The organism is Bradyrhizobium sp. LVM 105 (assembly GCF_003957705.1).
In the GTDB taxonomy this organism is placed as follows: Bacteria; Pseudomonadota; Alphaproteobacteria; order Rhizobiales; family Xanthobacteraceae; genus Bradyrhizobium; species Bradyrhizobium frederickii.
Genome location: NZ_QZMV01000007.1, coordinates 227,370 through 285,040, shown reverse-complemented (window position 1 = coordinate 285,040; position 57,671 = coordinate 227,370). Strand labels below are relative to the sequence as shown.

The following is a 57,671-nucleotide window of genomic DNA, read 5'->3' as shown; positions in this document are numbered from 1 at the left end:
CACGCCCTGCCCTTGCAGCGCGCCTATCGCACCCAGCCTGATCGCGGCGGTGATCACGCCGGACGCCGCCGTATAGCCGGAGCAGAGTTGCGCCAGCGCCTCGTCAAGCCCGAGCTCTGACCACACCGCGCCCTGCATGACGGCGATATGTCCCAGAGAATTCCCCGCCTGCACGTCATCGCGTAGCGCGATTGCCAGTGGCTGCCCCAGCCGTGCGTGCGAAGCAAGATAGGCGCCCCCATTGCGGCGCGAGCCCGTGCGCAACGTCTCGATCAGCGTGGAGGCCTCGACCTCGCGATCGACCGCCGCGATGGCCTCCAGATCGCCCCCGGCACGATACGACCACAACAATGCGACCCTGTCGTAGCTGGCCCAGCGCTGCTTCAACATCGCAGCGACCAATGCCTCGAAGTCGCCCAAAGTCATGTCGCGGCGAAGCGCGAGAGCGCCCTCGATCCCATAGGAAAACGCGAAGGCCCCGCTCGGAAACGCGCCGTCCGCCTGCCAGATCGCCTGCAAAACCCGGAGCATGACTCAATGATCGTGATGATGGTGATGGCCGCCGTGGGCACCACCAGGCTGGGGCGACTCGACGGCTTCGACCGCGTCCGCAGTATCTTCATCGAGTATCGTGACGCCGACCCGGCGGGCGCTGATCAGGTTTTCCAGGCGCGCAGTGTAGTCTTCCGGCCGGCCTTCCAGCGCGACCAGCAGCACCTCACCGCCAAACCGCACCCGCCAGTGTAGATTGCCGACGTGGTAGCCGAGTTCCACCGCGTCGGCGATCGAGCGCGGCTCCAATCGCAGCCAGCGTTCGGTTGCGGCGCGGACCACGATCGCACGGTCGGGCTCCAGCAGCAGCACGGCGCCGTCGAAAAGCTTTTCATGACGAGGCAAGGCGATCGCCAACTCTTCACCGCCGCGCGTGGTGATCAAGAGACGCCGCCGCGCCAGATCGGTCGCCGGCACATTGGCGATATCGACCGTCCCCTCATGCTCAAGACGGTGAAGCGCCTCGGACAAGGCGGGCTCGACCCGGCTCCCCAGCACGCGTTCGATGCGCAGCATCGCAGATACCTCGCGAATTTGATGATCAAGCAAAATGGGCGGCGGATATCAATCCGCCGCCACCGACGATATGCGTTCTAGCGGTGCGCCACCTTCTTGTTCGGGATTCCCTCGATCGGACATTCCTCGGTCCCCACTGTGGTGCGCGTGAAGGACTCGACCATCTCCCGCGTACCTTCCGGATCGGCGATCCACTTGGCGTAGAAATCATATGGGCAGGCCGCAACGCCGCGATCACCCTCCCCGGAATTGATCATCCCCGTGTAACCGCGATGCACCAGCTTGAAGAGATGGTTCTGCGACTGGCCGTTTTTGCGGGCGTCGCGGATCAGCGACTTCGACAGCTGGGCGTAGTTGACGCCGTACTCTTCCTCGCCGCATTCGCCGAGCGTCCGGCCGTCGAAGCCGATGATCGCGGAATGGCCGAAATACGAATAGACGCCGTCAAAACCCGTGGCGTTGGCGACCGCGACATAGACATTGTTCGCCCAGGCCATCGCCTTGGCCATGACGACCTGCTGGTCCTTGGCCGGATACATATAGCCCTGGCACCGCACGATCAGCTCGGCGCCCTTCATCGCGCAATCGCGCCAGATCTCGGGATAGTTGCCGTCATCGCAAATGATCAACGAGATCTTCAGCCCCTTCGGGCCCTCGGAGACGTAGGTGCAATTGCCGGGATACCAGCCCTCGATCGGCACCCAGGGCATGATCTTGCGATATTTCTGCACGATCTCACCCTTGTCGTTCATCAGGATCAGGGTGTTGTAGGGCGCTTTGTTCGGATGCTCCTCGTGGCGTTCGCCGGTGAGCGAAAACACGCCCCACACCTTCGCCGTGCGGCAGGACTCGGCGAAAATCTCGGTTTCGTCGCCTGGGATCACCGAGGCCGTCTCGTACATCTCCTTGGAATCGTACATGATGCCGTGGGTGGAGTATTCCGGGAAGATCACCAGATCCATGCCGGGCAGACCGGTCTTCATGCCGACGACCATGTCGGCGATCTTGCGGGCGTTGTCGAGCACCTCCGCCTTGGTATGAAGGCGCGGCATCTTGTAGTTCACGACGGCGACGCCGATCGTGTCATTGCTTGACGTGATATCACCGTGCAGCATCTCGCTCTCCTTTAAGAAGTTCTTGCAGCTTCAGCTCACACCGCCATGTGACGATGAACCATCTCGTCGGTCAGCTCGGAAATCGCGCCGGCCACGACCACACGTCCCTTCTCCATCATGGCGAAGCGATGCGCGGCACGGCGCGCGAACGAGACGTTCTGCTCGACCAGGATCACGGTCAGGCCCACCTCCCGATTGAGGCGGATGATGATCTTCTCGATCTCCTCCACGATCGACGGCTGGATACCTTCGTTCGGTTCATCGAGCAGAATCACCTTGGGATCGGCGGCAAGCGCACGAGCGATCGCGAGCTGCTGCTGCTGCCCGCCCGAAAGCACGCCGCCGTTGCGGGTCAGATTGTTCATTAAATAGGGAAACAGCTCGCCGACCAGTTCCGGGATCTCGCGCTTGCCGTCATGCCGGGCGAACGAGCCCATCAGGATGTTCTCGCGGATCGTGAAATCCGGAATGATCTCGCGCCCCTGCGGTACATAGGCGATGCCGGCCCGCGCCCGTTGGAACGTCGGCTCCTTGCCGATCTCGCGCTCGTTCAGCCTGATCTGCCCGTCTATCCGGTCGGTCAAGCCCATCAGCGTCTTCAGCAGCGTGGTCTTGCCGGTGCCGTTACGTCCGAGCACCGCAGTAACCTCGCCGTCAGGCACCTCCAGGCAGACGTCGTGCAGGATGTGGCTGCGATCGTAGAAACTATCGACATGCGAGAACGCCAGCATCAGGAAATTCCCTTCGAGCCGAGATAGGCTTCCTTCACTTTCGGATTCGTCTCGATATCCGTAACGCTGCCCTCGGCGAGAACCTGGCCCAGATGCAGCACGGTGATGCGTTCCGCGATCTCGCGCACAAAGGCCATGTCGTGCTCGACTACGATGATGGTGTGGCGGCCCCGGAGGTTGTTGACGATCAGGGAGGTCTTGTGCGTCTCCGCCTGGGTCATGCCGGCGGTCGGCTCGTCCAGCAGGATGATCTTTGGATCCTGCGTGATCAAAAGGCCGAGCTCCAGCCATTGGGTCTGGCCGTGGCTCAGATAGGCGGCAACGCGGTTGGCTTCCTCGGCCAGCCCGATCAGTTCCAGTACCTCGTCGACCTTCGCCTTGGCTGGAAAGCCGAAGCCGAGATTGGCGAATACGCCGGGATTCTTGCAGCTCGCCACTTCGAGATTGCGGCGGACCGTGAGCTCCTTGAACACACTCGGAATCTGGAACTTGCGGCCGATGCCGGCGCGAGCGATCCGATGCTCCTCCCAATTGGTGATGTTGGTATCATGCAGAAAGACGCGGCCTTCGGTCGACTTGGTCTTGCCCGAGATCAGATCCATCAGCGTGGTCTTGCCGGCGCCGTTTGCACCGAGCAGAACCCGCAACTCGCCCTCCTCGATGATCAACGACACGCCGTTGACGGCCTTGAAGCCCTCGAAGTCGACGCCAAGCCCGTCGATGGTCAATGCTGCCTGCGCCATGGGCTACTCCGCGAGCTGTGAGGTGGCATCGTGGACACGCAGCGCGGGCGACGCACGCGGCGTCTTGCGCGCGACCACGCGATCGATCAGGTCGTGAGCAAGCCCTGCAATGCCGCGCGGCAGATAGAGCACGACCAGCACGAAGATCAGTCCGATGATGGCTTTCCAGGCCTCTGCAAACCCCTCGGCTTCGCTGACGGTTGCCGAAATCATGTTGATCGCAATTGCGCCGATGCAGGCGCCGAGGATCGAGGCGCGGCCGCCGACTGCTGCCCACACCACCATGGTGATCGAAAAGCTCAGATCCATGAAGGTCGGCGATGCGAATTCCGAAACGATGACATAGAGCATGCCGGCGAAGCCCGCGATGGCCGCCGAGACCGCGAAGAAAAAGGTCTGGTAGGCCGGCACGTCGAAGCCGAGATAGCGGGCGCGGTTCTCGTCGTTGCGAACCGCCTGCAGGATCACGCCCGCGCGGGTGTCGATGAGCAGCCGCGCTGCAAGCAGCACCGCGCTCAGCGAACCCGCGATCAGGTAATAGGTCGGCACGATATAGGGATCAAATTCGAACTCGCCGATCTTGAACCAGCCCAGATCGGTCAGGCCGTTGAAGCCGTTCGTGACCGGCTGGGCATCGATCATCACCAGCCGGACCAGCAGCACCAGCGCCAGCATGATAATGGAAACGAACACGCCGGAGATTCGCTTGCGGAAGACGATGAGGCCGACCACCACCGCCATCAGGACCGGCAGGATCAGGCCCATGGCGAAGCCAAACCATTGGCTCTGAAATGGCAGCCACAGGAACGAGGCCTTGGTGATGCAGCAAAGCTCGGTCTTGGCCCCCGGCTCGGCGTTCCACAGCATGAAATCCGGCACCGGCTTGTCGGAGCCCTGCTGCAGACTGGTGGCGCTGGCCAGCTTCAATGACATCGCCAGCATGTAGGCTCCAGCGCCGAAGAACAGTCCCTGGCCGAGATTAAGGATGCCCGCATAGCCCCACGACAACGCGACTGCGATACCGAGCATGCCGAACACCAGATATTTGGCGATGCGATTCAGCCAAAACGGGTCCATCACCAGTGGCACCAGCATGATCAGGATCACGAAGCCGGCGTAGATCGCCCAGTCGATGCGGCGCTGCGACGACATCTCAGCGTCCCCTAAGGGCGAACAGGCCCTTCGGCTTGAGAATGATGATCGCGATCACCACACCGAACACCACCGCGCGCGCCAGAATGTCGTTGGTCCCGGCGGCAACCACACCGTTGATTTCGCCGAGAATCCCGGCCGACAGCACCGACCCGAGCAGGCTGCCGACGCCGCCCATCACGACGACCATGAAGCCGTCGACCACCATCGGCGTGCCCATGTCCGGAAACACCGTCTTGAAGCCGGACATCATCACGCCGGCGACGCCGGCAAGGCCCGAGCCGAACGCGAAGGTCAGCGCGTTGACGCGGTCGACATCGATGCCGCAGGCTGCGGCCATCTTCGGATTGCGGATGATGGCGCGGACCTGGGTGCCCGCGACGGTGTGGTAAAGCAGGAACCACGTGGCGAGCGTAAGAACCGCTGTGACGAGGATGATAAAGGTCCGGTAGCGATTGATATCGGCACCGGCAACATGAAGAGTTCCCTGCAATATCCCGGGTACATCGACGTTCTGGAGGCCCGGGCCAAGTCCCTGGATGTGAATGCCGAAGAACGAGAGCCCGAACTCCAGCCGCACGGCCTGCTGGATCAGGATCGCGACGCCCCAGGTCGCCAGCAGGGTATCGAGCAGCCGTCCGTACAGTTTGCGTACCACGATGCGCTCGATCAAGAGCCCGAGCAGCGCGGTCACGATGAAGGCTAGCGGGATCGCGACGAAGATGTTCGTTCCGAGCCAGAGGCCCGACAATACCGTCACATAGGCGCCGACCATGACCATCTCGCCATGCGCCATGTTGATGACGCCCATGGCGCCATAGGTGATCGCAAGGCCGAGGGCGACCAGGAGAAGGATCGAACCCAGGCTGAGACCGATGAACAGAACTTCGAGCATGGCAACACCTCATCGTCCATCGCACGGGAGACCGCGCGATGGACGAGGTTTCCTTGACGTCAGGTTTTCAGCTTGCTTGCGTCGAGCCCCTTCGACGTGCAGAAGAGGTTCGTCGGCGTCTCGCCATAGGCGACATAGGGCAGCGGCATCACCGGCTCCTTGTAGGCGTCGATGATCTTGCCCTGACCGTCCGGCTGCCACTGCGCGATGCGCGGGGTCAGGTAGGTATGCAGGTTCTCGGTTTCGATCTTGACGTGGCCGTTGGGCGCATCGAACTCCTGCCCCTTGACCGCCTCGCGGATCGCAACCGGCGTGACCTCGGCGGCCTTCTCGACCGCCTGCTTCCACAGGAAGACCTGGAAATAGGACGATTCCAGCGCGTGGTGCGTCACCGCCTTCGGATCCTTCACGAAGGCCCGATAACGCTCGATGAAGGCCTTGTTGCGGTCGGTATCGATGGCCTGGAAGTAGGGAAACGAGGTGTAGGAGCCGACGGCATAATCGGCCCCCATCGCCGCGATCTCTATCTCGGAGGTCACGGTCGCGCAGATCGGAAGCTTGTCGTGGGTGAGACCTTGGTTCTTGTACTCGCGGTAGAAAGCGATCACGGAGTCGCCGACCACGTTGGACAGCACGACGTCACAGCCCGAGTTCTTGATCTTGTTGACCATCGAGCCCCATTCGGAATGGCCAAGCTCGAGATATTCATCGGCCATCCATTCGCCGCCGTTCTTCTCGATCAAGATCTTGGAGACTTTGGCCATCTCGCGCGGATAGATGTAATTCGATCCGACGATGAAGAACTTCTTCTTGCCGAGCGTCTTGATGATCCAGGGAATGAAGTTCGAGAGCTGCTGGTTCGGAACGGCGCCTGTATAGACGACGTTCTTCGAGCACTCGAAGCCTTCGTAGTAGGTCGGATAGAAATAGAGGTTGTTGCGCTTCTCGAACACCGGCAGCACGGCCTTGCGGCTGGCCGACGTATAGGAGCCGAAAACGGTCGGCACGCGATCCTGGATCACGAGTTTCGACGCCTTCTCGTTGTAGGTCTTCGGATCCGACGCGCCATCTTCCGCGATCGCCGCGATCTTCATGCCCTTGACGCCGCCCGCCGCGTTGATCTCGCTGATCGCCATCATGGTGGCGTCGTGCAGCGACTTCTCCACGATCGACAACCCGCCGGTCAGCGAGAACAGCACGCCGACCTTGACCTCGCCCGCAGCATGAGCGGCCGTCGAAAACACCCAGGGGGATGTGATCAACGCGCCGCTCGCCAAAGCGCCGCCCTTCAGAAATTTACGTCTATCAACTGCCATTGCACACTCCCCGTTAGCTCCAGACACGGATCTCCGATCGCGCCGAAGCACGTTGCTTCCGTCAGACAATCGCCAAGACTCAAGCGGGCATCGTCAACACTGAGGTGGCGACAACACCACGCGCCCCGAAAAACAAAAAAAAGCCCGACGGACCCTCGCGGGTCCTTCGGGCTGCTCAGCCAGGGCCAAACCAGCATCATCGATGGTTCGGCAAAGTCGCAAAAGATTTTCTCTTCACGACGGACGAAAGCTAATCACCTTTGGCGCGATATTGCAACAGCTCGTTTGCGTGAATGATCGCGGAGGCCATGTCGTCCATGGACAAGCGCTTCGACATGGCTTGTCGCCGGATGCTTTCGTACGCATCTGCCTCGCTCAATCCCTGGCCGTCCATCAGGATCGACTTGGCCTTCTGGATACGTTGAATGCCCGCGAGCTTGCGTTCGAGCTTGCGTACACGCTTGTCAGCTTCGCGACGCTCCATCCACAGGCTGCGCGCGATGGTGATGTTGGTCAACAAGCCGAACGGCCGGATCGGACGCTCGATGACTGCGACGGCGCCGACCTCGAGCACGAGTTGCAGCGTCGACGGATCCTCGTAGGACACGACAGCGATCAGGGTCGGCCGGCGATTGACGTCGGATTTCAACAGGCGCTGCATCTCGGTCCGCATGTCGTGCTCGATCGCGAGCAGCACGATGTCGGCCCCTTCCTGCCAGCATTCCGGCACCGGCCACTGCATCTCCACCATGCAGCCAATGCGGCGCAAATGCTCGACCAGCTTGGTCCGCTCCGAATCCGGCGGATGCACGACATGAACCCGCAGACCACGCAGATCGCGGAGAATTTGAATGGCCACGCCCGGTTCTCCGTCCAACTAGGCAACCATGGGGATCATGGACGAATGAGTTGCTGGTCATCGACGGACCAATCGTCGAGTCTCTGCACGACACAATAGGGATCCGGTTTCACGCGCACACCTGGATTCCACACGACCTGGAATCGGCCGTTTCGATCCAGCCGCGCGATCCGCGGCCAAAGATAGGTGTGGTTGTTTTCGGGATCGACACGCACTCTTCCCTGCGGCGCATCGAATTCGAAATCCCTGAGATTGCCAAGCACCTGTTCCGGATCGTCGGAGCCGCACTTTCCGACGGCACGCATCGCCAGATGCACCTGGAAATAGGACGCTTCGGCGCCGGCCGTCACGGGCGCATCGTCTCCGTATTTTTGCTTGAAGCTCGAGACGAAACGCCGCGCAGCCGCCGAGGACAGGGTCTCGAAGAACGGTGCCGCGGTGATGTGTCCCTCGGCAGCCTCCGCGCCCATTTCGGCAACCTCCGCCTCGTTGGTGGCGAGACTTGCTATCGGCATGCGTGCGGGGTCGAACCCTGCCGCCCGATAGGCACGGTAGAACGCCGCAGTGCCGGCTCCAACCACGGTGGAGAAGATCACCTCCGGCGAGGTCTTCTTGATCCGCGCGATGACCTTGTCGAAATCCCCCTGGCTGGCCTGCAGCGGCACATAGATCTCGTCGAGCACCTTGCCTTTGCTCTGCACGACGAAGTCCGCCATCAACCGGTTCGATTCATAGGGATAGACGTAATTGGAGCCGACGAGCAGAAAGCGGTTGCCGTAAGTGGAAAGCAGGAAACGTGCAAGCTGGATCGAGTTCTGGTTGGGCGCCGCGCCGGTGTAGATACAATTGCGCGAATACTCGAACCCCTCGTATTGCGTCGGATAGAACAGCAGGCCGCGGTGGCCTTCGACGACCGGAAGCACGGCCTTACGCGTGCTGGACATGTAGCAGCCGAACAGGATCCTGATGCGGTCGAACTGAAACAGCCGCTCGGCAAAGGCGCGGTACTTCTTCGGATCCGAGGCGGGATCGTAGATCACGGGCTCGACCTGTCGGCCGAGGAGTCCGCCATTGGCATTGATCTCTTCGATCGCGAGCAAGGTCGCATTCAGCTGCGTGCGCTCGATGGCCGACGTCACGCCGGTCTGCGAGAACAGCACGCCAACCCGCCAACTGTCCGAATGGTCTTTGGCTGACACCATCAAATCGCGATCGTTGGCTGCATCCGTCAAAGCCGCCCCTCTTCTCGCTGTGCCATATCGCGCCCTTGCTGGATCTCCAGTCTATGATGAATAATGGGGATGACGTCAACGGCCGCTTCAACGCCCGGAGCGGCCTTAGGCACGACGCATTTCGTTCGGACATCAACAGTCCAGGGTGTTGTCTCGCTCCCATTGGGTCAGATGGCGTGCGTAGTCGTTCCACTCCTCATGCTTCAGCTTGAGATAAGCGGGTACGAACTCCCCGAGATGATCCCGCAGCACGCTTGAATGTTCGAGCGCTCGCAAGGCATCGAGCAGGTTCATCGGGAGCCGCTTGGCCGAGGTTACGGTGTGCCCCTCGGTATACATGTTGATGTCGAGCCGCTTTCCGGGATCTCGCTTGTTGCGAAGGCCGTCGAGTCCGGCAGATAGAACCGCGGCCTGCAGCAGGTAGGGATTGGCAGCACCGTCGGCGAGCCGCAGCTCGAAGCGGCCCGCCTCGGGAATTCGGATCAAGTGGGTTCGGTTATTTCCGGTGTAGGTGACCGAGTTCGGCGCCCAGGTCGCGCCCGAGACCGTTCGCGGCGCGTTGATGCGCTTGTAGGAATTGACCGACGGATTCAGGATAGCGGCCAGAGCGTCGGCCGAATTGATCACGCCGCCAAGGAAATGATAGCCGAGCTCGGAGACGCCGAGTTCGCCGCCTTCGTCCTCGAACAGGTTTCGTTCACCTTTCCACAGCGACACGTGCACATGACAACCGCTGCCGGTCAGCGAGATGAATGGTTTCGGCATGAAGGTCGCGCGGAGGCCATGCTTCTCGGCGATGGAGCGCGCCATGTATTTGAAGAAGGCGTGCCGGTCGGCCGTGACCAGCGCCTCGTCAAATTGCCAGTTCATCTCAAACTGGCCGTTGGCATCCTCGTGATCGTTCTGATAGGGCTGCCAGCCGAGCTCCAGCATGGCGTCGCAGAGCTCACTGATCACATCGTAGCGCCGCATCAGCGCCTGCTGATCATAGCAAGGCTTTGTCTGCCGGTCGGCGGTGTCGCAGACTTCGCGGCCATCCTCGGTCAGCAGGAAGAACTCACATTCCACGCCGGTCTTCATCGTCAGGCCGGCGCCCGCAGCCTCTGCGATCTTGCGCTTGAGCACGTTGCGCGGCGCGTGCGCAACCGGCTTGCCGTTCATCCAGGGATCGGCGGCCAACCAACCGACCTCGCGCCGCCATGGCAATTGGATGAGCGTATCGGGATCCGGCACGGCAAACAGATCCGGATCGGCAGGCGTCATATCGAGCCAAGTGGCGAAGCCGGCAAATCCCGCGCCGTTCTTGGCCATGCCGTCAATCGCCGCAGCCGGCACCAACTTGGCCCGCTGCACGCCGAACAGATCGGCATAGGAGATCAAAAAGTACTTGATCCCCTTCTCGCGCGCTGTATCCGAAAGCTTCGTTGACATCGTTGTCTCCACACCACTCGCCGTTGAGCAGGTTCACGCTAGATCCGTCTTCGGATCGTCATGACCCGGGTATCCACGAAGTGCCGGCCAAGGGGACGCGCGCCATCGCCGCGGCTTCGAGCGTCAGCGCGACGAGGTCCTCGGGCTCGAGATTGTGGACATGGCTCTTGCCACAGGCACGGGCGATGGTTTGGGTCTCGAGTGTCAGCACCGAGAGATAGTTCGCGAGACGCCGGCCGGCCTTGACCGGGTCGAGCCGCGCGGCAAGCTCCGGGTCCTGCGTCGTGATTCCGGCGGGATCGCGCCCGTCCTGCCAGTCGTCATAGGCCCCTGCAGTGCTGCCCAGTTTCCGATATTCGTCCTCGAGACCGGGATCGTTGTCGCCGATCGCGATCAGCGCGGCCGTCCCGATCGAGACCGCGTCCGCTCCCAACGCGAGCGCCTTGGCCACATCCGCGCCGTTGCGGATGCCGCCCGATACGATCAGTTGGACCTTGCGATGCATGCCGAGATCCTGCAAAGCCTGTGCCGCAGGCCGGATCGCAGCGAGGATCGGCAACCCGACATGCTCGATGAACACATCCTGCGTCGCAGCCGTGCCGCCTTGCATGCCATCAAGAACAACGACGTCGGCACCGGACTTCACCGCGAGCGCCGTATCGTAATAGGGCCTGCTGGCACCGACCTTGACGTAGATCGGCTTTTCCCAGTCGGTGATCTCGCGCAATTCCTCGATCTTGATTTCGAGATCATCCGGCCCGGTCCAATCCGGATGCCGGCAGGCCGAGCGCTGATCGATGCCTTCCGGCAACGTCCGCATCCTGGCGATGCGCGGCGAGATCTTCTGGCCCAGCAGCATGCCGCCACCGCCAGGCTTGGCGCCCTGCCCGATTACGATCTCAATCGCATCCGCGCGCCGGAGATCGTCCGGGTTCATGCCATAACGCGAAGGCAGATATTGATAGACCAGGATCGACGAGTGCCCGCGTTCCTCGTCAGTCATGCCGCCGTCACCGGTCGTGGTCGAGGTACCGACTGCGGATGCCCCGCGTCCCAAAGCCTCTTTCGCTGGCGCCGACAGCGCACCAAAGCTCATGCCGGCGATCGTGATCGGAATCTTCAACTCGATCGGCTTGCTGGCAAAGCGACCGCCCAGCACGACATTGGTGCCACAGCGCTCGCGATAACCCTCCAGCGGGTATCTGGAGATCGACGCGCCGAGAAACAGCAGGTCGTCGAAATGCGGCAGCTTGCGCTTGGCACCGCCACCGCGGATGTCGTAGAGGCCGGTCGCCGCGGCGCGCTGGATCTCGGCGATGGCCTGCGGATCGAAGGTCGCGGAGAACCGCGGTGGGGTGGCGGCTTTCGGACTCTGTGCGTTCATCGGGAAGCCGTTCTGCCTCAGTAAGCATCGACGTTGTCGATGTGGAAATGATAGAGCTTGCGGGCCGACCCATAGAGCCGGAAACCGTCTGAGCCGCCGTCCGAACCGGCCGACAGCCCTGCCCGCTCCAGCACTCCGCGAAGAATGACCTTGTCCTCGTCCGACATCGGTTTCTCGATGCAGTCTGCACCGAGGCTTGCCACCGATCCGCGCACGAAAATCCGCGCCTCGTAGATGGAATCGCCGAGCGCCTCGCCGGCATCGCCGAACACGACGAGAGTGCCGGCCTGCGCCATGAACGCACTCATCGGACCGATCGAGCCCTTCACGACGATGTCGATGCCCTTCATCGAAATGCCGCAGCGCGCCGACGCATTACCTTCGATGACCAATAGCCCGCCGACGCCGGTCGCTCCCGCCGCCTGGCTGGCGTCGCCCTTCACCCGGACCTCGCCGGAGATCATGTTCTCTGCAACCCCGACGCCGGCATTTCCATCGATCACGATCGTGGCATGCTTGTTCATGCCGGCGCAGTAATAGCCGACATGCCCCTTCACCTCGACGGTCACGGGGGCATCGAGACCACAGGCGATGGCGTGCTTGCCTTGCGGATGCTCGATCACCCATCCCGTCTCGTTGGTCTCTGGTGTGAGCCGATGCAGCTCGCCATTGAGTTCACGGACGCTGCTTTCCTCGAGATCGACGGAGCGCATCAACGCAATTCCCACGCATAGACCCTGGCCGGCTCCGGTTCGAAGACCCGCGCTTTTCCGGCATAGGGAAGCACGGCGAGCGCGCGATATTCCGATCCGAACGCGACGTAGTCGTCGGTCTCCGCCATGACCGCCGGCTTGCAACTGATGGGGTCGCGGAGCACCGCGAAACCACTCTTGGTTCCGACCACGAACGTGAAGAACCCGTCGAGATCGGCGAGGCTGTCCGTCAACGCCTGCTCCAGCGACGCCCCCTGCTGCATGCGCCAAGTCAGGAAACCCGCGGCAACCTCGCTGTCGTTGTCCGTTTCGAACGTCAGTCCTTCCCGGCTGAGAAAGCGCCGTACGCCGCAATGATTGGAGAGCGAGCCGTTATGAACCAGGCATTGGTCCTTTCCGGTCGAAAACGGGTGCGCACCACGCGTCGTGACGGCGGATTCGGTCGCCATCCGGGTGTGGCCGATGCCGTGCGTGCCGCTCATTCCCGACAATTCGAACCGCTTGGCGACTTGCTCCGGAAGCCCGACCTCCTTGAACAGCTCCATCCTGGCGCCCACGCCGACCAGCGTCACGCGGCTGTCGCGCGCGATCAGCAACCGCAGCTCGTGTTCACGCGCCAACGGCACCGAGACCACGGCGTGGGTGTCGTGAAAGACGGCGTCCAGATCACCCGCGCCCGCCTTGCCGAGAGCCGCCACCGCCTCGCGAATCTCGACGGCTGATGAGGCACGCAGTGTAAGCTTGACGTGATCCGCTTGCTGGCTGCCGTAGACCGCGAACCCCGCGCTGTCGGGACCGCGATCGCTCATCACGCCGAGCATGGCCGAAAGGTGAAACCCGAGTTCAGGATACAGCCCCGGATTCTTGAGGAATAGACCGACAATACCGCACATGCCTGCTCTCCATCGGGCGAACCATGCATATCGTCCGGTGTGGACGGCTGTCAACTATCGAGAACAATGTTTTCTTGTGAGGAAATCTGGAATAGTGTGGTCCGGGCTCGGCTTCCATCACCCCCAATACGATCCTCTCCATGTACTACTCGATCTTCAGTCTCGCTCATCAAGCGCTGCTCGGCCATCGCGGCTGGACGGCGGCTTGGCGCGACGCCAGCCCAAAGCCGTCCTACGACGTCATCGTCATCGGCGGCGGCGGGCACGGCCTTGCGACGGCTTACTATCTCGCGAGACAGTTCGGCATCTCCAACATCGCCGTGCTGGAAAAGGGCTGGATCGGCTCCGGCAATGCTGGCCGCAACACCACGATCATCCGCTCGAACTACCTGCTGCCCGGCAACAATCCCTTCTACGAATTCTCGATGCAGCTCTGGGAGGGGCTGGAGAAAGATCTGAACTACAACGCGATGGTGAGCCAGCGCGGCGTGCTGAACCTGTTCCACTCCGATGCACAGCGCGACGCCGCAGCCCGCCGCGGCAACGCGATGCGGCTGCATGGCGTCGACGCCGAACTGCTCGACCGAACCGCGGTCCGGCGCATGCTGCCGTTCCTCGATTTCGATAATGCCCGATTTCCGATCGAGGGCGGCCTGTTGCAGCGACGCGGCGGAACGGCTCGTCACGACGCCGTCGTATGGGGCTATGCGCGCGCGGCCAGCGACCGTGGCGTTGACATCGTCCAGAACTGCGAAGTTACCGACATGATCCGCGAGGGCGATCGCGTCGTCGGCGTGGAAACCACGCGCGGGACGATCCGCGCACCGAGGGTGGCGCTGGCGGTCGCCGGAAATACCTCGCGGCTGACGGCGATGGCCGGCCTGCGCATGCCGATCGAAAGCCACGTCTTGCAGGCCTTCGTCAGCGAGGCCGTCAAGCCGTTGATTCCGGGCGTCGTCACCTTCGGCGCAGGCCACTTCTATATCAGCCAGTCCGACAAGGGCGGCCTCGTGTTCGGCGGCGACATCGACGGCTACAATTCCTATGCGCAACGCGGCAATCTGCCGACCGTAGAGGATGTCTGCGAAAGCGGAATGGCATTGATGCCCATGATTGGACGGTTGCGGATGTTGCGCTCATGGGGTGGCATCATGGACATGTCCATGGACGGTTCGCCCATCATCGACCACACCCCGCTTCACGGCCTCTATCTGAATGCTGGCTGGTGCTATGGCGGGTTCAAGGCCACGCCGGCATCCGGCTGGTGCTTCGCCCATCTGATTGCCCGCGACGAACCGCATCCGGTGGCACGCGCCTTCCGGCTTGACCGTTTCGCGAGCGGCCATCTGCTCGATGAAAAAGGCCAGGGCGCCCAACCCAATCTGCACTGAAGGTCGATCGGCATGCGCATTCCCTGCCCGTTCTGCGGCGATCGCGACGTCAGCGAATTCGCCTATCTTGGCGATGCCGGCGCCCCGCGGCCGGCTGCCGACGCCGCCGACGCCGACCGTCAATTCTTCGAGGCGGTCTATCTGCGGGACAATCCGTCCGGACTGCATCGCGAACTCTGGTATCACGCGTCCGGCTGTCGAAGCTGGCTGGAAGTCGAGCGCAATACCAGGACCCATGACATCACCAAAGCGACCTTTGCCCGCGACCGGGTCCGTTCATGAGCGACATCAGCGCCCCGCAACCCAACAGAATCGACGGCGGTCTGATCGACCGTACCATAGCCTTGCGCTTCCGCTTCGATGGCAGGTGCTATCAGGGCTTTCAGGGCGATACGCTGGCATCCGCTCTTCTCGCGTCCGGCGTGAGGATCGTCGGCCGCTCGTTCAAATATCATCGTCCGCGCGGCATCATGACCGCCGGCGCCGAGGAGCCGAATGCGCTGGTCGAACTGCGGAGCGGCGCACGTCGCGAGCCGAACACACGCGCCACCACCATCGAGCTGTATGATGGGCTCGAGGCCCGGAGCCAGAACCGCTGGCCGTCGCTACGTTACGATATCGGTGCGGTCAACTCGCTGTTGTCGTCCCTGTTTGTCGCCGGCTTCTACTACAAGACCTTCATGTGGCCCGCTTCGTTCTGGGAGCGGGTCTATGAGCCTCTGATCCGACGGGCCGCTGGCCTCGGCAGGGCCAGCCTGCAGCCCGATCCCGACCAGTACGAGAAAGCGTACGCCTTCTGCGACGTGCTGGTCATCGGCGGTGGCCCCGGCGGTCTCGCCGCCGCGCTGGCAGCGGGACGCGCAGGCGCCCGGGTCATTATCGCGGATGATGATTTCATCGCCGGCGGCAGACTGAACAACGACGTCCACACCATCGACGGCCTCTCGGGCGTTGAATGGGCCAAACACACCGCCAAAGAGCTGGACGCACTTCCGAACGTCACAATGATGCTGCGGACCACGATCTTCGGCGCCTATGACGGGGGCACTTTCGGCGCACTCGAACGCGTTTCCGATCACCTGGCCGTCCCCCCCGCACACCAGCCGCGGCAGCGCCTATGGAAGATCGTGGCGCAGCGATCCATCCTTGCGGCAGGCGCCATCGAACGGCCGATCGTGTTCGGCGGCAACGACCGTCCCGGAATCATGCTGGCTTCCGCGGTGCGCACCTATCTCAATCGCTACGGCGTGGCGCCGGGCAAGGCGGCGACCCTGTTCACGAGTTGCGACGACGGCTGGCGCACCGCGCTCGACCTCGCGCGTGCCGGGGTCAAGGTCCAAGCCATTGTCGATGCACGATCCGAGATTTCCGCATCGCTGATCGCCTCCGGCCGGACGATCGGCGCCAGACTGTTGAAAGGCGCGCAGGTCGTCGACACACGCGGCGCACATGGTCTCGACCAAATTCGCGTGCGAACGAATGAAGGCGACGAGATCGCGATCGAGTCCGACCTGCTGGCGGTCAGCGGCGGCTGGAATCCGAACCTCGCGCTCTCGACCCATCTTGGCGGTCGTCCGCGCTGGTCCGAGGAACGCTCCGCCTTCCTGCCCGGCGATCTGCCGCGGGATCTCGTCGTCATCGGGGCCGCGAGCGGCGCACTCACGCTGGCGGACGCGCTGAAACAAGGGACGGCTGCCGGAGCGGCCAGTGCGGATGCTGCCGGATTCAAATCCGGCGCCGGGCCCGAATTCGTCGACGATGACGAGAGCATCGCCGGCGAGCCGCTGTGGCAAGTCTCAGCATCCCGATCGAAGGCTTTCGTCGACTACCAGAACGACGTGACGCAGGCCGACATCGCGCTTGCCGCCCGCGAGGGCTTTACGTCGGTGGAGCATCTGAAGCGCTACACCACGCTCGGCATGGCCACCGACCAGGGCAAGATGGCAGCCGTGATCGGTCACGCCATGATGGCGGCGCTCACGGATCGTCCCATGCCGCAGGTCGGCACCACCATCGCGCGACCGCCCGCCACGCCGGTCGCGATCGGCGCCTTCGCCGGCCATCATCGCGGCCAGGATTTCCGCCCGGCCCGGCTGACGCCGAGCCACCGCTGGGCCGAACAGCTCGGCGCGACCTTCGTCGACGCCGGCCCGTGGCGGCGCGCGCAATGGTTCGCGCGAGCAGGCGAAGCGGACTGGCTTGCAACCGTGATTCGCGAGGTCCAGACCGTGCGCAGCGCCGTCGGCGTCTGCGACGTCTCGACCTTGGGTAAAATTGACGTCCAGGGCGCCGATGCCGGTATCTTCCTCGATCGCATCTACATCAACACCTTTTCCACCCTGCCAGTCGGCAAGGTGCGCTATGGGCTGATGCTGCGCGAGGACGGCATCGCGATGGATGATGGAACCTGCGCCCGCTTTGCGCCCGATCACTACGTGATGTCGACGACGACGGCGAACGCAGCGAAGGTGATGCAGCATCTCGATCATGCCCGACAGGTGCTCTGGCCTGAGCTCGACGTCCAGGCCATCTCCGTCACCGAGCAATGGGCCCAATTCGCCATTGCCGGACCGCGTGGGCGCGATCTTCTGGATCGCCTGCTCGGCGGTGCGATCGACATATCCGACGCCGCATTTCCGTATCTCGCCTGCACGGATTTCCGCTGGAGACAGCGGCCGGCGCGGTTGTTCCGCGTCTCCTTTTCGGGCGAGCTTGGCTACGAGCTCGCGGTCCCGGCGCGCTTTGCCGACGAGACGATCCGAGCCATCATGGAGGCCGGCGCCGGATACGGCCTCACTCCCTATGGCACCGAAGCGCTTGGCGTGATGCGTATCGAGAAGGGACACATCGCCGGCAACGAGCTCAACGGCACCACCACCGCACACGATCTCGGGCTCGGCCGGATGATGGGCAAGAAGGACTTTATCGGCAAGGTGCTTGCACGTCGGCCCGGACTCGTCGATCCGGACCGTCCGGCCGTGATCGGGTTGAAGCCGATTGACCGGCGGCAACGCCTGCGCAACGGCGCACACCTGTTCGCGCCCAATGCAGCCGTCAAACTCGAGAACGATCAGGGATACGTCACGTCATCGGCATTCTCGCCGATGCTCGGCCATTGGATTGCGCTGGCTCTGCTGGCACGCGGCCGTGAACGCGTGGGACAGATCTCGCGGGTCGTCGACCCTCTGCGAGGTGCCGATTTCGAGGCCGAGATATGTTCTCCCGTCTTCTATGATCCGGAAGGAACGCGGCTGCGTGGCTGATCGTCTCACTCATGGCTTTACGGCATCCTCGAACCCTGGCGCCACTGTCTTGATGCGCAATAATCTCGGCTGCGCGACCATCATGGTTCGGCGCGGCGCGGACGAGCAATTGAAACAGCGCGTCAAGACCGCCTATGGAATCGATCTCGTTCCCGGTCCGCGCCGCAGCGCATCCGGCAATGTGGCCTTTCTCGGGGTCGGACCTGCGACCTGGCTGGCGACGCAGGACGATGACGGCAATGGATATTCGGTCTCGTTGAAGCATGCCGTCGGCGATGCCGCATCGGTGACCGATCAGACCGACGGCTATGTCATCCATCGCGTCAGCGGGCCGCGGATCGGCCAGGCTCTCGCCAAGGGTTTTCCGATCGATCTGCACGACCGTGCATTCGCGCCGGGCGCAGTCGCCGTCACAGCCGTTTCGCATCTCGGCGCCATCATCTGGCGGCTGGATGATCTGGAAGACGGTGCACCGGTTTTCGAAATTGCGGTCTTCCGCAGCCTCGTCGAAAGTTTCCGCCGCTGGCTGGATGGCAGCCTGGCAGAGTTCGGGCTCGCGCGGACCTGATCGCCTGTCGGCAATGCATCGGAGCTGCGTGCCGTCCAATCCTGGTATACTGGTCGATCGGCCCTTTGCTATGCTCGGATCTCATCTAAAGGACCTATATGATGGCGAGGGCCAAAAGCTCGAAAACAGTCTCTCGCGAGACGCCTGAATACCGTACCGGCTCCAACGCACCGCAGGATCCCCGCAACCTCGAACGCGCCCTGGGTGCCCAGATCCGAAAGTTGCGCCGGGACGGCGATCTGTCGGTGCTCGACTTGTCAGCCGCATCGTCCATCTCGGCAGGCATGCTGTCGAAGATCGAGAACGGTCAGATTTCTCCGTCACTGGCGACGCTACAGTCGATCGCCAAGGCGCTCAACGTCCCGCTCAGCCTGTTATTTGCGGCCTCCGAAGAGCGACGCGATTGTTCATTCGTGCGCGCGAAGCAGGGCGTCGTGATCGAGCGGCGCGGAACCAAGGTGGGTCATGTCTACCAATTGCTCGGACATGTCATCGGCGGCGACGTCGTCGTCGAGCCCTACATGATCACGCTGAAGGAGGACGCCGAACCCTTCACGGCATTCCAGCACGCCGGAATGGAATTCATCTACATGCTCACTGGCGAGGTCGACTATCGGCACGGCGATAGCAGTTACCGTCTGCGGCCCGGCGATTCCATCCTGTTTGATTCCGGCGCGTTGCACGGTCCCGAGAGGCTCGTCAAGCTGCCGATGACGTATCTGTCTATCATCGTGTATCCACGTGGGTGATTTTCGGGTAAAGAACAATCAATGGCTTATTCGTCGTACCACCGGGCTTCTCTGACCGAAAATGGGCATTCGTCGCACGATCATAGTGCTTGGTTGCACTTCCTCTTGGCGGGGCCTTGATCGTCCGCCAATGTCGAGTGCGCGATAATCTCGACGGCCTGGACCTGGCCGGAAAGCAGCGTGACGCCGAGCGCGATGATCGCCGTGGCGGTCGGATTGAGCTTCAAGCCGATCAGTGGCAGGGCGAAGAACAGAAAGAAGATTTGCACCAGGAAGGGCGTATTGCGCACGATCTCGACGAAGCCGATCACGAGGGCGCGCAACCAGGCCGCCTTCGAATCGCGTGCCGCAACGCCGGCAACGCCGATGATCATCGCGAGCGTCATTCCGGCAAGCGCGAGGCTCAACGTACCCACGCAGCCCCACACCAGCGCAGGCATTGCATGCCAAACCACCGAGAAATCTAGGGTGTAGCCCATCTTGCGTTTCCTCTCGGGCGTTGTGCGTGCCGCTCGCCCATCGGCCGGGTGTCACCCTTCCAGGGATGCAAAAGTCGCGAAGAAGACGTCTGGATCAGGTGAGATGCCCGTGAACAGGCGGAATGCTTCCGTGCCCTGGAAGATCGCCATGCCACCACCATCGGCGGGGTGCGCGACGCAGCGATGCCGCTGCCGATCAGGCCGACGAGAAAGCTGGATTTCGGATGCATGCTCGGCAGCGATCAGTGTGACCTCTGCGGGGAGCTCTTTCAACAGCAGGAGGTGCGAGGTCTACATCGTTCCGGTCGGCCAAAGAAACGAAGGCCACGCGATTTGTCGTCGTAGTCGAGCGTCTATTGAGGGCGGAAGCTAAACGTCCGGTTTGCGCAAAAGGGCTGCCGATCCGCGATGATTTCATGCCAACTTTGGAGCGATCCGTACGGTGGCGTCGGAACGAAGAGACTCGAGAGCCTTGGCTTGCGTCTGAGTCGCCGGTGCCTTGATCGCCGAGCCGGCAACCGCTCAAGTGGCAGAACTCGATACCGCCCATGCAGAGGTATTTGATTTCAACATAGTCCTCGATGCCGTATTTCGAACCCTCACGCCCGTTGCCGCTCTCCTTGACCCCGCCGAACGGTGCAACCTCGGTCGAGATCAAGCCCTCATTGATGCCGACGATGCCGTACTCTAACGCTTCGGCAACGCGCCAGACCCGCCCAATATCGCGGCCGTAGAAATAGGCGCCAAGCCGAATATTGAATCAGTCCGCGACGTAACGATATTTGCCTGCCTAGCCTGTCAGTTCATTGCGCCGGCTGCTCCTCTTCACCATGCTGTCGAAGGAGCTCGAGCAAACGCTCGCGCATAATCATGCCGGGGCGGTCGGACGGCATATGCATCTCGATCTTGCGACCCATATCGACGATAGCGTCCGGATCCGTCGATTCCAGCATGTCGCGATCCTCGGCGATGATGGCGGCGTCCCAGTCGATCAGTTCCTGCGTTGAGCAGTCGGCCTCGGTATCGTTGCGGAACAGCAGCTGGACGACCTGGATCTGCCCATCCGAAATCGGCATCGCGCAATTGAAGATGATGTGACGGATACCGGACGGATATTCCATGTCGAGGCGCCGGGCAGAACGGCATGAACCATTTGTTGCGCTGACGCCGTCTGGCCATCGGCTCTTTCGTCCCGGTGATCCTGTGGGCGTTGGGCGGATTTCGAACCGTGATGATGGTCTCGGCATCGAAGCCCGAGGCGGTCTCGGTGATCTCGTACTTCTCGGGCTTCGGCTGGTTGATATCGCCGAAGGTCCCCTTGTGAACGAACGCGAAGTGAGCATTGTCGAAGGAATTTTCCATCAGCCGCAGCGCCGCCGTGTTCCACTTGTCGTAGAACTGATTGATGCGGCGATAGCCGGGCATGTCATCCTCGGGGATCGCGGGAATGTCGCTCAGGGGCTCGTCGAGTGCAACCCAGACATAGCCGTAACGGGCCTTGGCGCGAAATGAGTGCGCCTTCGCATCCGGGACCGGTTGCTCGAAGGGAAATTGCGGGATCATCACCAGCTTGCCGTCGCGATCATATTCCCAGCCGTGATAGCCGCAGACGATGTTGCCGTTGTTGCACCAGCCCTTCGACAGCTTCGCGGTGCGATGGCAGCAGCGATCTTCGAGGGCTGCGGGGCTCCCCCTTGGCATCGAAGAACAGGACGAGCGGCTCGCCGAGCAATGTGAACGGCTTCGGCCCGTCCCTGACGGTGATCGACCGGCATCAGCGCGTACCAGAATCGGCGCAGCACAGGCTGTTTCGTGCACAACATGCTCGGACTCCCGGGCTAGGCGGCCAAGCGCGTCACGACACGCGCGGCATCGAATTTGAGCTTTTGCAGATCGAGCCCCGGAATGGCTCCGTCCTCAACGACGATCCGGCCGCCGATCAGGAGATAGCGGAGCTTTGCCGAGCCGCCGCAGCGCTTATGCAGCAGCTTATTTCGAAACGGCAAGCGGGCTGTCGACATAGGAAGATCACCCTGATGAGCGATCTGCATATCAGCGAACAACACTCCGAAATCGGGCTGATCTACCCCGAGCTGCAGTTGAACGGCTTTTGCCGTCAGGCCGACTTTTTCGTCCCACCACGCGACGACCCTGAGACTTCCAGTATTTGGTATTGGCCGCCTGGATTGCATACGCTTTGTGGGCGTCCAGGGGATCTAGCCAGCCCCTCAATGGTTCAACCTGGCCGATTCCGTACGCCTCGCGAAGACGCCTCGCCGCTGCTTCAATCGATTCCACGTTCGCTTCTCTCATTGCCGAGAGAAGCTATCGGCGAGCCGACCGAGGCTCCACGTCAATCTGCCGATTGTGCATTGGGTGCACCGTGGTCCGGAGCAATCTGACGAGAAGCCAGTTCGACCAACGCACCTCTGAGCTTCACTAAACTGCAGGGTTGGACATTCACCGACTTCGCGGAGGTGATCACACCCCCGCGTGTGCGCAGAGTGCACGCTGCCGCGATTGCTGTAGCAGCCTTACGGCGAATCTGATCGCAGACAGTTCTACCGAACTTGGCGGTTTCCGGATGTAAGCGAGATCTGAGATAGTTGGATACGGGCTAGATACTGGCCGCCGGCAACGCGGCGCCTATCCAAGTCCCTAGTTTCCAATGAACAGCCGAGTGGAGCGCTAAGTCCATAAGCTCCGCACCAACGTCTGCCTTGAGCGAACGCAAGAATGGCGGAATCAAAACCTGCTTGATCATATAGTGATTTTCAAGGCGCATTTGGAAAATATGGTCAGAACACGCTCCAGTAATTTCAATAGGTTGGCTACTGTTTCCAAATAAGAATGGGAGCGATCGATTGAACAAAGCAGCTGCCCTTCAGATTCGCTTAGGTATGGCGCGCGCTATCACGCAAGCAAGCCCGTTGGCATCTGAAGATCCCGATAGAGCGGCCAATTAATTAAGAGACAGCGACGGATTGAGAACAATCAACGACTTACTGGTCGTACCCCTGGGCTTATCCGACTGAAAATCGGCATTCGTCGTACGATCTAGCGATTGCACTGCCTGATCTCCGAACCCGCGCTACTTGGATTTTACGGGTTCAGCAGCGACTACGAGGCCATCGATCGATAGGTTCAAGTCGGGAGGCGCAACCATCTCAAATTGCTGTTTGAGACAAGGGCCTGAACGAGCGATCGACCCCGTTACTAGCTGTAGAAGATACCTCCGTCCACGTTGAGGGCTTGGCCGGTCACAAACGCTGAATCATCGGACGCGAAAAACGCCACGGGCCCGACGACGTCTTCCGGCTGCCCGAGCCTGTGCAGGTCCGTGACCTTTTCGAAATAGGCGACCCGCTCGGGATCGCGAAGATTGTTCATCCCCATCTCCGTCATGATGATGCCCGGGCATACGGCATTGACCGTGATGCCGAAGCCTCCGAACTCCATGGACGAAACCCGGGTGAAGCCGACCACGGCCGACTTCGACGCGGCGTAGTGGGACTGTCCCGGACCGCCCGTTCGGGCCGCGAGCGAGGCAATGTTGACGATCCGTCCGTATTTGCGCTCCTTCATGTGCGGCACCAAGGCCTGGGTCATCTGGAACACGCCGCGCGTGTTGACGGCGAACGTCTGATCCCAGGTCTCGGTGGTCAATTCGTCGATGGTCGCCAGCCTGAGTATTCCCGCATTGTTGACGAGGACGTCGACGTGCCCGAGACCCTGGATGGCTTCAGCCACCGCCCGCCTGCAATCGCCGACATCGCTCACATCGCCCAGCACCGGGATGCATCGGCCGCCAAGCTCCCTGACCTCTGCAACGGTCTCGAGAAGGACCTTCTCCTGGGCAGCGATGTCGGTCAGCGCGAGATCGTAGCCGCGCCTTGCAAGGCCGATGGCTATCGCGCGGCCAATTCCACGGCTTGCTCCCGTCACGATCGCATGTCGGGCCATGTTGCGTTCTCCCCTGTTGTTCGGATGAATGGTTTTTGCCGGTGTGAATGGATCAGGCGCGAGCGGCCTTGCGGACCGGGAGGGTGTTCATGGCCTTCACGGTCTCCTCGAACGAGACGAGATTGGCGCCCGAACCCAGCCCGGTCGCGACGATCGCGGCCGTCGCGGTCGCGAGCCTGGCGCAGTCGAGCAGGTCCCAATCGCGAACCAGACCGGCGATGAAGCCGCCCGTGTAGGAATCGCCGCATCCCGAGGTATCGCGGACCGGGACCTCGAACGCCGGCACCGTGAACTGACGTCCGTCACGAGTCATCACGAAAGAGCCATTGGCGCCGAGAGAGATGGCGCAGGCCCCCGCCCCCCTCTCGATGAAGAACCGCGCGCACGCGGCGGGATCGTCGGTTCCGACCATGGCGCTGGTCTCGTCGATGCTCGGCATGAAGAAGTCGACGTGAGGCAGCAATGGCTCGACCAGCGCCAGCGTTTCGCCTCGCGCCTGGATCAGATCGAGCGTCGTCGTGCAGCCGGCCGCTTTTGCGTCCCGCAGCAAGGCAACGGATGGCGCTCCGTCCATCGCAAGCAGGGAGCCGACCCCGCCGAGATGCAGAATCTTGCTCCGGCAAGCGGCCACCTGCGTTTCGGGCGCGATCCGCCAGCGGGCAGAAGCGCCCCTTGCGTGCATGACAGGACGCGAGCCGTCGGGCCGGATCGGCAGGATCGTGGCCGAGGTCGGACTGCCGGCCATCCGCTCCATGAGGGAGATGTCGATGCCTTCCCGCTCCAGCGCGTTCAGCATCCAGTCGGCCTTCTCGTCGGAGCCGACGGCGCCGACCGCGAGCGCCTTCAGACCGAGACGCGCGCAAGGGACGACCGTTCCGCCGGCGGTGCCTGCGACCGCGAGCCGAATTTCTTCGATCAGCAAGCGGCCGCCGCCGGGCGGAATCTCGGTGACCGGGACCCCCAGAATATCCAGAATATATGTGCCGCAGACGCTGACGTCGTGAGTGTTTGCCATGAGTTCTCGCAGGAAAGTGGTTTGAGCTGGATTCATCTAGCTCGGTTGCAGGGGTATCTGGAGCGCGCCGTCATTGTCGCGCAGGCCGTACTGCCCCCATCGCTTGAGGATGCTGTCGATCTCCTCGTCCGGCAGCAGCGGAGGGGACCCAAGTTGAAGGCAACCGTGATATTGCTTGGCAAGCACCTCCACCTCCACCGCGAGCCACATCGCCTTGCGCAGGTTGGGACCTGTGGCGATCAAACCGTGATGGGCGAGCAGGCAGGCGCGTCGATAGCGAAGCGCGTCCAGGGCCGCCTGCGAGAGCTCGGCCGTGCCGTATTGCGCATAGGGCGCGCAGGGGATGTCGTTGCCGCCGGCCGCAGCAATCATGTAGTGAATCGCAGGGATCGCGCGATTCATGATCGCGATGATTGTGCAGAAGATCGGATGCGCGTGAACGACGGCGCCGACCTCCGGTTTCGATCTCAGGATGTCGAGGTGAAAACGCCATTCCGTCGACGGAACGTTGCCGGCCGACGCGGTCCATGAGCCGTCCCACTTCATGGCCACGATGTCCTCGGGCTTCATGCGGTCGTATGGAAGAGCGGACGGCGTGAGCAGCATGCCGTCGTCGGTTCGGACGCTGATGTTTCCGGACGTCCCCTGGTTGATACCTTGCGCCGCCATCTCACGACATGCGTCGATGACGGACTGACGAAGCTCGAGTTCTGTTTCGCGACTGGTCATGTGCTGTTCCGACTCTCGTTCATGTCGTTGCTCCGAGCTGAACCTGGCGGTCGACCAGCAGCCACGTGGTTCGTGCCATCGCCAACACTTCCTGTTCCGAACTCAACAAAGCGCTCTCGGCAAAGAGCTTGCGGCCCTCCCGCCCGGTCGGCCAAGCCGTCACCACACAACGATCGCCGGGGCGTGGCCGGCGATTGATCCGCGCCGCCATGCGCCCGAGCAAGGCCGTCTCGTTACCCTTCAAGCCCAAGTGACGGGCACCCACGCTGCAATAGCCGGTCGGACAATCGAGGGCGGCCCAGACGAATTCGGGCGCGATATAGCCGTCCTCGCCGGACAGGCTGCCATGAGGTATCCAGGACGCCGCGAACACCACGGGCTTGTCCGGGACTGCTCCCGCCTGCAGCGGACCTGCGAAGATCCGGAGACCGTCGCCATGGCCACGTGCGGGGCCGCAGACGAAGCATCCCGGAAGGTCGTGGGTCTGCTCGTCGTAGGGTGTTCTGGCGACCGCTTCTTCCGCCGCCTCGCAGCTCACCCCGGGGATATCCCGAACGTCTATCCTCGTTGCGGACGCCGTCGCGAGCAGCTTGCCGTTCTCGCGCAGCTCGATGGCGCCATCAGATGCGGTCAGGACGTCGAGCGGCCGCTCCAGCGGTGGTGGCGCGCGTAACGTGACTTCGGCGTCTCCCGCGACGTGCCTTGCGAGACATCCGCAGACATAGCCTCCGTTGCCGGAGTTCGGCGGTCCCCGGAAGCGTCTGTCGATGACAAGCGATACCATTGCAGTCTTCGTCCGAGGCGTTCAGCGGCCCATCGCAAAGAATTCGTCGTTCGGACGCATGCTGGTGACGTTGGCGAGGCGGTTCGACATGCCGAAAAATGCCGCGATGGCCGCGATGTCCCAGACGTCCTCCTCCGTGAATCCGTGTCCCTCGAGATCCCGGACGTCGACATCGTCGACCTCATAGGCGCGCGCCGAGACCTTCATCGCGAAATCGAGCATCGCCCTTTGCCGCGCGGTGATATCGGCCTTGCGATAGTTGACGGCGACCTGGTCCGCGATCAGCGGATTCTTCGCGCGCACGCGCAGGATGGCGCCGTGTGCGACGACGCAATACTGGCATTGATTGGCGCTGCTGGTCGCGACAACGATCATCTCGCGTTCGGCCTTGGTGATCGGCCCGGGCTTATCCATCAGAGCATCGTGATAGGCGAAGAACGCCCGGAACTCGTCCGGGCGATGGGCGAGCGTCAGGAAGACGTTGGGGACGAAGCCGGACTTCTCCTGAACCGCCTCGATCCGCGAGCGGATATCTTCGGGGAGTGTCGCGATATCGGGGACGGGAAAGCGGCTGATGGCTGGCGCAGACATGTTGCAAGCTCCTGTTAGACTGCCGCGAGCGCGACGAGCGTTTCCTGATAGGCCTCGAACGCATCGCGCCGATCGGCGGCGTGGGGCTCGACCCGCACGAGGCAGGTGTGGGCCGAACAGCCCTGGCCGAATTGAGACGTGCCGATGTCGAGCGTGAGCACGTTCGGATTGCCGGCAACCTCGAGGCCGCTATTGCCGGTCGGCGTGAACCAGGCGCCGGTCGGGAGCACCAGCACGCTCCGGCGAACCTTGTCGGTGACCTCGGCCGTCGCCAGGCACTCCCCGCGGCAGTTCCAGATACGGATCGTCTGACCATCGGCGATTCCGAGAGCAGCCGCGTCGTCGGGATGCAGGTGAGCCCGTTCACGGCCGTTGCGTTTCATGGCCCTGCTCGATACGCCGGTTTCGAGTTGGCTGTGAAGACGGCCGACCGGCTGGTGCGAGATGAGGTGCATCTGACCGGCATCGGCGGCGTTGCCGAGCCATTCAGCCGGCTCGATCCACGCCGGATGCGAGCGACAATCGGCATAGTCCAGCCTGGCCAGAGTCTCGCTTCCAAGCACGATCTTTCCGCTTTCGGTCCTCAGCGCATGGGCCTCCGGCTCGTTGCGGAAGTCGGCGAGGAACGTGTGCTCGGCCTTGACCGGACAGCGGGCATAGCCGGCTTCCCAGAACGCGTCGAAATCAGGCATCGTGAAATCGAAGCGCTCCGAGGCGTCGCTGCGGCAGGCTTCGTAGAGATGCCGGACCCAGCCCATCTCGTCCCGGCCCTCGTTGAAGCGATCGGCCACTCCGAGCTTGCCTGCAATGGCGTTGAAGATCTCGAAGTCGGAGCGGGATTCCCCCAGCGGCTCGATTGCCTGCTTCATCGCCAGGATGAAGTCGGAACGCCTGTTGCCGGCAAGATCGTTGCGCTCGATCGACGTGGTTGCCGGCAGCACGATGTCCGCGCGCTGAGCTGTCGCCGTGAACATCGGATCCTGCACGATGATCGTCTCGGGCCTCGTCCAGGCGTCCGACAGGCGATTGAGATCCTGATGATGGTGGTAAGGATTGCCGCCCGCCCAATAGACCAGCCGCGTATCCGGATAGGTGCGGATCTCGCCTTCATAGCTGAATGGCCGGCCGGGATTGAGCAGCATGTCGGTGATCCGCGCCACCGGGATGAAGCTGTCGATCGGTCTGGTCAGCTGTGAGATGGCCGGAGACCGGGCCAGGTTGAGCGGCGCTCCCACGCCACCCAGGGAGGCGTAGCCGTAGCCGACGCCGCCGCCCGGCAATCCGATCTGGCCGGCGATCGATGCGAGCCCGAGCGCTGCCCAGAACGGCTGTTCGCCGTGATGGGCGCGCTGCAGGCTCCAGCTCACGGTCAGCATGCTGCGCGTATCCACCAGGCGCCCTGCGAGCTCGGCGATCTTCTCCGCATCGAGGCCGCAGATGCCCGCAGCCCAAACCGCCTCCTTGCGGACGCAATCCGCCTCGCCTTCGAGATAGCGAAGCAGGCGATCCGCGCCGCTGGTGCAGCGCGCAAGGAAATCCCTGTCGTGCCGGCCCGCTTTCACGATCTCGCCCGCAAGGCCGAGCATCAGCGCAGTGTCGGTGTTCGGGCGGATCGGCCACCATTCGGCATTGACCCAATCGGGCAGATCGTCCTTCAGCGGCGAGACATGAATGACCTTGACGCCGCGCGCGACGATGTTCCTGAGATGGGCTTCAAGCTGGTGGCTGCCGATTCCGCCGGCCTCGTTCTGCGCGGTTCGCGGCGAGAGCGCGCCGAACACCACCAGCGTTTCGGTGTGCTGCGCGATGGTGTCGAGCGTGTTGGCGCGGCCGCCGCATGCATCGTCGCTGCCCAGCGTGTGCCGCAGGATCACGGGGCCTGCCGCGATCGAATAGGTGTCGACATGCCTGGTGAAGCCGCCAACCAGGTTGAGCATGCGCTTCAGAAGCGACGAGGCATGGTGCAGGCGGCCCGAGTTCGTCCAACCATAGGAGCCCGCGAATATCGACGCGTTGCCGAAGGTGCCGGCCACGCGGCGCACTTCATCCGCCACCAGCGTCGTTGCCTCGTCCCAGCTGACCGGCACGAACTTCTCCCGGCCGCGGCCTCGGCGATCGCTCTTCTCGCGCTTGTCCAGCCAGCCGGATCGGACCATCGGTCGCAGCACGCGGCGCTCCGGGTTCGCCCATTCGGCGACCGAATGGATGATCGGGGAAGGAGCCGGATCGTGCTCGAACGGCTCGACGCCCGCGATGCGATTATCCTCGACGAGGATCGTATACGCACCCCAATGGCTGCAGTGCGGGATCCGCTTGACCTCGCTCATGCGTCAACCGTCCCAAGCTCGCGCCGCATCTGCGCGGCGAATTCGGGATAGGTCTCGGCGAGTTCGTCGAACACGCGTCCGCGGAGCAGGTCGAGTGTCGCTCGATCGGGCAGCGCGGTCTGCCGCGGCTCGGCGTCATGGGCGAACCGAAAGCCGGTCGCCTCTTTGATCTCCGCGAGATCATGCCCGGGATGGACACTCTCCAGCTCGAAGCCCGGCCGCGCCTTGTCGAATCGAAAGAGTCCCTTGCCGGTCAAGAGTGCAATGGGGCCGCCGCTCCGGAAAACCCCGTCCGGACTGACACCTGGAGCACTGATGAAGTCTACCTTCTCGACGAAAACACGCGGCGTATGCTCCTCCCGGAACAGGATGACGCGCGGTACGACGAAATAGAGATAGGCCGACCCGAACGAGCCGGGCCAGCGCACGCTCGATCGCGGATAGTCCCCGGCGCCGACGAGGTTCACATTGCCGAAGCCGTCGATCTGGCCGCCACCGAGGAAGAACGCATCGATCCGGCCTTGACCCGCGCAATCGAACAATTCCGCCGAACCGTTGGTGAAGAAATTGTGCTCGACGGAGCCGAGAATGGAGATGCGTGGACCGACGGCGCCCTCCGCTTCCTTCATTGCACGCAGTAGCATCGCGCCTGCGGCGGGAATCGGAGACGAGGCTCCGACCGCGACATGCCTGACGCCATCGAGCAGCCGCGCGATCGTGCAGATCAGCACTTCGCGAGGGAGGACTTCGGCCATCACGCGGACTCCATCTGCGCCTGGCCCATATAGGCGGAGAAGCCGTCAGCCGTTCGCGCGGCTTTCGCGTAGCGTGCGATCTCCCCGCTATCGGCCGGATATTCACCCCACAAACCGTAGGGCCACGCCCCCTTCGGAGCACGCGCGACTGCCGTGACGTAGAGTGCCGGCAGCACGCCGGCAGCGCCCATCTCATCGGCGAGCAGATTCTCATCGACGATTCGCTCCACCGTGACCAGAACGGTGCGAGAAGCGTAGGCCATCGCGGCAAGCTCGCGGCGCCGTCCGATCCAGACATTGCCGAAGCGATCGGCCATCGGCACGTGGAAGATCGTGACGTCGGGTTTGATGGCGGGAATCAGCACGATCGGATCGCCTCCGTCCGCCAGCGGATTGTCGACGACGCGCCAATCGTCGCGATGCCGGAGCAGATCCGTTCCGATCAGCCCCCGCAGCGGCATGAAGGGACTGCCCTTCTGCGCCGCCATCAGGCCCGCGTGGATGGCAGGACACGTCGCGTCCTTGAGTCGAACCGCGCCTTCCTTGACGGCGGCGTTGAAGCGGGGCGCTCCGCCCGCTTCGCCGAGCGAGACCGCGCTGGTCTCCACCGTCCGGACCAGACCCGCGCCGACGAGCTGGTCGACCTGCAATCCGCCGGTCGGCACGCACACGAGATCGAGATCGCCGGCGCCATGCTCGATGATCGGCCGCGTCATGGCCATGGAGACGCCGGCGTAATCCACCGGCAGCGCCACGCGCATGCCCGGCTCGATGTGCTTCGCCATTGCGCGAGGCTCGCTCAACACCATCATCCTCCCAAAATTGTTCTATATTGTAGAACACTATTCCAAATAAATGTTAGACGGATTTGAACGCGACTGTCAATCTGGCTTCAGCGAAGAAGCCTTTGTTTGCAGGGGATCTCGCCTGCGCAGGCGATCGCGGCGCGCGCGGCTGCGTCGCGGCTGAACAGCGCGACTTGACAAGTGCGCGCGCTACGCCAACAATAATTGGAATAATGTTCTACAATATAGAACGAATGGGAGGAGAAGAATGGGTGAGCCCGCGGCTCTGCGCACGACGCGCTCCGGCGATGTAGGCGCTCGGACGTCGCCAAGCGGCCTCCCCCGGGAGCGCGGCACCATCGGATCAAGCATCGCCGTCCGCGACGCCGTGAAGCGATACGGCAGCTTTCATGCGGTCGACCGGATCAGCATCGACATCGAGCCAGGTGAATTCATCACGCTCCTCGGCCCTTCCGGCAGCGGCAAGACGACGCTGCTCAACCTCGTGGCCGGATTCCAAAGCCTCGACAGCGGCGAGATCCTCGTCGACGGCAAGCCCGTCCACAACGTGCCCACGCACAAGCGCGGCTTCGGCATGGTCTTCCAGAGCTACGCGCTGTTTCCCAACATGACGGTGAGCCAGAACGTCGCGTTTCCGCTTCGCATGGCGGGCGTCGACCGGGCAACCACGGACCGACGCGTCGCCGAGACGCTGGAAATCATGCGCCTGACGGAGCATGCGACGAAGTCCCCCTCGCAGATGTCGGGCGGGCAGCAACAGCGCGTCGCGATCGCCCGCGCCATCGTCAGGAGGCCGAGGGTCGTGTTGATGGACGAACCGCTCAGCGCCCTCGACAGGCGGTTGCGCGAGTCGATCCAGATCGAGATTCGCGACCTGCACCGGACCATCGGCAGCACGATCCTGTTCGTCACCCATGACCAGGGCGAAGCCCTGACCATGAGCGACCGCATCGCGGTGCTCAACGCGGGCAAGATCGTCCAGATCGGCCGCCCCCTGGACATCTATCGACATCCAACGGATCGCTTCGTCGCCTCGTTCGTCGGCGAGAGCAACCTGATCGAAGCAGAGATTCTGCAGAAGCGCGGATCGACGCTGACGATGAAGAACCGCGCGGGATACGTGTTCAGCGCCGAAAGCCGGGACACGATCGACGTCGGGCGCGCAACCGTGCTGGTGCGTCCGGAACGCATCGCCGTATCGAACGAGCCGACTGCGAATTCCACACCCGTCAGCGTCACGTCTGCCATCTTCCTGGGCGAGATCCTGCGGATCGAGGCTCACATGGAGGGCGGAGAGCCGCTCCTGATCAGGTGCACCGACATGGCGGACCGGCCCCTGCCCTCCGTCGGGGATCGTCTGCACGTGAGCTGGGGCGCCGCGGACTGTTGGGTGCTTGCATGAGCTCGGCATCGATCGGCGTCCAGGCGGACCGTCCTGCGGAGCTTGATCTTGTCAGGAGGCTGAAGGATCCGGCCCTGCTGCTGCTGCCGGCGCTTGTCTTCCTGGCCTTCATCTATCTCCTCCCGCTCATCGATCTCATCCGTATCAGCGTCAGCGGACCGTCGTGGTCGTCGTATTTCGCGCGGGTGTTCGCGATACCGCTCTATTGGGATTCGCTCGTCCGCACGATGCAGATCTCGGTGACCGTCGCGGGCCTGTGCCTGCTGTTCGGATATCCGACCGCGCTGCTCATTCACCGCAGTCGCGGCATTGCCCAGGTCCTGATTGCGACTGCGATCGTGCTGCCCTATTTCATCGCCATCCTGATCCGGACCTACGCCTGGATGGTCCTGCTCGGCCGCAACGGGCCGGTCAACAAGCTGCTGGTCTCGATCGGCATATTGAGCGAGCCGGTGCAGCTTCTGTTCAATCGCGGCACGGTGCTTCTCGGCATGACCGCGGTGCTTCTGCCGCTGATGGTGCTGACGATCTATTCCAGCGTAGCGCGCCTCGACCAAAGCCTGACGCGCGCGGCGCTCGCCAGCGGCGCCGGGCCTCTTGCGGCGTTCTGGCGCGTGTTGCTTCCGCTCACCTTGCCCGGGATGGGCGCCGGCTTCCTGCTGGTCTTCGTCGCCGCGATCGGCTTCTTCATCACGCCGACCCTGCTCGGGGGACCCGGCGACCAGATGTTTGCCATGCACATCACCCAGCAGGCGGACTCGGTCACGTCGGAGGGATTCCTGCAAGCCTTGGGCGTGGTGCTGCTGACGATCACGTTGGCGGTGGTCGCGGTGGCCGGACGTTTCCTCGGCTTCGAGTTCATCTGGGGCGGCCGCAAGCTGACGGCGGCCGTGCCAAGAGCCACCGACGTCCACACGGGCGATGCCGGCCGCCGCAGCTTCGGCGCGTCGGTTGCCGATTTCATCGGTTGGCCGCTCCTGCGGCTGTTCGGGCGGCTGCCGGCGAGCTGCGGGACCTGGACCGTGCGCCTCATGGGCGGCCTGGTCATTGCCATTCTCATCCTGCCCATCATCGTGGTGATGATCATCTCCTTCAGCAGCGCGAGCTATCTAACCTTCCCGCCGCCGGGCTTTTCATTGCGCTGGTATGAGCAGTTCTTCTCGGATTCGAACTGGATGCGGGCGTTCTGGACATCCCTGGTCGTCGCGGCGATGTCGGCCGCCATCGCGATCGCACTGGGCGCCTCGGCGGCCCTCGGCATCGTCAGGAGTAACATTCGCGGCAAATCAGCCATCATGCTGCTTCTCGTAAGTCCGATCATCGTCCCCCCGGTCGTGCTCGGCCTGTCGCTCTACAGCCTGTTCCTGCGCTTCGATCTCGTCGGCTCCGTGTTCGGCCTTGCCGCCGCGCATGCGATCGGCGGCCTTCCCCTCGTCGTGGTGATCCTGTCCGCCTCGCTTCAAGGCGTCGATTCCAGGCTCGAACAAGCGGCCGCCGTCCATGGCGCGTCGTCCTTGACGGTGTTCCGCCTGGTGACGCTGCCGGCCATCATGCCGGGCCTTGCCGCAGCGACGTTCTTCGCCTTCCTGCATTCGTTCGACGAACTGGTGTTGACGCTGTTCCTGTCGAGCGCGGAGCTGAAGACGCTTCCGCTCATGCTGTGGGGCGACGTCAACTATCGGCTCAACCCGGTGCTGGCCGTGGTCTCGACGCTGGAGGTGCTGCTGGTGGTCGCCGGGCTCGCCCTTGCACGCCCCGTTCTCGCGACGTCGCGGAAGGCGACGTCACAATGATCGATTTCAACTGGAGGAAAGAGAAAATGCTGGGAATGAAACGCTGGCGGCTATCGGCTTCCGTATTGGCCTCGGCCCTGTTCGTCGCGATGGGAACGGGTCTGGCTCAAGCGCAGAGCAACGTCGTGATCATGCAGGATCCGGGCGGCGGGTATGGCGATGCCTTGCGAAGGGTCATGTACGATCCGTTCGAGAAGGAGACCGGCATCAAGGTCGTCACCGTCCAGGAAGCCCGTAGCGGCCCCCGCATCAAGGCTCAGGCCGAGGCCGGCAAAGCGCAATGGGACCTGACGTTCATCTTCGACCAGGAGACGAAGCTGCTCGGCGATTGCTGCCTGGCCGACATCGACTATTCCAAGCTGTCGGACGGGGCGAAACAGACGCTGGCGGCGATGCCGGACAATTTGAAGCGCAAGAAGGGCGTGGCCTTGCAGGTGATTGGCGTCGGCCTCGTCTACAACAAGGACAAGTACAAGGGCGAAAACGTACCGACGAGCTGGGCCGACTTCTGGGACGTGAAGAAATTCCCCGGCCGGCGCTGCATGCCGGCCTGGCCGCGTTTCGTGTTCGAAGCGGCGCTGATGGCCGACGGCGTGGAGAAGAGCAAGCTCTACCCGATCGACATGGAGCGGGCGCTGAAGAAGGTCAAGGAGATCAAGCCGCACATCGCCAAATGGTGGACGACGTCCGCCCAGCCGCCGCAACTCCTGCTCGACGGCGAGGCCGACATGTGCATGGCCTACACCGGCTCAATGAGCAAGCTCGCCCTGGAGGGCGCGCCGATCGACCTGACCTTCAACCAGGGCTTCGTCTACTACGACTTCTTCTCGATCCCCAAGGGCGCGCCGAACTACGACAACGCGCTCAAACTGCTGTCCTGGCGGCTCGAGCCCAAGCGCGCGGCACAGCTCACCTCGACCTTCCCGGTCGCCCTCCCCTCCCGGGTCGTGTTCGAGGCCGCCACCGACAAGAAGCTCGCCCGCTACTGGGCCAACAACCCGGACAACATCTCGAAGGCGATCGAGTGGAGCCCAGATTACTGGGGCGGACCTTCGCCGGCCGGAAACTCCACCAACGAAGAGTACGGGCAGGAGAAGCTCAACGCCTTGCTGGCTCAATAGGCAGGCTGATCCGCAGATGTCCCCGATCCGCAAGGATCGGGGACACCCGATCCGCGGGACTATGGCCGACCGCCCGGCCATGCTAGATCGGATGAAAGATCATTCTATTTCGGCTGACGGATGGACAAGGCTTTTATCAAGGGACTGCGTCTGCTGGAAACGCTTGCTCTGAGCGAGCAACCTCGCGGGGTCACGGACCTCGCGAGCGAGTTGAAGCTCACCAAGAGCAACGTGCATCGGCTGCTTATGACCTTGCAGTCCCAAGGATACGTGCGCCAGATCCCCCCGCACAGCATGTATGAGCTCACGACCAAGATCTGGGCGCTGGGCAGCCACGTCATCCACCGGATGGATCTCATCAACGTCGCGAGACCGGCAATGACGAAGCTTGCCGAGATCACCGGCGAAACCATTCACCTGTCCGTGCTCGAAGATACTGACGTCGTCTACGTCGATAAGATCGAAAGCGCTCACCATATCCGCGCCCATACGAGCGTTGGCATGCGCGCACCTGCTTTCACGATGGCGACAGGGAAAGCGATGCTCGCACATATGCCGGATGACTACCTGGAACGATTCCGGCCGCATCTCAGGCGCTACACGGAAACGACGCGAACGACGCTCGAGGAGCTGCGGGAGGACATTGAGCTCGCACGCGCGCAGGGTTACTCCTCCGTGCTGCATGGCGAGTGGCGCGAGGGCATCGCGGCCTGCGCCTGCGCGATCCTCGGCCGCTCCGGCGAACTCGTCGGAGCGATCGGCATGTCCGGCCCCGACACCCGCATCAAGCGCAAGCAGATCAAGGAATATTCAGTTCACGTGATGGAGGCAGCCAGAACCATCGGCGCCGCCCTTGGCTATTCCAGGCTGGCGGCATACCCCAAAGCAAGAGGCGATTCTCCGCCTCCCCATCAATCGCGACGCGCACCTTGATTTTGCCCGCCGCGACGTCTGCGGCAGTGCCGACAGAGCCTCCGTCTTGGCAACGAAGTCGGGCGTTCGAGTCCATGGTCCGCTACATCGCTAAACGCACTATTTTGGATTCGGGATTCCTATCGACGGGCAGCCTCACTTGGAACATCGGATCTCGACAGTCCGCTAAAAGCCGCCGGTCTTGCACGGCAAGCCCCTGTCGTCGATACCAAGCTCACGCAAGCCGAGGCCTGGCAGCCCTTTCCGCGCAAGATCAATGCGAAACGTTGAGCGCGACGAGAAAGCGGGAGACCATGTTGTACGCAGCGACGGTCGCCACGACTTCCACAATCCCGCCATCGTCGAACGTTTCCCTGAGCCTCCCAAGCACGCAAAGACGACCTGCTGACACTTCAGCCTGGTCGTTTTGACGCAAAGTCTTGCTTTGATCCATCATAGGCTAATTTGAGCCAAATTCGCCCAAACCGAGCCAGTTTGAACCAACCCGAAGAGAGAACCGGATTCGGGGTTGCAGTATCCCCAGCTACATAGGGCGCTACTTAAAGCCGACCGCGGAGTCACAGTGCGTCTGCCTTCAAGCGCAGCGGACGACAACAGCTGACGTGCCTGGCGGACGCCGTCTTTCGAAGAACCAAATTCGTCTCAGTAAAAGTCCCGCGGTCCCAAAGATACCTATCGTTCTCGAAACGCCTTGAGGATTTGGTCATGCAACGGCTTCACTAGATAGGATGCAACGGTTCTAGTGTCGGTCTGGATAAAAGCCTCTACCGGCATGCCCGGCACCAGACGTAGATTTCCAAGTCGCTCCAGCTCATCTCTGAGCAGTGCAATTCGTGCAATATAGAAGGTCGCAGCCGTCTTCGGGTCTTGGGCGATGTCTGCCGATACACGGCTGACAATCCCATTGATCTCAGGCGTCGTACGCTGACTGAACGCAGAGAATCGCAGCACAGCTTTCTGACCGATCCGGACCTGGTCGATGTCGCTCGGCGAGATCTTGACTTCGACGTCGAGTGCGTCTTCCTCCGGCACGATCAGCATCATCATTTCGCTAGCGCCGACAACACCGCCGATCGTGTGTACGGCCAGTTGATGCACGGTGCCGCTCTGCGGCGCGCGGACGTCAATGCGCTTGAGCTGATCCTCCGCCGCAACCTTGCGTTCTACGAACTCGGCAGTTTTGCCCAGCGCAATCGCGCCGGCGGCGGCGTTGATCTCGTTGAACGCGAGCAGTGCGCCGTTGAGCATCGAACGCGCGACGACGCTTTACGACCCCGTCGTCGAGAACATCACACCGATGCGATATAGCGCCCGCGTCATCACTCGATCCAAAACAAAAAAAGCGCCCGCCGGCCGTTAAGCCGAGGGCGCCCTCGCCGCCAACCAAACACGCAAGATGCGTGGCGTTGGAAATGGTTTGAACTCGTCGCGTTGACGGGCTGTGCTGCCCAACGCGCTTGAACGATACGGTCGTTGAGATCGAAATCGAAGTCAAGCGCGTTATTGCAGCGCAGATTGCTGCAATTCATATCGCCGTGCAGCAAATCTGTGCAATGCCGCGGCGTGTGCTGACGAGATGGCATGCGTTGCATTGTCGGGCATGGCAGGTGTGAACTCGAATGTGCGGATCGCGATCGGCGCCAGTAGAGGTGCAAGATTGGCTGTTCGACAGCTTGGAGACAACGCGTTGCGCCTGGTCATGCGGTCTCGTTTGCGCGTTCGGCATCCACGCGGGCATTCGGCCGCGAAACGGAGCGAGACGAGCTAGCCTTATTGCAACTGACAGGGATTACAGGTGCAGGCCACGGCCTTGCGGAGCCACTTCGTGCAAGTGCTCCTCCGGTGCCGAGGCGATCGCCGACGAGAGAGGGCAACGACGGCTGCCTTTCCTAACGGACGGATTCCGGAAGGCAAAGTGACAGATGACGCTATCTAGGCTTTCACCGACATCGCGAAGGCGATGTCCATGAGCGGCCATCCACTTCTCGATCCGGCGCACGCCTATCTGTCCCAGTCCTGGCTGTGCAAGGAGTTCGGCCCTGGTATGGAGCGACGCAATCTCGAGGAGATATTTCATGCGCGTCAACGGCTCTCTGCCGACCAACGCAGCGAGGGGGCTGTGAACCAATATGACTGCAATCCGCTCCGGCAACTGACCGTAGCTTTGCTCGAAGGCTCTCCTCAAGGTCAGTTCCACCCGAAGCTGCAAACATTCCAAGGATCGTTCTAAGATCACCTCTAGCAGAGCCGTATGGCGTTGTCCTTGCTGTACACGCCTCGGTTGATCTCGATTAGACAAGTTCTAGATCGAAGGCGCTCCAAATCGAAATCGGAACACGCCAAATTCCGTCGAACGGATCGCGAATGAAATGGGATGGGACCCGTTAAGCGATGAGTTCCCGGCGCGAGATTGTCGAGAGCAGAGACTGCGCAATCTCCTGCGACCGCACGGCAATCACCGAAAGCAGCGTGTCGCTCAGGCCGTGGGAGGATTCCGAATAGCCCTGGAGGTGGATCTGCGGCCGGAACGCCGGATTGGTCACGAGCCGGTAGTTGCGATCCAGCGCCGCATCGCGAATATAGCGGCGGATCGGTTCGAGAAACCCGTGCGGCGTATCCCTGTCGTATCCCGTCGCCAGAACGACCACGTCATAGGTCGAACGACGGTTTTCGCCGCGAAACTTGTCGATCACGCCGATCTCGATGCCGTCCGGTCCCGCATCCACATTGGTAATCTCGCTGCGGGGACGCAACACGACCCTTGCGTCGCCGCCGACGCGCTGCTGGTAGAGCAGCCGATACAGCTGGTCCAGCAGGTCGGAATCGACGACGGCATAGTTGGTGTTCCGGAAGTTGCGGACGATCGCATCCCGCCGGTCGGCAGGCTGCGCGTAGACGAAGTCCGTATAGTCGGGGTTGAAGATCTCGTTGACGAAGGGACTGCTGTCGGACGGCTTGAGAGCATGGCCGCGGAAGATCAGATCGATATGCGCTTCGGGACATCGGCCCTGAAGATCGACCGTTACCTCGGTCGCGCTCTGTCCGCCACCGACGACGGCCACGCGCACGGTCCGACCGCGCGGGACAACGCGCTCGATCAGGTCGAGATAGCGGCTGGAATGCAGCAGCCTGCGATCGTCGGCAGCCTTGGCAAACACCTGCGGAACATAGGGCTGGCCTCCCACCGCGACCACGAGATTTCGCGCCAGCCGCACGGTCTCCCCGCCGGCGAGCGAGCGCGAATGCACCCGCAACGACGTCACCGTCTGCCCGGCCGTCACCGGCTCGACGGCGACGATGGTCTCGCCGTAAGCGGCCTGCGACTTGAAATGGCCCGCCACCCACTGCAGGTAATCATTGAACTCGACCCTGCTCGGATAGAACGTCCGGCAGTTGATGAAATCCAGCAGGCGGCCGCGCTTGTGCAGGTAGTTCACGAAGGTGAAGGGACTGGTCGGATCGCGCAAGGAGACCAGATCTTTGAGAAACGATATCTGCATGTCGCTGCCCGGAAGCAGCATGCCGCCATGCCAGGTGAAGTGCGGTTGCTTCTCCACGAACAGCGGCGTGCATTTCAGCCGTGATCGCTTCGCGCATTCGTCCAATGCGATGGCGAGTGCGAGGTTGGAAGGCCCAAATCCGACGCCAATGACGTCGTGCTCGATCGCAAGTTGATGAGACATGAAGCCGCGCTCCGCTTGCGCTTTAAGAGGAGACCGTTGGGCCGGCCACTGCCGGAAGCCAAAGCCGATCGCCGAAGAAGCGCTCGCGCAACAGCATGACCAGGGTCGCGCGCTTGTGGGGAAAGTCGAAATTCTTGATCTTCGCAAACCCCGAGCGCTCGAGATTGCGAAGCTGCTGGGAGTGCGCCGCCGCCGGCTCCCCGACGATCCGCTGCGTACGGCAATCGTCGAGAAACATGTAGTGCATCAGAGACGGCAGCCACGCGCTGATGTAACGACCGCCGCGAAAAGCGTCCTCGCCCACGACCACGTGCCATCCCCGGTCATAGTCATCGGCATCATAGAACGGCGCGATGCGATTTTCCTTGGCCCAATAGAGCTCGAAATAGCCGAACGGCTCATCACCGAAGCAGCCTATCAACGGCAGTATATGGGGATCAGCCAGGATGCCGGCCAGATACCGCCGATGCTTGTCGAGATCACCCGCCTCGTTCCAGAACGCATCGACGCGGGGGTCATTCATCCAGCGATGCAACAAATGGAGATCATTCTCGAGATCGGCCACGCGAAACGAGAGGACCTCCGACAGCCAGGGAATGAAACGGCCGTACACCTTTCCCGCCGGCTTTGCGGCGCGGCGCGGATGGCGCTTGCCGTCCGTCATGACGTGGAGTTGCGGCAATGGCGGTCGCCCGGGGTTGACCAGCCAATTGTCCCGCCGCTGCATGACCAGTTCGGGCAGCAGCACCAGCTGCCCCTCGGACACGATGGCGAGACCACTCTCTGTCAGCTCTCGTGCAAGCGGCGCTCTTCCAGCGAAGTCCAGAACGAGCCGATCGGCGCCCGGTCGCCAGGCAAACAGCGCCTCGGCGGACGCCGACACCGCCCGTGCCGCAACCTCGCGGTCGTCCGAAGCATTCAGGATCTCGATGTGATCGACGCGCTCGCGCAGACGCAGTTCCAACGCGGTCACATCCGCGGCGACGACGCGAAGACGATCGCCCTCCTGGAAAACGGTCTGGGCGGAATATGGGCCGACCGGGAACGCACGAGGTCCGGTCCCGGAATCCGAAGCCTTGTTCATCCGGCCCTCGCATCTCGATCATCGCTGAGGCGTGGTGTAGATCACTCACCTACAGGCTGACAAGAAATGCGCGCACACGCAGATTAGATTCTCTACAAATCTGACGGCCTGTCGCAAAACGGGATCGCATGACGTGGTTTGCGTGCGACAGATGGCATCAGCGGCTCGCTAAAATGTGTCTAAAGCGGCGCATGGGTTGGAACAGCTGAAGCCCCAACGACGTTGCTGCCCTTCGCCTCGCTTGCGACGATCTTGCCGTCGCGCAGCCGCACCAGATGATCCGCAATCCCGAAATAGCGATCATCGTGTGAAATCACGATGATGGTCTTTCCGAGACGCTTCAGATCGGGCAGCAGCTCCGTATAGAAGATGTGCCGGAACGCCGGATCCTGATCTGCGGCCCATTCGTCGAATACGAGCACGGGTCTTTCCTCGAGCCATGCATTCATCAGCGCCAATCGCTTGCGCTGTCCGGTCGACAGGTCCGTCGTCGTGAACACGCCGTTCTCGACCGAAACCTTGTGCGCGACCTCCAGCCGCTGGAGATAGCGTTCCGCGACATCAGGAACCACGCCCTCTCCACGAATGAGATCCTCAAACAGATAATAGTCGGAGAAGATGGTCGTGAAGAGCTGGCGGTAATCGTCGCGTGTCTCCGTCAGGACCGGCGAACCGTCCCGCAGCACGGCGCCGCCATGCGGAGCATAAAGGCCCAGCAACAACTTGATCAGGGTCGTCTTTCCGCTGCCGTTCTGCCCCACGATGAAGACGATGTCGCCTTGCCGAACGAGCAGATCAACCGGCCCGAGGACAAAGGGATCGCTGCCCGGCACGGCGCGAAAAGCATAGGTTACGCCGCGGAGCTCGATGGATTCGATGGTGGTCTTGGCGGGCGCAGCGGGAGCACTGGCCAGCAGATCGTGCTCGGGGGTCGAGAACTGCTCCGAGAGCTCCGCAATGCGGCGCATCGCGACCTGGGCGCGGCCGAGCGCCGGCAGGATGCCGATGACCTGGTCGATGGGCCCGCGCATAAAGAGCAGCACCAGCACGAACCCGCTGGACACCGCAACGGGACTGTCGGGCCACAGGAACGGTCGCAAGGTCAGCGCCACGCCAATCACGACGAAGAACAGCATCGTCCCGAACGCCCGCGCCGTCACGAACAGATTGATCGACCTGATCTGCACCGAGCTGATCCGGTCGACGGTCTGCTGGAGCTGCTCGACATAGACGCGCCGACGGCGCACGCGATTAAGGCGCAGCTCCTTGGCACCTTCGGCGATCGCGCGATACTGCTTGTGCAGCTGATCTTCGGCCTCTCGCGCGGCGCTGAAGCCGCGAACGCCGCGCGTCCTCGCATATCCATGCGCCAGCGATCCCAGCACGATGACGACTCCCGTGATCAGGAAAAGCTGCCAAGACAGCACCGCCAGGTAAACCATGCAGCCGAGCGCGATCACGAGCGACACGAAAAAGGACGAAAAGAAGAACGCGAAATCGCTGATCATGTCGACATCCTGCGTGAGAACCGGGATCAGGCGATGCGTCCGGTAGATTTCGAGCTGATCGATCGGCGCAGCCAGAATTTTGGCGGCGAGCGACTTACGAAGCTCGGCGATGATCCGCTGTCCGACATAATTGGCGCTGATGTCGGCGCCAATGGAACCGATCAGGATCAGAAGGCACAGGCCAGCGAAGGCGAAAAACAGCGTTACCACGTCGGCCTGCGTGGCATAAAGCCCATGATTCACGACCGCGAGCAACGCCGCGACGGAGGCACCGCCGACCACTCCCAGAACGCTGCCGCCGAGCACGAGTGGCCAGTAAGGCCGCAGGAGCTGCAGGATCTGCGTCGTCAGGCCGCTTCGTGAGTTCATGATGAGAGCCGCGCTGGAGGAGACCTGAAGCGAACCTATATGGCCGGACAAGCCGTGCCGAAGTGATGCGAATACATGATGGCGGCCCCGCAACTCCAGCGCTTATTTTCGCTGCTCTTTCGATGGATTCTAATTTGGGATCGGCAATGCCTTTAATATGATGCGGGTAGTATCGCTTTTGCATCGCAGCCGGCGAGCGAGCAGGATTTATGATCCAGAGCCGTGCCAGGCCGCGACATCCGGACATCGAAGCACTTGCAGGCTGGCATCGGACAGGGCCGGTGGAGAATGACTTTGGACTTGCTGATCTCCGAAACCCGCATCGCGCTTCCCGACGCCGCCGGCCTCGCCGCGCGGATGATCGATCATCTGGCCGAGCATGACATCGCCTTCGAGGACCGGGACGGTCTCATGGTGGCGAAACTGCCGTTCGGCACCAGTTCCCTCGCCGTCGAGGCCGAAGCGCTCAAGATTCGCGTCGAGGCCAACGACAAGGGTAATCTGGAAATGCTGCGCTCGGTCGTCGCCTCGCATGTGATCGAGTTCGCGGGCGACATTGCCCCGACCATCATTTGGTCCGGTCACGAATCCAGCGGCGGCACGCTGGCCAATTTCCGTGAAATGCGGCTGAAGTCCGCGATCACCCTGACGCCGCACATGCGGCGGCTGACCTTCACGGGCGACGATATCGCCCGTTTCGTGAATGACGACGACCTGCACGTGCGGCTGTACTTCCCGCCCGAGGGCCTCGCCAAGCCCGAATGGCCGTGGCCCGCGCCCGACGGACGTATCCTGTGGCCGGAGCCCGACCGCAGGCCCGTCACCCGCTATTACACGATCCGCCGCATCGACTTGCAGAGCCGCGAGATCGACATCGACTTCGTGGTCCATGATCATGCCGGGCCGGGCTCGGCGTTCGCCGTCAACGCGACGGCCGGCGCCATCTGCGGCATGGCCGGCCCGCTCGGCCGGGGCATTCGTCCGGCGCGCTGGATGCTGCTGGCGGGCGACGAAACCGCCCTGCCCGCCATCGCGCGAATTCTGGAGACGCTGCCCGCGACAGCGGCGGGTGAGGCCTTTATCGAGGTCGCGGATCGGCGCGAGGAACTTCCGCTGGCCGCCCCGGCCGGGGTAGCAATCCGCTGGTTGCATCGCGAGGGCCGTCCAGCCGGGACGACGCAGCTCCTGGTCGACGCCGTCAAGGCGGTGCGATGGCCGCACCATCAGGACGTCTTCGCCTGGATCGCGTGTGAGGCGCAGGCGCTGAAGGCCCTGCGCAACCATCTGCGCGATGAGCGAAAGCTTTCCCGCCACCAACTTCTGGCCGTCGCCTATTGGAGCCTGCGCCAACCATGACGATCCAACACGCGCAGACGAGCGAAAGGACGCTCGCCTTGCCAACCGACGTCACGCAGGCCTCGCTGGAAGCGCCCGCCCCCTTGTTCCAGCTCGACCAGGTCGGCTTCGCGGTGGCCGGGCGCGCGCTGCTCGAACCGCTGACGCTATCCCTTCCCGCGCGCAGCGTCGTCGGACTGATCGGCCATAATGGCTCCGGCAAATCGACCTTGCTGAAATTATTGTCGCGCCAGCAGCCAAGCTCGTCGGGAACGATCCGTTTCGAAGGCCGCGCACTGCGCGCCTGGAGCGATCGGGACTATGCCCGCAAGGTCGCCTACCTGCCGCAGCAGACGCCGCCCGCCGCCGGCATGCTGGTCAAGGAGCTGGTCGCACTCGGCCGCTATCCCTGGCACGGCGCGCTCGGACGGTTCGGTGACATCGACCGCGAGAAGGTCGCAAACGCCATGGCGTTGACCCATATCGAACCCTTTGCGGATCGCCTGGTCGATACGTTGTCCGGCGGCGAGCGCCAGCGGGTGTGGATCGCCATGCTGGTTGCGCAGGACGCCGAGTGCCTGCTGCTTGACGAGCCGACCTCGGCGCTCGACATCGCTCATCAGATCGAAGTGCTGTCGCTGGTCAGGCAGCTCGCCCGCGAGCGCAATCTCGGCGTGGTCGTGGTGCTCCACGACGTCAACATGGCCGCCCGCTTCTGCGACGAGATCATCGCGCTGCATTCCGGGAAGCTGATCGCGCGCGGCACACCGGACAAGATCATGACGCCGGCCGAGCTCGAAAACATCTACGGCATCCCCATGGGCGTGATGCCGTCGCCGGACCATGGCCATCTCATCAGCTTCGCGCGGTGAGCGCCGTCAACCGCGCTGCGGGCGCAGCAGCCAGATGAGATAGGGTCCAGCAAGCATCATGGCGAAGATGCCGGCGGGCATCTGGAACGGGAAGATCACCATGCGTCCGGCCCAATCCGCCGTGACCATCAGGATCGCCCCGATCAACGCGGCCAGCGCCGCCTGATGCAGCGCGCGCTGCGCCCCCATCATCCGTGCCATATGCGGCGCGATGAATCCGACCAGGCTCAGAAGACCAACCATCAGCGTGGCCGTCGCCGTCAGCAACGCCGTCAGCAGCATGATGATGACGCGGCTCCGCGTCAGCGAGATGCCGATCGAACGCGAGGTCGCAGGTCCCAGCGGCAGGATATCGAGCCAACGGGACAGCATTGGCACCATGATCAGCAGAACGAGCGCCGCGGCGGCGAGGATTGCGGCCTCGGCCGGGCCGATCTGGTAGAGCGAGCCTGTCAGCAGCGACAGCAGCGTGCCGATGCGGGGATCACCGGTGGCCAGCGCCATAGCAATGATCGCGCCGAATGCCGCGCTCATGGCGACGCCTGCCAGCAGCACGCGCTCCGGACTGAACTCGGACCGCCGGCTGAACAGCAGCACCAGCGCCAGCACGATGAAGGCGCCGATCCCGGCCGCTGCAATCTGCTCCAGCCGGGTGTGGGCGGGAAAGAGATAGAGCAGAACGATTACGCCCATCGCGGCGCCATAGCTGATGCCCATGACTTCCGGCGCGGCCATCGGATTTCCGGTCATCCGCTGCAGCAGCGTGCCGGCGACCGCCAGTGTCGCGCCTGCTGCCAGCGCCGACACCACGCGCGGCCAGCGCCACGGCCAGAATTCCTGCAAGCCCGACAGGCCGCTCCAGCGCCAGCCGTCGGAGCCGACGCCGAGGGCGAGTGCGATCCAGACGGCAAGCAGCAGCAAGACGAGCGCGAACAGGATCACGCGCCAGGGATGATCGAGCCGCGCCGGAACGGATGGCGTGAGGTTTCCCATCGGCATGGTGGCCCGCAGCCGCGGCAGCAGCACGAGCAACATTGGCGCGCCGATCAGGGCCGTCACCGCACCGGCCGGCATTTCGCGATAGCCGGGCGGGATCAGAAGCACGAGCTGATCCGTCAGCCACAGCAGCAGGGCGCCGCAAAGTGGCGCCCAGATCAGCCGGTCGCGAAACCGGCGCGCGCCTGACAGCATGACGATGGCCGGCGCGGACAAACCGATAAATCCCATGACGCCGACCACGCTGACGACCGACGCGCTGAGCGCGATCGCGATGACGAGTGCGAAAACCCGGGCCCTCGTCAATCCGAGGCCCAGATTGCGCGCGGTCTCGTCGTCGAAGCCGAGCAGGGTCAGCGGACGAACCATCGCCGCGATCAGCACGATCGAAATCAACAGCCGCGGCGCCAGGAACGTGACATTGCTCCAATCCTGCTGATTGAGGAAGCCGGCGCCCCAGATGAACAGACCGATCAGATATTCGTGGTTGAGCAGTACCAGCGCCTGGGTGGTCACCGCGCAGTAGTAGCTGACGATCAATCCAGCGAGCACCAGGACGACGGGCGACAGCGCACGCTTCCAGGTCAGCCCGAACACGCACAGGAACGCAGCGAACCCGCCGCACAGCGCAATCCACTCGCGGCCGAAGACCAGCAGCGACGGCGCCCACAGGGTCATTATGGCCAGCGCAAGATAGGCGCCGTTCAGGACGCCGATGGTGCTCGGCTCCGCAAGCGGATTGCGCAACACCTGCTGAGAGACCGTGCCGGCAAGACCGAGGGCTGCGCCGGCCAGCAGCGCCACCGCGATGCGCGGAAAAACGGTGTAGTGCACGAGCATCTGTTGGGGATCGGTGACCTCCGGCCGCCACAACACCGGCAGCCAAGCGCCGGCGGGCAGATATCCGGACAGGTTGCGCCAGGTCAGCGCGGCCGCCGCTGCCAGCAGCAAGCCGATCAGCACCGCCGGATGCATCTCCAAGCCGGACCGGGCCGGCAGTGCCTCAACCTTGCTCATGGCTTTCCCGCGGCAGACGTTCGGTGAGAAGGCGGGCGAAACGTTCGGCCGCCGGCACGCCGCCATAGAAGAACTGATTACCCAGGACCGTCAGCCGATGCGACCGAAGAGACGGCAGGGTTTGAAGCACAGGGCTTGCCTTCAGTAGCGCTTCGACATCGGCGACCCGCGAGGTCATCAACACCAGCCGCGCGTCCGGAACCGCGGCGAGCACTTCGAGCCCAACACTGGTATGGCCCCATGGGCCGCTCTGTCCGGTCCAGGCATTCCTCAATCCGCACTGATCGAGCACCTCCTGATAGAGGCTGTTCGGACCGAACACGAGCGCGCGGTTGCGCGCGATCTCGCTGACGAGATAGAGGGGCTTGCCGCCGCGACCGCGGAGCTGCTCACGATAGCCGGCCATGGCGACGTCGAAACGGGCGAAATAGGCTTCGCACGCCGGCTGCACTCCGAGACGTTTGGCAAGCTCCAGCGTCGAACGGCGCGCCGTGTCGAGAGGATGCCCGCCGGGTCTGAAGATCGTGAACGTTTCGACCGGCGCGATCAGCTTGAGCCGGGGGACGGCGGCCGCAATGCTGGGATCGATGACGATGATGTCGGGGGCGAAGCTCTGCAGCAGTTCGAGATTTGGCTCCGAACGCAGACCGACCTCCTGAACGCTGGGCGGAACAGGCGGCTCGACGACGAGCCGGCCATAGCGCTCGATCTCCGGAATCACCAGCGGCACGACGCCGAGCGCCAGTATCGTCTGGGCACAGGCCCAGCCGAGCGCGGCAATTCGGAGCCCAGCTTGCGGTCCACTGGTTTGGGCAAATGCCATTGGCCATGGGCTCGCAATGGCCGTGCCTCCGATCGCTGCGCCCGCGCCGAGGAGCGCACGGCGGGACAGCCTATGGTCTGGAATAGACGTGCTCATGGGATCCGTTCAGGCGCCTCTCGCACAGAAGCGCGAGAGATGATGATCATGACATACTCTCGTTCACACTGCATTGCCATATCAGGCCGCCTTTTCGCCAGCGGCGAGAAAGGCCTTGGCCAGCGCCCGCCCGATCGTCGCCCTCGCCTGCAAGGCATCGGCCACGACATTCCCCATACGCAGGAATTCATGGATCATGCCGGGATAAACGTGCAGATCGACGGGAACGCCGGCCGACGCCAAGCGGGCTGCATAATCGCGTCCCTCGTCCACCAGGGGATCGAACTCGGCGAGGACGATGCATGCGGGAGCGAGGCCCGACAAATCATCCGCTGTGAGCGGCGCGAACCGCCAATCGTCGCGGTCCGACTCGTCGCGGAGATATTGCCGGAAGAACCAGTCGACAGTGCTGCGCTCCAGCAGATGGCCGGTACCGTAGCGCTCGTAGGATGCGGAGGTTTGTCGGGAGCTGAGGCCGGGATAAGCGAGAACCTGAAGCACCGGCTGCGGAAGGCCCGTGTTTGTCCTCGCTTCGATCGCAAGCGCGGCAGCAAGCGTTCCGCCGGCGCTGTCGCCGCCGACGGCGATCCGGCGCGGGTCGAGCCCGATCGCGCGGCCCTCGAGGCCGATCCAGGCCAGCGCATCGACCGCATCCTCGAAGGCCGTCGGAAACTTGTGCTCCGGCGCAAGCCTGTAGCCGATCGAGAGCACGGCCGCCCCGCTGTCCTCGGCCAGGCCGCGGCACAATGGCTGATGCGAGTCGAGGCTGCCGACGACGAAGCCGCCGCCGTGCATGTAAAGAAGAATCGGAATGGGAGTGCGTTCGCTCGGCTGCGCGCTCGCATAAAGCCGCGCCTCGATCAGCGCGCCATCCCGCGTCGGCAGCGACAAACGCCGCTCATAGGCCAGGGCCGGCGGATCGACATCGAGCAGCGGCGAGGACGCATCGAAATCGGCTCGCGCCTGCGCCGCGGTCAATTGCGGAAACGGAATGCGCGCGCCGCCTTCGGTGCCGGCCTGCACCATCTCGAGCAATGCAGCGATATCTGGATCAAGACTCAAAGGCTTACTCCGCCGGCTCCGGGACCGTATCCTGCGCGGTCGTCGACGCCGCCGCCGGCGCGAGCAGACCGCAGATCTCATCGAGCAGGCCGGCACCCCTCAGGATCGTGAAATGGTTGTCGCCAACGAGGCCGCGATCGACCGCTTTCGGCAACTGCAATTCCAGCCGATCACGCTGTGCCAGACGGGTCGAGGTCCACCAGCAGAGCGGCGTGGCTTCGAGGCCCCGCGGCAGCGCGGCGTTCTGCGCCAGCCTGTTGAGGTGCCGTCCGACTGCGAATGCAGCGGACAAATCATCCGCGCCGAGCGAGGCATCGTCCGCTCGCACGCTCCTGCTCTGCTCCACAACAGAAGCGACGAGGTCGCGAATGTGCTCCGGCGTCTCCGGCAAATCAGCACGTTTTGCCGCCTCGACCTGCGCCTTGATGCGAGAGGCCGCAGCGCTCGGGAGGACCGCCGACAGCAATCCGGCGAGATCGTCGGCCCAGTGGGCAATCGCCTCCTGCGGGATCGATCCGTCCGGCTGCCGCGGCACGAAGCTGTCGATCAGCGCGAGACGATCGACGCGCTCACCGCCGCGTTCGAGCTCGGCCGCGACGAGACCGACCAGCAGTCCTCCCAAGGACCAGCCGACCAGGCTGTAGGGACCGCGCGGCTGCATTCGCCGGATCTCGGCCGCGTAGTCCACGGCCATGGCTTCGAGGGAGGCGTCGGTCCACGAGGAATCGACCAGCATTCTCGATTGCAGCCCGATCAGCTGCCGGTGCCCTTCGAGGCGGCGCGCCAGCGGCCCATAGTCGAACACCGTGCCAAAGCCACCGTGCACGCAGAATACCGGATTCACGCCGCGAACCGCGGCATTCAGCGGCAGCAGCGCCGATGGTGCGACGGCGGACGCCGCGGTCGCGCTGCCGGCGAGCAAGGCGCGTATCGTCGGCTTCTGAAGCAGATCGCGCAACTTGATCTCAATCCCGAACGTCTGGTCCTGACGGACCCGCGCCACGACCTTGAGACACAGGATCGAATTGCCGCCAAGCTCGAAGAAATTGTCGGTGACGCCGACCTGCGGCAACTCCAGGATCTCGGACCATAGGCGCGCCATTGCAATCTCTGCCGGGGTTCGCGGGGGGACGAAGCTCCGCATCGACGCATCGGGAGCCGGCAATGCACGCCGGTCGATCTTGCCGCTCGACAATGTCGGCAACCGCTCCAGCACCATGATCCGCGCCGGCACCATATAGGCCGGCAGGATCAGCTTCAGGAAACCGGTCAAGCGCGCGACCAGCGTCTCGGCCGCATCAGGCGCGGCGTCTTCTGCAGCCTTCGGTGCGACATAGGCAATGAGCTGATTTCCGGCTGCACTCGGCACTGCCACCACCGCCGCCTGCGCAATCGCCTCGTGACGGAGGAGCGAGGTCTGGATCTCCCCGAGCTCGATGCGGAAGCCGTTGACCTTGACCTGGTCATCGCTGCGGCCGAGATATTCGACGGTGCCGTCCTCGCGCCACCGCGCCAGATCGCCAGTGCGATACAGCCGCGCTCCCGGGGTCGACGAGAATGGGTCGGGGACGAAGCGCTCTGCGGTCATGCCGGCCTTGCCGTGATAGCCCCGTGCCAGCCCGAAGCCGCCGAGATAGAGCTCGCCGGCGACTCCGGCGGGAATGATGTCGAGCGCGGCATCGAGGATGTAGGCGCGGCGGTCTCCGACAGGCACGCCGATCGGCGCGTAGGGCGTGTCGCATTCGGACGCGCCATCGACCTTCCAGACCAGCGGTGTGACGACGGTTTCGGTCGGACCATAACCATTGATCAGAATGCGTGGCTTGAGAACGCGCTTGACCTTGTCGAAGCCCGCCTTCGGCATCGCCTCGCCGCCGAACGAGTAGAGCCTGACCGGCGGTGGATTGCCGCCCTGCTCGACGCAATCGGCGACCTGCTGGAGGTAGGCCGGCGGCAATCCGATATGGCTGACGCGATGGGCGTGCAGGTTCTCGACCGTCTGTTCCGGCGTCCACAATTCGGCGTCACGCATCAACAGCCGTGCGCCATGCGACAGAACTGTGAGCCAGCGCTCATGGGCGCCGTCGAAGGCGAGCGATAGGAAATGCAGCTCGCAGGAGCTTTCGTCGATCTCGTAGAGGCTGCCCGTGACGTGACAGTGCATCGCCAGCGGTCCGTGGGCGACAGCGACGCCCTTCGGCGTCCCCGTCGAGCCCGAGGTGTAGATCACATAGGCAAGGTTCTCGGGGTGCAGTTCGGGCTGCGGCGGATGGTCGGGCCCTGCATCGAAATCGAAGGTGGACAGCGGGATTGTTTCGACACCATCCGCGCCGTCCTCGATTTCCAGCCGTTCCATCAGCAGGAACGCGATCGCGGCATCGCGCATGACGAATGCGCGCCGTTCTGACGGCAACTCGGGATCGAGCGGAACGTAGGCTCCGCCCGCCTTGAGCACGGCTAGCAGCGCCATCATCGTGACTGCGGTTCGCTCGACCACAACGCCAACGCGTTGTTCGGGCCTGAGCCCGCGGGCGATCAGATGATGCGCCAGACGGTTGGCCCTGCGCTCGAGGTCTCCGAACGAGAGCACCGAGCTGCCGACGGTCAGCGCCGTCCGCTCCGGATGACGCCGCGCATGGCCGCTGATCGTCTCATGCACCGGCGGCAGCGGGGCGCTTGACGTCGCGTGCCGATTGCAACGATCCGCAAGGGCGGTGTCGAGTCCGGTGACCGGATCGAGGCTGCCAAGCGGCGCCGTGGCGTCCCGCGTCAGCGCCACCAGCAAATGCTCGAACTGCGCCTTGATCTGCGCCGCATGCACCGCCGTGAAATGGCTGGGCATATAGGTGTATTCGACCTGGAGCGTGTCTTCGACCAGCACCGACAGGTCCATCGGATAGTTCGTCACGTCGACATTCTTCAGGCCGCTGAACTGCAACCCGCCTGCACCGCGGTGCATGCTGCGTTCGATCGGATAGTTCTCGAAGACGATGATGCTGTCGAACATGGTCTGACCGGCGCGGCCGGCCCAGCCCTGGATGTCATAGAGTGGCGTGTGCTCGTAGTCCCGGATCGCCGAATTGCGGTCCTGCAGCGCGCGGAGCCATTCTCCGATCGGGCTTTCGGGCGGAAGCGTTTCGATCACGGGCAGCGTGTTGATGAAGAGCCCGAGCATCTGCTGCGATCCGTCGAGACCGGCTGGACGACCGGCCACGGTTACGCCGAACGTCACGGTGTTCTGGCCCGTATAGCGTTGCAGCAGCAGCGCCCACACGCCCTGGACGATCGTGTTCAGCGTGATCCGTTCGCGCCGCGCGAACGCCTTCAGCTCCGCGGTCGTCGTCTCTCCGAGACGTGTGTAACAGCGTTCGTGGCCGGACGCCTGATGGCGGCGCGCGCCGAAGGCATCGGCGAGCTGCGTCGGCTCATCGAAGCTCCTGAGTTGCTCGCGCCAGAACGCTTCGGCAGCCTTGGCGTCCTGCGCCTGCAGCCAGGCGATATAGTCGCGGTAGCGCGTCGCATTCGCGGCGACAGCGCTGCCGTAATAGCACTCCAGGACTTCTCCGACGAACCTGGCCGAGCTCCAACCGTCCATCAAGATGTGATGGTAGGTCCAGATCAGCCGGTACAGGTGGTCCTGGAGCCGCAGAAGCCGCACCCGCTGGAGCGGCGGCCTCTGGAGATCGAACTCGGCGGCGCGCTCATCGGCAAGGGCCGCCGCAATTCTTTCATCACTGATCGCCTGCCCTCGCCAGTCCTCCTGTGCGAACGGCACGGTGGCGTCGCGATAGACGGCTTGCAGCGGGGAGCCGGAGAGCTCACGCCAGAGGAAGCCGGTCCGCAGCATCTGATGACGCGCGCTCACCTCGCGCCACGCTGTGCCGAGGCGTTCCGGGTCGAGGCCCTGGATCTCGACACTGACCTGGTTGACATAAACGCCGCTGCCGGCATCGCGCAGGCTGTGAAACAGCATGCCCTGCTGCATCGGCGACAACGGATAGACGTCCTCGACGCGGCTCCAGTCCAGACCGAGTCGTTCGAGCTGCTCACTGGAGAGTCCCGCTAGCGAGCCGCGCTCCGATGCAGGGTCTTCCTTGTCGGGCTCGACATCTCGGGACGACGCAATCAGCGCCTCGATGGTTTGATGCCGGAACACGTCGCGCGGCTCGATGAGCACGCCTTCGCGCCGCGCGCGGCTCACCATCTGCAGCGAGATGATGGAATCGCCGCCGAGCTCGAAGAAATTGTCGGTGACGCCGATATTGGGCTGGCGCAGCAGATCGGCCCAGATCGCAGCCAATGCGGCTTCCGCCGGCGTGCGCGGCGCCACATGCTGGGCGGACGCCACAAGCTGATCCGGCGCCGGCAATGCCTTGCGGTCGATCTTGCCGTTCGGCGTCAGCGGCAGGCGCTCCAGCACCACGATCCGTGCCGGGACCATGTAGTCGGGCAGCGCCGAGGACAGCGCTGTTTTGAGCGCCGCGCCATCCAGCGCCTCGCCGCTGACATAGCCGACCAGCTGACGGCCGGCGCCGGCCTCGCGCGCCACCACCACGGCCGCGCGAACGCCCGGCTGTGCCTGCAGCCGCGCCTCGATCTCGCCGAGCTCGATACGGAAGCCGCGGATCTTCACCTGGTAATCGGCCCGGCCGACATAATCGAGCACACCGTCGGACCGCCACCGCGCCACATCGCCGGTGCGGTACAGTCGCGCCCCCGGCGGACCGAAGGGATCGGGGATGAAGCGCTCCGCCGTCAGGCCGCCGCGCCGCCAATAGCCGCGCGCGAGCCCGCTCCCACCGATATAGAGCTCGCCGGCGACGCCGATCGGCGCGAGGTTGAGGTCACCGTCGAGAACATACAGCGTGGTGTTGCCGATCGGGCGGCCCAGCAGCGGACGATCGTCCATCGCATCGAGCCGATGGCGCGCCGACCACACCGTGGTCTCGGTCGGGCCGTACAGGTTCCAGACCTCGCCGGCTTGGGCCACCAGCCGCCGGGCCAGATCCGGCGGCAGCGCCTCGCCGCCGCACAGCACCCGGCAGCTCGCCGGCAGCGCAGGACCGTCGTGATCGAGCAGCATGCGCCAGGTCGATGGCGTGGCCTGGATCACGGACACGCCATGCTGCTTCACGATCGCCTTGAGCTTGGCAGGATCATGCGCGGCCGCGCGATCCGCCAGCACGACGCAGGCGCCGATCGTCAGCGGCAGCCACAGCTCCAGCACTGCGATGTCAAAGGACAGCGAGGTCAGCCCCAGCACGCGGTCGCCGGCCGTCACGCCGGGCTGCTCCGCCATGGTCGCGAGGAAATTGGTCACGGCGTCATGGCGGACCATCACGCCCTTGGGCAGACCGGTCGAGCCCGAAGTGTAGATCACATAGGCAAGGCTCTCGCCGTGAACGGCGACATCGAGATTGCCTGCATCGCCGCCCTCGCCGTCCTGTCCATCGACTAGCCAGGCCTCCGCGCCGGTCTCCGCCAGTATGCCTGCGAACTGATCGTGCAATCTCTCTTGCGTCAGCACCAGCGCCGCGCCGCTGTCGCGCAGCATGTGCGCCAGCCGCTCCGGCGGGTAGTCCGGATCGAGCGGCAGATAGGCCCCGCCCGCCTTCAGCACCGCCAACAGCGCGACCAGCATCTCGACGCCGCGGTCGAGCGCCAGCCCGACCACGACGTCGGTCCCGACGCCGTGATCCCGCAATCGCCGCGCCAGCCGGTTGGCGCGTGCATTCAGCGCGGCATAGCTCAGCTCCGCCTCGCCGAACACCAACGCAATCGCTTGCGGCGACTTCCGGACCTGTGCCTCGAACTGCGCAATGATCCCCTCGCGCGGTTCATCCCGGCGCGTACCGTTCGCCCGTGCAAGCAGGACGTCATCCGCGGGATCGCGAGCCGCGATCATGCCGACCGATCGATCGGCATCCACGCTCAGCGCCTCGATCAGCCGCACAAAGGTTCGCTGCAGCCGTGCGATTTGGGCCTCGTCGAAATATTTGCGCTGATAGTTGAAGACGAGGCGCAGGCGCTCATCGACGCCGATGCTGGCGAACAAGGGATAATTGCTGGTCTCGACGATCCGGGTTTCGCCGACCTGGATCTTCCGGTTCTGTCCGATCAGCGCGCGATCGACCGGGTAATTCTCGAACACCAGGATGCTGTCGAACAGCGGCCGTCCGGGGCGCCCTGCCAGCCGCTGGATCTCATAGAGCGGCGTCGCGCCGAATTCGCGCAAGGCCAGATTGCGATCCTGCAACTCGCGGAGCCATGCGCCGACGGCCTGCTGCGGGCTGACGCCGTCGATGACCGGCAACGTGTTGATGAACAGGCCGACCATCTCTTCGGCGCCGGCGAGTTCCGGCGGTCTGCCGGACACGGTGACGCCGAAGCAGACCGTGCCCTGGCCGGTATACTGTCGCAGCAACTGCGCCCATGCCGCCTGCACCAGCGTGTTCATCGTGATGCGCTCGCGCGCCGCGAATTCCTGCAAGCGTCCGGTCAATATAGAATCCAGCTCCAGCGCGAGCGTGCCGTGGCCGGACAATTGGGCGCCCGTCGGTTCGACGACGCTGCCTGCCAGGAAACTCGGCTCGTCCAGTTCTGCCGTCGCATTGCGCCAGAAGGCCGCCGACGCCTCGCTGTCGCGAGCCTTCAGCCACGCGATGTAGTCGCGATAGCGGTGATGCAGCGCCGGCAGACGTCCCTCGCCATTATGCTGCATCACCTCGGCGATCAGCCGCGCCGAGCTCCATCCGTCGAGCAGGATGTGGTGATGCGTCCAGATCAGCCAATGCCTGTCGTCGCCAAGCCGGATCAGCCGGACCCGCTGCAAGGGTGGTCGCGACAGATCGAACCCGGCGGTCCGCTCCTGCCGCGAGACATCGGCCAGCGCCGCGTCCAGTTGCGCCTGGTCCCACGTCGCACTCCGTGCCCGCCAGTCATCCTCGACAAAGGGCACTTCGGCCCGTCGATAGACGACCTGTTGCAGTGCGCCGGACAGGTCGCGCCAAATGAATCCCGTCCGCAGCACCGCGTGACGATCGCTGGCTGCCTGCCAGGCGCGGCCCAACTTTCCGGCTTCCAGCCCACGGATTTCCGCCGCGACCTGATTGACGTAGAGCCCGCTCTCGCCGTCATGCATCGCGTGGAACAACATGCCCTGCTGCATCGGCGACAATGGGTAGATGTCCTCGATCTCGCGCCAATCGAGCGCAAGCCTGTCGAGTTCGGTCTGACCCAGCCCCGACAACGCCACATCCGATGGAGTCAGGCCGCAAGCGCCGCCGGTGCAGTGATCCACCAGCTCACGCAACGCAGCCTCGTACAACGCGGCCAGCCGCTCGACCGTCTCGCGCCGATAGCGCTTGCGGCCGAAGCCGAATGATAGAAGCAACCGACCATCGCGCACCGTGCCGTTCACGCTCAGCCAGCGCCGCAGCGGGCTCGATGCATCCCGCGATGGGCCGGCGCTTTCCGCTGCCATCTTGAACAGCGCCGCCTCATCGCCCCCATCGATCTGGCCGAGATAGTTGAACGCAATCTTCGGCTCGCCGGCATGCGATAGCGCCAAGCGCTGCTCTTCGGAGCCAAGATAACGCAATACGCCGTAGCCCAGCCCGCGGCCGGGAATGCCGCGAAGCTCCTCCTTCACGGTCTTGATCAATGACGAAGGATCTTCCGAGCCACCGGCCAATCGCACCGGAAATGCCGTCGTGAACCAGCCGACCGTGCGCGAGAGGTCGAGATCGCCGGACAGGTGCTCGCGGCCATGCCCCTCCAGCTCGACGAGAACGTCGTCCTGCCCACTCCACTGCCAGACGGCGCGTGCAAGGCCGGCAAGAAGGAGATCATTGATCTGCGTACGATAAGCCGATGGCGCCTCCGTCAGCAGGCGCTGGGTCCATTGCTCTTCGAACGACAGCAGGATTTCATCGGCATCCGCCATGCGATCGAGGTCGGCATGATCGTCGTCGCAGGGAATGTCCGCATGCGCGCCGCGGCTGGCCCAGTAAGGCAATTCCGCCGCCAGTTCAGGGGACGTTGCGTAGGTCCGTAAGCGCTGTCCCCACAGTGCGTACGCGTGGCTCTTGGGCGGAAGCACAACTGTGGCGTCGCCGTTTCCAAACCGCGCGTAAGCTGCGGCGATGTCCTCCAGCAGAATGCGCCATGACACCCCGTCGACCACGAGATGGTGGATCACGATCAGAAAACGCTGGCTGCCATCAGCGACATCGATGCCGACGGCCCGTAACAGCTCCCCGCCCGAGATCGACAGGCTTGCTTGCGCCGACGATGCCAGCGCCGTCACGGCGGCCCGGTCGATCGCCTGCCGCACCCAGAGCAGCGCATCCGCTGCCGGAGCAGAGCCGTGCTCGGCATGCCAGCTCCCCTGCCTCTGCGCGAAGCGGAGGCGCAGTGCGTCATGATGATCGACCACGGCGGCGAGTGCGCGCCGCATCACGTCCCAGTCGAGACGCTCTCTCGGCTGCAAGAGTACCGCCTGGTTCCAATGATCCCGGTTCTCCATGTCGTCCGCAAAGAAGCGGGACTGAATCGGCAAGAGCCGATGCGGGCCGGTGACCTGCCCCTGGTCGGCGAGCGTACCCGCGCGCTGTTGCGAACGCG

At 63.4% G+C, this 57,671-nt stretch carries 43 protein-coding genes and 5 pseudogenes (2 of these 48 cut by a window edge); 12 read left to right on the top strand and 36 right to left on the bottom strand.

Annotated features, from left to right (window positions below):
• From D6B98_RS21620 to D6B98_RS21555, 14 genes are all read right to left on the bottom strand, one after another.
• Nucleotides 1-531, bottom strand: partial view of an urease accessory protein UreF gene (locus tag D6B98_RS21620; protein ID WP_126258937.1) — the 5' portion only. It extends 141 nt beyond the left edge of the window; 531 of the gene's 672 nt are visible here — the first part of the coding sequence; the start codon lies at nt 529-531; its stop codon lies beyond the left edge, outside the window.
• Between the two features lie 3 nt (nt 532-534).
• The gene (gene ureE / locus D6B98_RS21615) at nt 535-1,068 is read right to left on the bottom strand and encodes an urease accessory protein UreE (protein WP_126258936.1); all 534 of its coding nucleotides are present in this window, start codon (nt 1,066-1,068) and stop codon (nt 535-537) included.
• Nucleotides 1,069-1,145: 77 nt separating this feature from the next.
• A complete protein-coding gene (locus D6B98_RS21610) occupies nt 1,146-2,183 on the bottom strand; it encodes an aliphatic amidase (RefSeq protein ID WP_126258935.1) in 1,038 nt (345 codons plus the stop codon).
• Nucleotides 2,184-2,218: 35 nt separating this feature from the next.
• Complete coding sequence (gene urtE / locus D6B98_RS21605) at nt 2,219-2,914, bottom strand: urea ABC transporter ATP-binding subunit UrtE (RefSeq protein ID WP_126258934.1); 696 nt, start codon at nt 2,912-2,914, stop codon at nt 2,219-2,221.
• Nucleotides 2,914-3,657, bottom strand: coding sequence for an urea ABC transporter ATP-binding protein UrtD (urtD, locus tag D6B98_RS21600; RefSeq protein ID WP_126258933.1), 744 nt, complete (start codon nt 3,655-3,657; stop codon nt 2,914-2,916). The genes urtE and urtD overlap by 1 nt, the downstream gene beginning before the upstream one ends.
• 3 nt (nt 3,658-3,660) lie before the next feature.
• Entirely contained in the window at nt 3,661-4,809 is a 1,149-nt protein-coding gene (urtC, locus tag D6B98_RS21595) for an urea ABC transporter permease subunit UrtC (RefSeq protein ID WP_126258932.1), read from the bottom strand.
• 1 nt (nt 4,810) lies between these two features.
• Nucleotides 4,811-5,704: an urea ABC transporter permease subunit UrtB gene (urtB, locus tag D6B98_RS21590; RefSeq protein WP_126258931.1), complete on the bottom strand. Its 894-nt coding sequence runs from the start codon at nt 5,702-5,704 to the stop codon at nt 4,811-4,813.
• Between the two features lie 59 nt (nt 5,705-5,763).
• The gene (locus tag D6B98_RS21585; RefSeq protein WP_126258930.1) at nt 5,764-7,020 is read right to left on the bottom strand and encodes an ABC transporter substrate-binding protein; all 1,257 of its coding nucleotides are present in this window, start codon (nt 7,018-7,020) and stop codon (nt 5,764-5,766) included.
• Between the two features lie 250 nt (nt 7,021-7,270).
• Nucleotides 7,271-7,879, bottom strand: coding sequence for an ANTAR domain-containing response regulator (locus D6B98_RS21580; protein WP_126258929.1), 609 nt, complete (start codon nt 7,877-7,879; stop codon nt 7,271-7,273).
• Between the two features lie 35 nt (nt 7,880-7,914).
• Entirely contained in the window at nt 7,915-9,081 is a 1,167-nt protein-coding gene (locus tag D6B98_RS21575; protein ID WP_126258928.1) for a transporter substrate-binding domain-containing protein, read from the bottom strand.
• A 162-nt stretch (nt 9,082-9,243) separates the two neighbouring features.
• The gene (gene glnT, locus D6B98_RS21570; RefSeq protein ID WP_126258927.1) at nt 9,244-10,542 is read right to left on the bottom strand and encodes a type III glutamate--ammonia ligase; all 1,299 of its coding nucleotides are present in this window, start codon (nt 10,540-10,542) and stop codon (nt 9,244-9,246) included.
• A 58-nt stretch (nt 10,543-10,600) separates the two neighbouring features.
• A complete protein-coding gene (locus D6B98_RS21565) occupies nt 10,601-11,926 on the bottom strand; it encodes an FMN-binding glutamate synthase family protein (protein WP_126258926.1) in 1,326 nt (441 codons plus the stop codon).
• A 17-nt stretch (nt 11,927-11,943) separates the two neighbouring features.
• Nucleotides 11,944-12,639, bottom strand: a complete 696-nt coding sequence (locus D6B98_RS21560; protein ID WP_126258925.1) for a GltB/FmdC/FwdC-like GXGXG domain-containing protein — start codon at nt 12,637-12,639, stop codon at nt 11,944-11,946.
• Nucleotides 12,639-13,532, bottom strand: a complete 894-nt coding sequence (locus D6B98_RS21555) for a class II glutamine amidotransferase (protein ID WP_126258924.1) — start codon at nt 13,530-13,532, stop codon at nt 12,639-12,641. Before D6B98_RS21555 ends, D6B98_RS21560 begins: the two co-directional genes overlap by 1 nt.
• A gap of 140 nt (nt 13,533-13,672) precedes the next feature.
• Here D6B98_RS21555 and D6B98_RS21550 point away from each other — a divergent pair, with 140 nt between their 5' ends.
• The 5 genes from D6B98_RS21550 (at nt 13,673) to D6B98_RS21530 (ending at nt 19,503) form a co-directional block, all read left to right on the top strand.
• On the top strand, nt 13,673-14,923 hold the full coding sequence (locus D6B98_RS21550; RefSeq protein WP_126258923.1) for a sarcosine oxidase subunit beta family protein: 1,251 nt from the start codon (nt 13,673-13,675) through the stop codon (nt 14,921-14,923).
• Between the two features lie 12 nt (nt 14,924-14,935).
• Nucleotides 14,936-15,205 carry a sarcosine oxidase subunit delta gene (locus D6B98_RS21545; RefSeq protein WP_126258922.1) on the top strand — a complete coding sequence of 90 codons (270 nt, stop codon included), beginning with the start codon at nt 14,936-14,938 and terminating at the stop codon, nt 15,203-15,205.
• On the top strand, nt 15,202-18,186 hold the full coding sequence (locus tag D6B98_RS21540) for a sarcosine oxidase subunit alpha family protein (RefSeq protein ID WP_126258921.1): 2,985 nt from the start codon (nt 15,202-15,204) through the stop codon (nt 18,184-18,186). Before D6B98_RS21545 ends, D6B98_RS21540 begins: the two co-directional genes overlap by 4 nt.
• Nucleotides 18,179-18,754, top strand: coding sequence for a sarcosine oxidase subunit gamma (locus D6B98_RS21535; RefSeq protein WP_164718764.1), 576 nt, complete (start codon nt 18,179-18,181; stop codon nt 18,752-18,754). Before D6B98_RS21540 ends, D6B98_RS21535 begins: the two co-directional genes overlap by 8 nt.
• A 101-nt stretch (nt 18,755-18,855) precedes the next feature.
• Nucleotides 18,856-19,503, top strand: coding sequence for a helix-turn-helix domain-containing protein (locus D6B98_RS21530; protein WP_245481432.1), 648 nt, complete (start codon nt 18,856-18,858; stop codon nt 19,501-19,503).
• A gap of 143 nt (nt 19,504-19,646) precedes the next feature.
• Here D6B98_RS21530 and D6B98_RS21525 read toward each other — a convergent pair.
• From D6B98_RS21525 to D6B98_RS21460, 14 genes and pseudogenes are all read right to left on the bottom strand, one after another.
• Nucleotides 19,647-19,982: pseudogene (locus tag D6B98_RS21525) on the bottom strand (ABC transporter permease subunit); the annotation flags it as partial.
• A gap of 51 nt (nt 19,983-20,033) precedes the next feature.
• Nucleotides 20,034-20,144, bottom strand: a pseudogene (locus tag D6B98_RS21520) (shikimate dehydrogenase); the annotation flags it as partial.
• A 376-nt stretch (nt 20,145-20,520) separates the two neighbouring features.
• Nucleotides 20,521-20,730: pseudogene (locus tag D6B98_RS21515) on the bottom strand (aldehyde dehydrogenase family protein); the annotation flags it as partial.
• 55 nt (nt 20,731-20,785) lie between these two features.
• Entirely contained in the window at nt 20,786-21,103 is a 318-nt protein-coding gene (locus tag D6B98_RS41490) for a hypothetical protein (protein WP_283810162.1), read from the bottom strand.
• Nucleotides 21,104-21,179: 76 nt separating this feature from the next.
• A pseudogene (locus D6B98_RS41485) lies at nt 21,180-21,683 on the bottom strand (Rieske 2Fe-2S domain-containing protein); the annotation flags it as partial.
• Nucleotides 21,684-21,820: 137 nt separating this feature from the next.
• Nucleotides 21,821-22,174 carry a hypothetical protein gene (locus D6B98_RS41480; protein WP_205680512.1) on the bottom strand — a complete coding sequence of 118 codons (354 nt, stop codon included), beginning with the start codon at nt 22,172-22,174 and terminating at the stop codon, nt 21,821-21,823.
• A 1,024-nt stretch (nt 22,175-23,198) separates the two neighbouring features.
• Nucleotides 23,199-23,945 (bottom strand): SDR family NAD(P)-dependent oxidoreductase, encoded by a 747-nt coding sequence (locus D6B98_RS21495; protein ID WP_126258918.1) that lies wholly within the window; start codon nt 23,943-23,945, stop codon nt 23,199-23,201.
• Nucleotides 23,946-23,997: 52 nt separating this feature from the next.
• Complete coding sequence (locus D6B98_RS21490) at nt 23,998-24,960, bottom strand: carbohydrate kinase family protein (protein WP_126258917.1); 963 nt, start codon at nt 24,958-24,960, stop codon at nt 23,998-24,000.
• A 36-nt stretch (nt 24,961-24,996) separates the two neighbouring features.
• Nucleotides 24,997-25,689 carry a class II aldolase/adducin family protein gene (locus D6B98_RS21485; protein WP_126258916.1) on the bottom strand — a complete coding sequence of 231 codons (693 nt, stop codon included), beginning with the start codon at nt 25,687-25,689 and terminating at the stop codon, nt 24,997-24,999.
• Nucleotides 25,690-25,708: 19 nt separating this feature from the next.
• Entirely contained in the window at nt 25,709-26,473 is a 765-nt protein-coding gene (locus tag D6B98_RS21480; RefSeq protein WP_126258915.1) for a hotdog family protein, read from the bottom strand.
• A gap of 21 nt (nt 26,474-26,494) precedes the next feature.
• Entirely contained in the window at nt 26,495-27,064 is a 570-nt protein-coding gene (locus tag D6B98_RS21475) for a peroxidase-related enzyme (RefSeq protein WP_126258914.1), read from the bottom strand.
• A 14-nt stretch (nt 27,065-27,078) separates the two neighbouring features.
• Nucleotides 27,079-29,391, bottom strand: a complete 2,313-nt coding sequence (locus D6B98_RS21470; protein ID WP_126258913.1) for a molybdopterin-dependent oxidoreductase — start codon at nt 29,389-29,391, stop codon at nt 27,079-27,081.
• Nucleotides 29,388-30,146, bottom strand: coding sequence for a CoA transferase (locus tag D6B98_RS21465; RefSeq protein WP_126258912.1), 759 nt, complete (start codon nt 30,144-30,146; stop codon nt 29,388-29,390). The genes D6B98_RS21470 and D6B98_RS21465 overlap by 4 nt, the downstream gene beginning before the upstream one ends.
• On the bottom strand, nt 30,146-30,955 hold the full coding sequence (locus D6B98_RS21460) for a CoA transferase subunit A (RefSeq protein ID WP_205680509.1): 810 nt from the start codon (nt 30,953-30,955) through the stop codon (nt 30,146-30,148). Before D6B98_RS21460 ends, D6B98_RS21465 begins: the two co-directional genes overlap by 1 nt.
• Before the next feature lie 244 nt (nt 30,956-31,199).
• Between D6B98_RS21460 and D6B98_RS21455 the strand changes: the two genes are divergently transcribed.
• The 4 genes from D6B98_RS21455 to D6B98_RS21440 all read left to right on the top strand — a co-directional run bounded on the left by D6B98_RS21455 (nt 31,200) and on the right by D6B98_RS21440 (nt 36,201).
• A complete protein-coding gene (locus D6B98_RS21455; RefSeq protein WP_094974110.1) occupies nt 31,200-32,354 on the top strand; it encodes an ABC transporter ATP-binding protein in 1,155 nt (384 codons plus the stop codon).
• Nucleotides 32,351-34,147, top strand: coding sequence for an ABC transporter permease subunit (locus D6B98_RS21450; protein ID WP_126258910.1), 1,797 nt, complete (start codon nt 32,351-32,353; stop codon nt 34,145-34,147). The genes D6B98_RS21455 and D6B98_RS21450 overlap by 4 nt, the downstream gene beginning before the upstream one ends.
• A 26-nt stretch (nt 34,148-34,173) precedes the next feature.
• Nucleotides 34,174-35,268 (top strand): extracellular solute-binding protein, encoded by a 1,095-nt coding sequence (locus tag D6B98_RS21445; protein ID WP_126258909.1) that lies wholly within the window; start codon nt 34,174-34,176, stop codon nt 35,266-35,268.
• Between the two features lie 120 nt (nt 35,269-35,388).
• Nucleotides 35,389-36,201: an IclR family transcriptional regulator gene (locus tag D6B98_RS21440; RefSeq protein ID WP_126258908.1), complete on the top strand. Its 813-nt coding sequence runs from the start codon at nt 35,389-35,391 to the stop codon at nt 36,199-36,201.
• 672 nt (nt 36,202-36,873) lie between these two features.
• Here D6B98_RS21440 and D6B98_RS21430 read toward each other — a convergent pair.
• Nucleotides 36,874-37,386 (bottom strand): annotated as a pseudogene (locus D6B98_RS21430) (beta-barrel domain-containing protein); the annotation flags it as partial.
• A gap of 781 nt (nt 37,387-38,167) precedes the next feature.
• On the opposite strand from D6B98_RS21430, the gene D6B98_RS21425 reads away from it, so the two are divergent.
• A complete protein-coding gene (locus D6B98_RS21425) occupies nt 38,168-38,431 on the top strand; it encodes a hypothetical protein (protein WP_126258907.1) in 264 nt (87 codons plus the stop codon).
• 154 nt (nt 38,432-38,585) lie between these two features.
• Here D6B98_RS21425 and D6B98_RS21420 read toward each other — a convergent pair whose 3' ends face one another.
• From D6B98_RS21420 to D6B98_RS21410, 3 genes are all read right to left on the bottom strand, one after another.
• Complete coding sequence (locus D6B98_RS21420) at nt 38,586-39,884, bottom strand: lysine N(6)-hydroxylase/L-ornithine N(5)-oxygenase family protein (protein WP_126258906.1); 1,299 nt, start codon at nt 39,882-39,884, stop codon at nt 38,586-38,588.
• A 22-nt stretch (nt 39,885-39,906) separates the two neighbouring features.
• Nucleotides 39,907-40,848 (bottom strand): GNAT family N-acetyltransferase, encoded by a 942-nt coding sequence (locus D6B98_RS21415; protein WP_502699909.1) that lies wholly within the window; start codon nt 40,846-40,848, stop codon nt 39,907-39,909.
• Between the two features lie 299 nt (nt 40,849-41,147).
• A complete protein-coding gene (locus D6B98_RS21410; protein ID WP_126258904.1) occupies nt 41,148-42,845 on the bottom strand; it encodes a cyclic peptide export ABC transporter in 1,698 nt (565 codons plus the stop codon).
• A 294-nt stretch (nt 42,846-43,139) separates the two neighbouring features.
• On the opposite strand from D6B98_RS21410, the gene D6B98_RS21405 reads away from it, so the two are divergent.
• Both D6B98_RS21405 and D6B98_RS21400 read left to right on the top strand, forming a co-directional pair.
• On the top strand, nt 43,140-44,201 hold the full coding sequence (locus D6B98_RS21405) for a siderophore-interacting protein (protein ID WP_164718763.1): 1,062 nt from the start codon (nt 43,140-43,142) through the stop codon (nt 44,199-44,201).
• On the top strand, nt 44,198-45,052 hold the full coding sequence (locus D6B98_RS21400) for an ATP-binding cassette domain-containing protein (protein WP_126258902.1): 855 nt from the start codon (nt 44,198-44,200) through the stop codon (nt 45,050-45,052). The genes D6B98_RS21405 and D6B98_RS21400 overlap by 4 nt, the downstream gene beginning before the upstream one ends.
• Nucleotides 45,053-45,058: 6 nt before the next feature.
• Here the strand turns inward: D6B98_RS21400 and fhuB are convergent, their stop codons facing one another.
• From fhuB to D6B98_RS21380, 4 genes are all read right to left on the bottom strand, one after another.
• Entirely contained in the window at nt 45,059-47,065 is a 2,007-nt protein-coding gene (gene fhuB, locus D6B98_RS21395; RefSeq protein ID WP_205680502.1) for a Fe(3+)-hydroxamate ABC transporter permease FhuB, read from the bottom strand.
• Nucleotides 47,052-47,888, bottom strand: a complete 837-nt coding sequence (locus D6B98_RS21390; protein WP_164718762.1) for an ABC transporter substrate-binding protein — start codon at nt 47,886-47,888, stop codon at nt 47,052-47,054. The genes fhuB and D6B98_RS21390 overlap by 14 nt, the downstream gene beginning before the upstream one ends.
• A gap of 177 nt (nt 47,889-48,065) precedes the next feature.
• Entirely contained in the window at nt 48,066-49,046 is a 981-nt protein-coding gene (locus tag D6B98_RS21385) for an alpha/beta hydrolase (RefSeq protein WP_126258900.1), read from the bottom strand.
• A gap of 4 nt (nt 49,047-49,050) precedes the next feature.
• Nucleotides 49,051-57,671, bottom strand: the 3' portion of a protein-coding gene (locus tag D6B98_RS21380) for a non-ribosomal peptide synthase/polyketide synthase (protein ID WP_126258899.1). The gene runs 7,813 nt beyond the window's last position; the window shows 8,621 of its 16,434 coding nt (coding positions 7,814-16,434); the start codon falls outside the window, past its right edge — the gene reads right to left on this strand; it ends in the stop codon at nt 49,051-49,053.

What these genes read in the sequence shown, in the direction of transcription:
- D6B98_RS21565 (WP_126258926.1), bottom strand. Translation starts at nt 11,926, where the DNA reads ATGAACGCACAGAGTCCGAAAGCCGCCACCCCACCGCGGTTCTCCGCG.
- D6B98_RS21610 (WP_126258935.1), bottom strand. Translation starts at nt 2,183, where the DNA reads ATGCTGCACGGTGATATCACGTCAAGCAATGACACGATCGGCGTCGCC.
- ureE (WP_126258936.1), bottom strand. Translation starts at nt 1,068, where the DNA reads ATGCTGCGCATCGAACGCGTGCTGGGGAGCCGGGTCGAGCCCGCCTTG.
- D6B98_RS21455 (WP_094974110.1), top strand. Translation starts at nt 31,200, where the DNA reads ATGGGTGAGCCCGCGGCTCTGCGCACGACGCGCTCCGGCGATGTAGGC.
- D6B98_RS21540 (WP_126258921.1), top strand. Translation starts at nt 15,202, where the DNA reads ATGAGCGACATCAGCGCCCCGCAACCCAACAGAATCGACGGCGGTCTG.
- D6B98_RS21530 (WP_245481432.1), top strand. Translation starts at nt 18,856, where the DNA reads ATGGCGAGGGCCAAAAGCTCGAAAACAGTCTCTCGCGAGACGCCTGAA.
- D6B98_RS41480 (WP_205680512.1), bottom strand. Translation starts at nt 22,174, where the DNA reads ATGCAATCCAGGCGGCCAATACCAAATACTGGAAGTCTCAGGGTCGTC.
- D6B98_RS21465 (WP_126258912.1), bottom strand. Translation starts at nt 30,146, where the DNA reads ATGGCCGAAGTCCTCCCTCGCGAAGTGCTGATCTGCACGATCGCGCGG.
- D6B98_RS21545 (WP_126258922.1), top strand. Translation starts at nt 14,936, where the DNA reads ATGCGCATTCCCTGCCCGTTCTGCGGCGATCGCGACGTCAGCGAATTC.
- urtC (WP_126258932.1), bottom strand. Translation starts at nt 4,809, where the DNA reads ATGTCGTCGCAGCGCCGCATCGACTGGGCGATCTACGCCGGCTTCGTG.
- D6B98_RS21445 (WP_126258909.1), top strand. Translation starts at nt 34,174, where the DNA reads ATGCTGGGAATGAAACGCTGGCGGCTATCGGCTTCCGTATTGGCCTCG.
- D6B98_RS21470 (WP_126258913.1), bottom strand. Translation starts at nt 29,391, where the DNA reads ATGAGCGAGGTCAAGCGGATCCCGCACTGCAGCCATTGGGGTGCGTAT.
- D6B98_RS21475 (WP_126258914.1), bottom strand. Translation starts at nt 27,064, where the DNA reads ATGTCTGCGCCAGCCATCAGCCGCTTTCCCGTCCCCGATATCGCGACA.
- D6B98_RS21400 (WP_126258902.1), top strand. Translation starts at nt 44,198, where the DNA reads ATGACGATCCAACACGCGCAGACGAGCGAAAGGACGCTCGCCTTGCCA.
- D6B98_RS21485 (WP_126258916.1), bottom strand. Translation starts at nt 25,689, where the DNA reads ATGACCAGTCGCGAAACAGAACTCGAGCTTCGTCAGTCCGTCATCGAC.
- glnT (WP_126258927.1), bottom strand. Translation starts at nt 10,542, where the DNA reads ATGTCAACGAAGCTTTCGGATACAGCGCGCGAGAAGGGGATCAAGTAC.
- D6B98_RS21450 (WP_126258910.1), top strand. Translation starts at nt 32,351, where the DNA reads ATGAGCTCGGCATCGATCGGCGTCCAGGCGGACCGTCCTGCGGAGCTT.
- D6B98_RS21420 (WP_126258906.1), bottom strand. Translation starts at nt 39,884, where the DNA reads ATGTCTCATCAACTTGCGATCGAGCACGACGTCATTGGCGTCGGATTT.
- D6B98_RS21555 (WP_126258924.1), bottom strand. Translation starts at nt 13,532, where the DNA reads ATGTGCGGTATTGTCGGTCTATTCCTCAAGAATCCGGGGCTGTATCCT.
- D6B98_RS21480 (WP_126258915.1), bottom strand. Translation starts at nt 26,473, where the DNA reads ATGGTATCGCTTGTCATCGACAGACGCTTCCGGGGACCGCCGAACTCC.
- D6B98_RS21575 (WP_126258928.1), bottom strand. Translation starts at nt 9,081, where the DNA reads ATGGTGTCAGCCAAAGACCATTCGGACAGTTGGCGGGTTGGCGTGCTG.
- D6B98_RS21585 (WP_126258930.1), bottom strand. Translation starts at nt 7,020, where the DNA reads ATGGCAGTTGATAGACGTAAATTTCTGAAGGGCGGCGCTTTGGCGAGC.
- D6B98_RS41490 (WP_283810162.1), bottom strand. Translation starts at nt 21,103, where the DNA reads ATGGAATATCCGTCCGGTATCCGTCACATCATCTTCAATTGCGCGATG.
- D6B98_RS21390 (WP_164718762.1), bottom strand. Translation starts at nt 47,888, where the DNA reads ATGGCATTTGCCCAAACCAGTGGACCGCAAGCTGGGCTCCGAATTGCC.
- D6B98_RS21495 (WP_126258918.1), bottom strand. Translation starts at nt 23,945, where the DNA reads ATGGCCCGACATGCGATCGTGACGGGAGCAAGCCGTGGAATTGGCCGC.
- D6B98_RS21425 (WP_126258907.1), top strand. Translation starts at nt 38,168, where the DNA reads ATGAGCGGCCATCCACTTCTCGATCCGGCGCACGCCTATCTGTCCCAG.
- D6B98_RS21440 (WP_126258908.1), top strand. Translation starts at nt 35,389, where the DNA reads ATGGACAAGGCTTTTATCAAGGGACTGCGTCTGCTGGAAACGCTTGCT.
- D6B98_RS21460 (WP_205680509.1), bottom strand. Translation starts at nt 30,955, where the DNA reads ATGGTGTTGAGCGAGCCTCGCGCAATGGCGAAGCACATCGAGCCGGGC.
- urtD (WP_126258933.1), bottom strand. Translation starts at nt 3,657, where the DNA reads ATGGCGCAGGCAGCATTGACCATCGACGGGCTTGGCGTCGACTTCGAG.
- D6B98_RS21560 (WP_126258925.1), bottom strand. Translation starts at nt 12,639, where the DNA reads ATGCGCTCCGTCGATCTCGAGGAAAGCAGCGTCCGTGAACTCAATGGC.
- D6B98_RS21410 (WP_126258904.1), bottom strand. Translation starts at nt 42,845, where the DNA reads ATGAACTCACGAAGCGGCCTGACGACGCAGATCCTGCAGCTCCTGCGG.
- fhuB (WP_205680502.1), bottom strand. Translation starts at nt 47,065, where the DNA reads ATGAGCAAGGTTGAGGCACTGCCGGCCCGGTCCGGCTTGGAGATGCAT.
- urtE (WP_126258934.1), bottom strand. Translation starts at nt 2,914, where the DNA reads ATGCTGGCGTTCTCGCATGTCGATAGTTTCTACGATCGCAGCCACATC.
- urtB (WP_126258931.1), bottom strand. Translation starts at nt 5,704, where the DNA reads ATGCTCGAAGTTCTGTTCATCGGTCTCAGCCTGGGTTCGATCCTTCTC.
- D6B98_RS21490 (WP_126258917.1), bottom strand. Translation starts at nt 24,960, where the DNA reads ATGGCAAACACTCACGACGTCAGCGTCTGCGGCACATATATTCTGGAT.
- D6B98_RS21550 (WP_126258923.1), top strand. Translation starts at nt 13,673, where the DNA reads ATGTACTACTCGATCTTCAGTCTCGCTCATCAAGCGCTGCTCGGCCAT.